This window comes from Deinococcus budaensis (assembly GCF_014201885.1).
In the GTDB taxonomy this organism is placed as follows: Bacteria; Deinococcota; Deinococci; order Deinococcales; family Deinococcaceae; genus Deinococcus; species Deinococcus budaensis.
Genome location: NZ_JACHFN010000018.1, coordinates 1 through 56,938, shown reverse-complemented (window position 1 = coordinate 56,938; position 56,938 = coordinate 1). Strand labels below are relative to the sequence as shown.

The following is a 56,938-nucleotide window of genomic DNA, read 5'->3' as shown; positions in this document are numbered from 1 at the left end:
AGCCGTGACACCCTCCGCGCGCTTCCGAGGGCCGTTTTGTACCAGTTCAGGTAGGTATTGACCTTGCCGGGCAGGTACTCGATGTCGCTGGGCCGGGGCACCCGCCCCAGCGTCTTGCTGACGAACACGTGGTCGTCCACGATCAGGACCGCCAAGCGGCTGTCCACCTGGGCCTCATGCACGAGCGCTCCGACCAGGGCCAGCGTGTTCACACCGCTCTCGGGCTTGTACGAGAAGAAGGGCACCGTCAGCACGTACACCGGCGTCTCGCGGGCGGTGTCGAGCACCGCCTCGCGCAGGGCACCCGTGAGCCCTGGGTCGGTGAGCGCTGGGGTATACAGCAGCACCCGGCGCTGCGCGACGCCGATGGCGTCCAGCACTTGGTCGTAGCCGACGGGAGCCGCCGAGGCCGCACTGGAGAGCGCGGCTGTCAGCGTCAGCGCCGGTATGAGCTGAAACCGAAAAGAGAGAGTACCCATGTGATGAACCCCAACAGAACCCAGAAACCAACCTGCACGGCGGAGGTGAGGCTACGGAGCGTCACGATGGTTCCGGCCACCTGATCGACCACCAGACCGAGGGCCTGCTGAATGCGGAGGCCGATGGTCTGCAAGTTCTTGCCGATGCCGCTGTAGAACCCCTGCAAGAAACCGTCCTGCCCGTAGTTCGTGCAGGGACTCGACGCCTGCATACTCTGACTCCTCGCCTCCGCCTCACACTGCTTGATGACCTGCTCCGCCTCGCGGTTCATGGTTTGCGCGGACTGCTGGGCCAACTTCTCGGAGGCGGCGGCGAACAGACCAATTTCCTGCTCATACTTCTGGGCGATCTTGCTGGGGGCGACAAAGGCCTTCTCGACCGCAATACTGAGAATGCCCGGTAGCGGCAGAATCGCCATCATCATGGCGACCCAGCCCAGCAGCCCCATGTAGGCGATCCGTCCCTGGCCGAGTGCCCAGGCCCCAACGAACACCGGTACGAGGATGCCGAGCATGGCCCCCATCAGCCCCAGGGTCCCCAGCAGCCCCTGATACTGATTGAGGAAGTCGAGCATGGCGCCCAGGTTGCCGCCCAGGGCGCCGAACACGCCGCCCGCAACACCCACGACGCCCCGGGTGGCCGCGTCGTCCACCGTCTTGAGACCACCGGCGACCTTGCCGCCGATGGTGCCGCCCCGGCCCGCAGCGGCCCGGCCCGCCGCCTTCGCCACGCCGGAACCGACCGCCTTGGCCCCGGCGACCATCGTGCCCGCCTGCACGGTGTTCGCCAGGATGGTGGCGAACCCTTTTTTGGTCTCCTCCATCCGGTGTTCCAGGTCGTTGGCGAACAGCTTGTGCCCGGCCACATAGGCAACCCGCACGCCGTACAGGGTGGTCTCCACGGCAGGACGGGCGGGCGAGGCGCACACGACGATCACGCCTGCCGCGATGGCATGGCGGACCATGATCTGCCCGAGCTTCTGGTGACTCCCGCCCTCGACACTGTGCTTGGCGAACGCGCGCACCGCTCCTATCACGGTCAGGGTCAAGCCGAACCCCACGGCCGTGTTGATGATGTAGGGATGGGCGATCTTCTGGGTGTCCGCGTACAGCACCTTGAGGGGGCTGCCGCCGATCACGTTCAGGTACTCGCCCAGCGTGGAGTTCTGGGAGGTACCCAGCAGGTACTGCTTGATCTGCTCCGCCTCCGGTGAGCCTGCCGCCGCTGCCACGCTCAGGCACAGCAGCACCAGCAACCACAGCAGCCTCACGGCGTCCCTCCCGTGCCAGTTCCGTCAAACCGGAGCAGGGCCTGGGTGGACTCAAGCTGGAGGTCGATCCGGCGCATCAAGCTTTCCGCCTCGTTCAGGTGCTCTGCCGCAACCTCCTCCAACTCGGTCTTGAGGTCGTTGTTGCTGCTCACCAGGTCGTTCATCCCCGTCTGGTAGCCCTGAAGCAGTTGCGTGTTTGTCAGCGCTCCCTGCTTGGCGATCTCGGTGAGCAGTTGCAGCTCCGCGACGCTGGTGGTCATGTAAGCCTTGAAAAACTCGTTGAAGCTGCCCAGCGAGAGTTCATTCACCTCCCGGGTGGACAGCGCCGTCTTGGCCTTGGCCGTCTGCGCGTCGGCGAAGCCCGGACGGACGCCAGGCACCCCCACGACACCGGCCGCGTTGGTGATGGCGGGTTGCAGGGCGCTCTCGACAGCCCGCTGGGATTCCTCGTTGATCTTTTTGGCCTTGGCCGCCTGCATCAGCCCGGCGAACATGTCGGCCGTGCGCTGGTAGCGCCCGGCGTCCTGGGCGACGCGCAGGATCGGGTGCGCGTTCGCGCTGTAGTCGGCCAGGCCGCCCGCCGTGGTGACCGGCAGGCCCTCGTTGTCGTCCTTCTGCCCCCGGGTCTGGGCGCGCAGGGTGCGCGTCATGGCCCCCAGCAGCGCCGAGCGGGTCTCGGCGTAGGTGCCGCGCAACGCCTCGTCGATGTCGGCCGTGATCTTGTTCAGGTTCCCCGAACCGAGTTCACCCGCGAAGTACCCCACGAGCTGCGAGCCGTACTGCCCCATGACCTCGCGGGCGAACGCCTCCCAGTCGCCGTTGACGATGTTGTCCACCAGGAAGCCGTAGGAGCTGCTGATGCTGCACAGCCAATCGAAATCGTTGCCGCCGACCTGCTGGGTGGTGCTGCACGCCGACTGCATGAAGGTACCGATGTCGTCCCACGCGTCCGCCTGCGCGCTCCCCAGCAGCAGGGCCGTCAGTGCAAGGGTCCTCCTCATGCCACAACCCCCCCCCGTGTTGATTCCCGGTGTTGCTCGGCGCCGACCAGTTCCTCCAGCGCGGCGACGGTGTTGCCCCCGTACCGGGTGAAGGCAGCTGTGCGCCGCTTGGCCTCGTCGTCGCGGCTGGTGGCGAGCCAGTAAAAGGCCCGGCTTTCCTCGATCCGCAGAATCTCGCCCTGATGGGTGCCGCTCGACGGCTGGTAGACCAGCACCCACTCGCTGTACATCGCGCTGAGTTGCTGCAAGGACGGCACGGCCTTCACCACGGCCTCGGGCATGCCGAGGTCTTCCTGCATGGCCCGGAGAGCGGTCTCGCTGTTGGTGCGCCCCAGCCAGTGGAACTGAAAGGCGTCTTTGAGGGCGGGCATCTTGTTGAGGTGCAGCGGGCTTTGGGTCGCGCCGCCCACGCTGAGGCCGAACGAGCGGGCCAGGAGCGCGGTCTCTGCGAAGTACTTCTGGTCCACCTCGGACTCCAGTTGCACGCCCAGCTCATCGATGAACAGGAGCTTCTTGCCCGCCTGGGTGCGGGCGTCGTGCCACACCCGGTCGTAGGCGATCAGCATGGCGACCCGCCGCTGCTGCGACTGGGGGCTGATTTTGCCGAGGTCGTAGTACACGTACTGCGCGTCGATCTCGATGTTGGTGTACTGGTCGATCACCTTGCCCCAGTCGGTGTCGTCGCCGGTAAAGCCCGTCATGATCAGGCTCATGGCGCGCGCCATCTCCATCTGGTCCGGTGTGAGCGGCGTGCCGTCGAACCGGGTGGTCATGCCGCCCAGCATCGCCCGCACCTGGCGCAGCCGCGGCGCACGCCTGCTGACCGTGGCGGCGTGGTAGACGTGCCGGACCGCGTTCGTGAGCAGCACGTTTTGCGCGGCCGTCCGCTCGCTGTCCTGTCCGGGCGGTACAAAGGCCCGGTAGAGCGCGATCAGGAAATCCATCTTGCCGGTGTCCGGTGCCGTCTCTCCCGGCGGCAGGTCCATCGGGTTAATGCGGTGCGGCGACTCTGCCCCGAGGATGACGTGCAGGCCGCCCATGCCCAGGATGAAGTCGCGCAGGTCGGGCTTCTGGTCGATCACGCTGACGCGCGGATTGTGGTGGTAGATCAGCGCGAACAGCACGCTCATGACCAGGTAAGTCTTGCCCCAGCCGGTCGGCGCCAGCATCAGGAAATGCTGCGCCTGGGTGCCCAGGTGGTAGGGATCGAACACCGTGAGGCTGTCGCTGCGGTTGCGGTACACCAGGGTCGGACTGCCAACCCCCTCAAACGGCCCGATGGCGGGCAGGTAACCGATGGCGTTGCTGCCCACCAGGCGGGTCGGGAACGGGGTGCGACCGCCGTTGAACGGGGCCAGGGCCTTGTACACCTTGCCGCTCTGAAAGCCGTGCTGCACGACGCGCACGGTGTTGAAATGCGACAGGGCACTTCCCACCTGGGTCAGCATCTCGGCCTGCTGCTCTTCTCCCCGCCCGTAAAGCAGCACGGTGCAGCCGGTCATCCAGAAGCGGTCGCGGTTGTCGTACACGTGTTCAAGCGTCCTGCTGAGCCGCCTGTGCCGGGCGGCGGCGCTGCCACTGCTGTCCTTTTCACCCTCGACACCGCGCTTGGCGCTTTCCAGCTTCTCGCGGTTGAGTTGGTAGGACAGGTGGTGGTACTCCAGCACGAAGGTCACGTCACCCTCGGTCAGCCCGGTGGCGATCTCGTCGAACAGCCCGAACTCGCTGAAGGTCGGCAGCCCGTACAGGCTCAGCGCGTAGACGAGGGTGCTGCCAACGACCGTGTGCGCGTGACCCTCCAGGTTGATGGGGGTGCGAAAAACCTGCCGACTGAAGGTGAGGTGATCGGGTTCTCCATTGACCTCGGGCGAGTTCGCATAGCGGGCCGGTCCTTCCAGGATCAGGGGCGCGTGGGGAGCGCCACGGGTGTCCGGGTTGTGGTACACGTCGCACTCGCGCTTGATCTCGTCGGCCGTCATCGGGCGCGCGCCATACCCGACGGCGGCCAGGTTTTTGATGAATTCCTCGCGCTTCTGGCACGCGTGGGCGACGATCCTGCCCAGGGCCTCGGGAGCTGGGGGCGCGTCCGACGTGAAGGGCACGGGGGAACGCACGTCGAGGGTGGCGAAATAGATCCACTCCCGCAGCACGTCGCGGCGGCGCAGGTCGTCGAGGTGCTTCATCCGCTCGCCGTACAGGTAGCTCGCCAGCGGGTTGTCGCTCACACCCTGACGCCACAGGCCCTTCAGGCGTTCGCGGCTGACCTGCACCTTCCGCACGTAGACCCGGGCGGTCATGCCCTCGGGCACGCTCATCGCCAGGGCCCGCTGCAAGTCCTTGAGTCGTCCGTCGAGCACGTCCTTGGTCATGGTCAGCCGGGGCGGTGGCCGGAGCATCACCCCAACGGCCGTCAGACCGTTTTCAAGCAGCATGACGCCGGGATCGGTACGGCGCATCGCGCCGCTGGGCTGGGCGAGAATGTCGGTCACGACATCGTAGTAAGGCTGGTACTGCAACACGTTGGCGGTGCGCCCGCCCGTCTCGGGGTCCTTCCAGACGGACGGACGCCGCAGGTCGCGGCGCCTCTTGGTCATACGCTTGGCCTCCAGGTCATAGCTCGCTCGGCCTACGGGTCACGGGGACCGGGTGGGGGTCGGGGCGCACCTCGTAGTAATCCGGCCCGGTGTACCACCCGTACCAGGTGTCGAATTTGCGGGGCTCGTGGTCTTCGATATTGCGGAGGTAAAAGATCACGAACAGGGTCACCATGAAGCCCACCAGCGGCGCCAGCAGGGTCAGGAAAAACGGTAGCCGGTAGTTGCTGGCAATCGACATGGGCAGGATGATGGCTGCCAGGAGCGCCAGGCCCTCCCAAAGCTGGAACGAGCCGAACACGCCGTAACGCGTGTCGGTATCCATGCCCTCGACCCGCGATCCCTTCAACATGGGGGGGCCTCCCCGTTCAGGCGCACGTCTGTCCGATGGTGGCGCTCAGAATGGCGCGCAGCAACACGAGGCCGAGCACGCCACCACCGCTTGAGAAAAGCGCCACCTTGTCGCCTCCAACACGGTCTTGAATGGCCTTGCCGACGAAGTAGCCTCCCAGGCCGACCACCAACAGCAGGCCCAGGAAGGGCAGCCCGGTGCCCCACTTGACAATCAAACAGCCGGTCGCCTTGAACACGTTGTCCGGGCTGCTGGCCGTCGGGTCAAGCACCTGCGCGAGCGCCGAGGACAGCAAGAAGGGAAACAGCAACAGCAGCAACTTGACTCGACTCATCACTTCCTCCTGGTGGGGGTTACCCACCTGGGATTCTATTTGGCAAAACTATTCCGTTCAAGTACCATTAATCTGTTATGGGAGAGAAAAAGTATGAGGTTGCCCGTTCGAGAATCCAAGATGAGCTGGCCGCCTCCGGGAGCCAGGCGACCATTCCCAGCCCGGGTGAACACCGGGGGACATTTCTCGACTTCATGACCACCTTTCGCGCGACGCACCCGGCGTTCGCGCGTGAGCTGGAAGAGGCCTGGTTCGCGGAGGACGAGCCCAGCGTGCCGGTCGCGCAACGGGTAGGCAAGGGAAGTTGGACACGGGAGAAGTGGACCTCCCTGAGCCGTACCCTGTTCATGCGCCAGGCCCTCGACGGCCGCACCTGGATCTGGGACAAGAGCAAGAGCGGCGTCTGGACCCTCACCGCCGTCATCGGCGGCGGCCTGGTGCTCTGGACATTGAGCCTCACTCCACCTCCCCGCGCGCAGCAGGTAAGTCAGGCGGCGTCGGCAGAGTCGGGGGCCAACGTCTCCGGGGCGTATCTACCGGCCAAGAAACCGGCGGCTGACCAGGGGGATGCGGGAGCGACCGAGGCCCCGCCCACTCAACCCGTCACGGAAGCCACGTCAAAGCCGGACCAGGGGGAGACCGAGGAGACCCGTCAGCGTGCCGGGGAGAACCCCAAAAGGGCGCAAGCCGAGACCACGGAGGATGCAGACCACGACTCCCCGTTCACCAACCGGGACGGCCAGCGTCCGGCGAACGGCGGTCCCCCTCCGCCCCCCCCCGGGTTGACCAGCGTTGAGGTCGAGGCCTCTGCTCCAGCTCCGCCCCGCGAGGAAAGCCCTTTTCAGGCCCCGGCTTCCTCCCCGGCACCCGCCGCACCCACCCGTCAGGACAGCGTTCGTCCGCCCGTGGTCCTTTCGTCAGAGCAAGACAGGCCGTTGACCGTGACCCGTCCCCTGCCTGCGGCCGTTGAAACCACTCCCCCACCCTTCGGCGGGGACGAAACTCTGCCCGACCCCACGCCTGCCCGCAACCCACAGACAGAAGTCCAGCGCCGTCCCCTGCCTGCGGCCATTGCACCCACTCCTCCGCCCTTCGGCGGGGATGAGGCTCTGCTGGGCTCTGCGCCCGCCCGCAGCCCGGAGACGGGAATCCAGCGCCGTCCCTCACCCGAGTCCTCCCCCCCGCCCCCGCCGTTCGGCGGTTCCGACGCCGAGGAGGGAAATACGTTGATCTACCAGAACGAGACTCCGGCGGCGGCGCCAGGCACGGCGGGTGCCCAGGCCCCGGACAACGCCCTGGTGTTCGAGGCCGGACCCGAGCGCGAGGCGCAGGTCGCGGGCAACACGTCGGCCGCGTCGAGCGCCCTCCTCTTCGAGGCGGGCGATCCCCCGGCCCGCAGCGGCACGTCTGCACCCGGGCAGGCGGGCGGCCTGACTTTTGCGGACGTACCGACCGACACGGACGCGCCGAACTTCGACCCCACCCAGCAGGTGCAGGCGCAGCTCGTGACGGGCATTAACGCCCCGGCGCGCGGCGAGGTTCCGGTCCTTGCCACTTCACCCGAGGGAACCTGGATCGGCACGGCCACGGTGGACGTGCAGCTCGGGCGGGTCAACCTAGAGTTCACCCGCCTGTACCGGGGTGGGAAGTATTATGACGTGCAGGCCCTCGCCTACCAGGCCCAGGGGGGGAATCTCCTGCAAGGACTGAGTGCCCCTATCAAGGCGGTTGCGCCCCAGCTCGGGCAGCAGCTCGTGCGTCAAACGATCAACGGGCTTTCGACCTATGCCGAGAATCTGGTGGGCAGCGGCACCACGACCGTGAGCGGCAACTTCGCCACGACCACCCGTAACACCCCCTCCCTGTTGAGCACCCTTGCCGGGGAGGCCGCCCGGGTGTTCCGGGTTCAGGGTGAAACGCAGGTCTTCTCGTCGGTCGCCCAGCTTCCGTCAGGAACGACGTTCGTGATCCTGAGCGGCCTGTCGGGCAGGTAAGGAGGGGAAGTTATGCCTGAAAGCCTTGAACCCACCGTCCCACGGCGCCAACTTCACCTGCTTCTCTACGGAGCGGTCTTCCTGATCGTCTTCGTCGTGCCGGGTGGCGCGGCACTCCTGGCCCGTTCGGTGAGTACCCTGGACCCTCTTCTCGCGGCTGCTCTCGCCGAGGTCGTGGCTATCTTCGTCTTTCTGCTGGCGCTGCGGCGACTCAGGTAGTCAGCACTCTAAATGTCATGCGGAGCGGTCACTCGGGCCGCTCCTTTTCCGTGGAGGAATCTGGATACTTCAAGATCTGCTCGCGGGCACGCAGCCGCAGTTCTACCCGGCGCTTTTTCAACATCTGTGGACGCTCCTGGAGGGTCGGGTCGAGCGTGTAGGCCACAAATTGGGCGTGCTCAAATTCGGTCAACGTCAGGTACAGATTGGTGATGTGTTGCAGCGTGCGCGGCGGCAACTCCACCCGCGAGATGACGACCAGGCTGGGCTCATGGCCTACGGAGACGGCCAGGTGCCGGGCGGCCGGAGAATTGACCGGCGCGTGCGGCTGGAGCCGCACGCCTTCGGTGCCCAACTCGCGCAGTGCGAGGCGCAGCAGCAGGGCGGAGAGGATGGTGTTAGGTGCCAGCAGGTTGGCTTTCTGGCTCTCGCTGTAATGGTGACGCGCGAGGTTACGTCCTCGCGCGGAGTAGATCGTCACGTCATGCAATCGGTGCCGTGTGATGAGGTTGTTGCGTTGCGCTTCGAGGACGGTTCCCCGGCCGTAGCGGGCCATCGCCTCAGCACTGAGCATGGCGCCCCACATCATCAGGTCTCTCATCAGGTCGTCATACTTGGGCACGGCGTGGAACAGCATACCCAACCGGCGCCACAATCGCTCACAAAAAGAGGAACGGCCCCGGTCGGGGCCGCTCTGCCAGAGGGTCGGAGGTCAGTAAAGCTTGGCGTAGGTGAAATAGCCCGTCAGGCTCCCTTTGACCTGGGTGGCGAGCAGCGGACTCTTGTACACGGCCCAACTCCGCGCCCCGGTGGCGACGATCACCGTGTCCGGGCCGGACAGGATCAGACTCGCCCCGTTCATGGCCGTGTCGCCCGGCATCACGTAGACCTGGCCGCCCGCACGCTTGAGAGCGGCCAGGCTGGGCGCGGCGCGGCGTGTCGTGAGCACGCGGACCTTGACCGTCCCGGAGCGCAGCAGCGCGAGCACGCCTTGCTGGAAGGTCACGTTGGGGAACTCGTCACCGATCAGCAGCACTTCGCCGCGCAGCAGGCGTACCACGGCCTGCGGGTTACTGAGGGTCGAGGGTTTAGGCGCCGCCGGGACAGCCTGCGCGGCCGTCACTCCGGTGGTGAGCAGACAGGTCAACAACATTCTCCGCATTGGTTTCCTTTCAGGGGATCAGCGCCTGGTCGTCATACCGTGACTTCCTAACCCAATGCGGGATCGGAGTCTTCAGCACGGGCCTGGGGCTGAAGAAAGGCTGAGTCGTGTTGGGCTCGTTGTCTCGATCTGACATGGAAAGCTCCTTCAGCGAATCAGGGGGGCGTAATCGAACAGCGGCGTGCCCTGCACCCGGGGCACCTGGTAGCCCTCGGCGACGCTGCGCCAGTCGAACTGCGTTTGCAGCCCCGCAAAGGGCAGACCGGCAGCGAACTGCGGAAGCAACATGGGTTGCGGGACTGGCACGGGATTGAGCCCGTACACATTGATGCCGGTGGCGAAATACACCACCTGCCGCAGCGGCTTGGCGCTCGCGGGCTCGGGCAGGAACGTGGTCTTCGTGGTGTTGAAGGCCTCGAAAAAGGTGGCGTACCCCAGGTCCTCGCTCCAGCGCGGGTTGGTCGGCGGCAGCAGCCGCTTGAACTCCTCGTAGGCCCAGACCCCGGGGGGCGAGCCCTGCACGTCCTGGCTCCCCGGCAGGAGGTGGGCGCCCAGCGTCGGCGAGCGGAACGCCCGCTGGAAGTAGTAGGCATAGGCGTTCAAGCCCAGCAGCCCGTCTAGCCGCGTGCGGGCCGTCTCCGCCACGGCGCGTAGTGGCCGAACGTCGGTGCTGTACGACATGACCGGCGCGACGACCGCCCCCTCCCCCGGCACGAGGGAGCGCCAGGGCAGCGCGAAGAAGTAGGTGTTCTCAGGGTTGAACAGCGCCTCCAGCACGTTCCGCTGGTACTGGGCGAAGTAGATCGTGTGGGCGGCCTTCACGGCCCGCTGCACCCGCGCGTTTGCGGCGGCCTCATTGAAGTAGATCGGCGCGGGGGCGGCGGGGTTCAGGGCGTAGCGCCGCCACTGCTGGCCCTCGATGCAGAACTTGACGACGAAGTAAAAACAGGTGCCGGGCAGGTACATGTCGGGTACGCCCGGCAGGATCGTCGGCTGCACCCCCTCGCAGTAGTCCTGGGCGGGCACCTGCGGCCACGGCCAGTAGTCGTCGAGCTGGAGTTTGTTCTGGGGCGAGCTGGTGGGGATGCGCCCCCGCAAGGCCTCCGGCACGTCACTCGCCGCCACCGTCACCCGGACCTCCGGGGGGGTGGTCTTCAGGCCACGGCTGGTGTCGATCAGGCATTGCGCGAGGTACAGGCCAGGGTTGTTGAGTTCGACCTGCGCCCGCCAGTAGTACCTGTCCTCCAGGCGCTGCCAGGCCCGGCGCAGGTCGGTCGCTGCGCGCACGCTGGCGCTCTCCAGGCTGTAGGGGACCTGCCAGACGTGGGCCGGACAGGTCCTGGCGTCCGTGCGCTGCCCGGCGGCCTGGGCGGCGCGGCAACGGCTGGCGTTCTGCGTGTAGGTGCGGAACGCGCCCACGTTCATGACTTCGAGGTAAGGCACCTTGCCCTTGGGGACGGTTTCGAGGCGGGTGTCCGCGAAGCTGAAGATGTTGGAGAGGCCGCTGTAGTCCGGCTTCCGGGTGTTGCGCGGCTGGGCGTTCGCCGCTGCCTCGCTCGGGACGGCGGCAGGCAGGCCGAGGTTGGGAAGAAACTTCGGCAGGGTGGGAAGCGGCCCCGGAAGCGTCGGCCTGATGGGCAGGGTGGGCAACTCAGGGAGCGAGGGGATGCCATAGGTACTCAAGTTGTGAACGGACGGGAGGCCGTGAGCACACCCGCCCCCCAGCACGAGGCACACGCCAAGCAGAAGACGGCGCACAGCCTCACCTCGACGCGGCGAGCAGGCGCCGGAAGCTGTAGTGGTCCCGGGTCGCCAGATTGCTCATCGGCCAGTCCAGAATCACGTTGTTCGTGTTCGCCGGGGTCTCGACGCGCACACTGCCCTGGATCGTCCGGCCGGGCAGCAGCGCCCCGAACTGGGGCGTCTTGAGGTGAGTGACCTTCAGGACACTGCCCGAGAGGTTCAGCACCCGCAGGTCCTGGTGACGCACGACCAGGGCGCGTTCCGCCTTCGACTTGAGGGTGTAGTCGATCACCAGGGCCGTGCCCTCGCGGCGTGTCGTCAGGCGGTACTCCAGCGGAGCGCCCTGGGCCGCCGCCAGCCCGCCCGCCTGGGTGGTCGGTGCGGTCTGCGGTGCCGGGGCCGTTGCCGGGCGACTGGGGGCGTTCCCACTCACCGGCAGGGTGGGAACTCGCGGGGCGGCCGTGCCTCCCACGGCCGCCCTGGCGGCAGGCTGTGCCGTGGCGGCACGGGCAGGGGCCACGCTCGCTGCGGGAGTCGTCGCCCGGCCCCCAGCGGCCGTGCCCGCCGTCGCGGCAGGCGGTGTGCCGCCCTGGGCCACCTCGCCCTCACCCAGCACGCGGTACACCCGCGTACCGGCGGGCTGATTCCTGATCACCAGACGGAAGGGCAGGATGCTCGTGTCCGGCAGCACGGCGTACATGTCGGCCTCGCCGCTCTTGACCCTGGCGTCGATAAAGAATACCTGGCGGTTCTGCATCGGGGTGATCTTGTAATCCTTCTGCTTCTCGGTCTGGACGCTCAGACCGCTGATCGGCGTGGGAAACCGCAACACCACTTGATAGGCCGGACTGACGGTGATCACCTTGGGCGCCCTGGCGAGCTGGTCGAGCGTCACCTCGACGGTGTATTGCTGGGTCTGTGCGGCGGCGGGGACGCTCAGCGCCAGACTGGAGAGGGTCAGCGCCAGGGCGATGTGGCGTCCGAATGGCATGGTCTTCATAAGGGGTCTCCTGGGCGGGTCTAGCAACAGATGAGGGCGAGGACAGTTGGGGGGACCTTGCCCCCCTCATTTACGCAAACCTATTCCTCACTGCAAGAAAATAACACGCCTGGACGCTACTTATCTACTTTCTTGGTTACATCCATCACGTTGGCGAGCCAGCTTTTCTGTTCGCCCTCTGGAAGCTCCGAGGCGGCGTTCGCTTGCAGCACCGGCGAGACGGGCCGCTCTCCGCTGAGCACCCTCGCTGGCGGCCTGAGCGCGACCCCGGGGCCCTCGAAGGTATCCTCCACGGTTCGGGTCATCGGCTTGGTCGTCTTCGGCGGCATGCTCATCGCCTCGCGGGCATGAGGCAGCACGAACGGCTCCATGCGGTAGCCAGCCAGCATCGGGTACTCGTTCGACCGGATCACAACCCGGCCGAGCGGAATGGCCTGGGCGCCATCGACCGTCAGCAGCTCGCGCGCCATGAAGCCGTGCGCGTCCGACAAGAGGTTCTGGTGTCCCCGGGTGTCCGTGACGCTCTGAACCATGTACTTGCCGCCGAGCTTGCTCAGGTACTCGGCGGTCGTCTCGTCCTTGGGGGTGAAAAAGACCTTGGTGTGGGTGCTCGACAAGATGGTCTTGGCCCCTTCCGGGCCGTAGATCGCTTCGAGCTGCGCCGCGTCCTGCACATAGATGGCAAACACGACCCCACGGCCTGCGCCCGTGCTGACCAGCCGTGGCAGATCGGGCACATGAACAATGCCCGCCTCGTCGAACACGAACAGTACCGGCGTGAAGGGGTCATTCGGGTGTGCGTCGCGGTGACGCATGATCGCGTCCGTCATCGACAGCAGCACGGCGCTCATGGCGTGAACCGTATACCCCAGGTCCGTTTCCTTGAACGTCAGGTACACGCTGGTGGGCTTTTTCAACAGGTCGGTCGCCTTGAAGTCCGACCCACTGGTCATGCCGACGATTCCCCGCGACAGCAGGTAGAGCAGCTTGGCGGTCATGTTCAGCCAACTGTTCTGCAAGAAGCGGTCGTCTCCGACCTTTTTCCAGTCGTACTGCCCCACCGGCATGCTGGTGAACAGCGTCGAATAGAGCCGCACGTCCTCGTCGTGGCCGCCCACCTGGTCGATGTGCTTCATCGCCCCCTCCAGGCCCAGGCCCAGGCAGGTCTTGACGAAGGAGAGCGGCGCCTCCCCCTGGAGCTTGGCCGTCCGCAGGGCGGCGAAGAGGGCGAACGTCGCCCGCAGCGCGAACACCTGGTTAGACCCGTCACCGGCCGGATTCAGGATGGCCTGGCAGGAGGCGAAAAGCTGCTCCGAGGCCTCGCGCTCGGCAAAGGGATCGTACCGATTGGTCTCCTCCCCGGAACTCGGATTGAGTCGGTACACGTCCTGTTTCAACACGTCTGCCCGGTAACCCGAGGTGCGGTTGAACATCTCTCCTTTGATGTCCACCACCACGACGCTGCCACGCCAGTTGTACAGGTTGGCAAAGATGTTCAGCCCCTTTCCCGCCCGCGTGGGTCCAAAGAAGCCGACGTGCCCGATCTCCTTGCGCCCCGCGACACCCTGGCGCAGGGCGATGGGCTTGCCATGCGTGAAGCCCAGCAGGAACTCGTCGCCTCTCAGCCGCGTGAGCTTCACAAACAGGTCGCCGACCTCCCCCGGTGTGGCCCAGTGCGCGTTGTAGGTCGGTTTGAACTGGGCGTCCTTGCCGTCGAAATACAGGGCCGTGGCCGCCGCGATAACAAGTGCCACGCCGTACCCCACTTCACTGCCACCGGACAGCGCCGTGAACACGACGATGAAGCCAACCAGCCAAAAGATCACCAGCTTCAACAACCACAGGTCATAGCGAACGATCATGACTCCACCTTCACGGGATCAAGGGTGCCTCTGGGGCGCTTCCACGCCCTGTTGAGAACGGTTTCCATGCGCTCGGCCTGCACCCGCGCCCGCCGCCGATACGCCCGCTCGGGGCGCCATGACCATCCGAACAGGGCGAACGTCAACCCGACGACCACACACGTCAGGTACGCGGCCTTGAGCACCAGGGCTTCCCGCCAGGCCTGGAAGTACGCCCCCAGACAACTGGCGCGGAGATAGCACTCGTTCCAGTAGTCCAACCCCGACATCTGCCCCTGCGCCATGACGCTGCGGTACAAGCCGCTCGCGTCGTCTACCCAGGACGTGAACGCGAGTCCGCCCCCCAGCACCGTGAGCCCTGCTCCCACCCACACCAGTTGCATGGGCCGCAAATCAATCCCTGCCACACCTCACCTCCAATTACGCAAAACTATTCCTTTAACCTAAAAAAAGAAAAGAGCTGCTGCCCCTTGCCCCTGTCAGTGGTCCATCTGCAAGCCGCGCGAGTGCTCGGTCTCCTTCTGCTGTCTCTTGCGGTCACCCCCCTCCGGCGTCTCGACGCCACCCGAATGCACGCCCTTCTTCACCCCCAGGCGATCCTCGACGGTCGCCCGACCTCGCATGGCCCAGTCCCCCGGCCCCATGTGATGATCGAGCCGCAGTTCATGCCGTGCCTGCCAGGCGATGTCGTCTCCCTTGGCCCGCAGCGCCCGGAAATCCTGCACGTCCAACTTCGCGTTCGTGAAGACGACGGCATGCACGTGAGGATGCGGGGTGTGCCCCTTCGCTCCGGCGTGAGCGAACAGCAGGTAACAGTCGTGACCGCACTCGCGCAGCACCGCCGATGCCCAGGCCCTGGCCGCCGCCTCACCATAGTTTTGATCCGGGCTCAGCACCACGCGGTAGGCGTACTTGTGCTCCTGCACCAGCGGGCCGAGGTCCCTCATCACCTCCGTGGTGTTCATCAGCCGCTGCCCGTCGAACCCCTGCCGCACCCCCGAGCCGTCCTCGCAGGGCCGCATCATCTGGTACTGAACGGCCGCGACGACCCTTCCTCGGTTGCTCAGAAAAGCCTTGCCGTCTGCGCCTCTCAGCGAGATGAAGTTTGCCTTGGCAATGGTCCGCGTTCCTGTGCGTCCCCCCAACCTCGCCGCCTTGCTCCGCGAGCCCTGCGAGAGCGAGGCCGACAGGCCACCGCCCCGCTTCATCCCCACTTGGTCGGTCTCAGAGCTGCGCTTCGGCACCCGCGCCCTCCTGTGGCAAGTGATGGCGCAGCGACTGGTAGGAACGTCGCCACATCTCCTCGCGGTAGGCAACCACGTCATCCGGGGTAAACCCCAGCAGGCGACCCAGCACGTTCACGCTGGTATCCGCAGCGATCATCGCCTCGCGCGCCGAACGTGCCTGAAGACTGCGGAAGTCCGACAGGCTTTTGTCCAGGGCCTCCTGAATCACCCGCTCCAGTTTGGGGACCAGAAAGGTCGTCGCCAGCTCCGAATCGACCTCCGCCAGCGCCTGCTCCAGCAGCTCGTCGATCATGCGAGCGACACTGAGGTCCTGGGAACGTGCCAGGTCCTTGATGCGCCCCATGATCCCCGAATCCAAGGTCACATGTATTCGCTCTCGCCCCACTTTTTCCTCCATTCCGGGAGTGGCCGCGCGCCCGGAGAGTGGGTCACGCAAAACTATTCCCTGGACACAGAAAATAGCATGGCGTGGAAGTGGCCTTATCCTGCCCTAACCCCCACATCTCTCCGCGAGCCCCGGCGAGCGGAGAGATGTGGGGGTTCAAACAGCGTCAAGAAAAACGAACCCGCCCAACAAAAACGGCCCCCTGGGGCCGCTGAGCCGCCGGACCCTCGCGCACGGCCTTCAGGAAAATGGCAGGCGGCTCCTCGCCGCAGGCGAGCTGGGACGATGGCAGGCTGGTTCTCGCAACGATCACGCCCACGACACCACGGGCACACAGCTCCAACAGAGAAGCGGTGCAGCTCGGGCACGCCCGCCGCCACACCGCCCCACGATCAACGCCACTAGCGCTCAAGCAGACGGGGCCTCTAGGTCCTGTTTCCCAGCCTCGGCTTTCTCAGCCTCGGCCGACGCCTCCTTCCTCTGGCGCGGTGGTCGAGCACCTACAACGGTCTTCTTGCGCTTGACCTGCTGGGCGTACTTCTTGGCTTCCGCCTCGAAGTCGAATCTACCGGAAGCGAGTTGCTCCCTGGTACGGTACTCCGGCCCGGACTTGGGACGCGCCAGCCCCGCCAGCCAGTCTCGCGCTTCGGGTGTGTCCTTAAAGGCGTAATCGTACATCTCACGCTCCCCACTCCCGTTGTCAGGTCTGGTGTAGGTGACCTTCAGCCGGTCAGCCGTCGGGAAGGCGACGATTAAACCGAGCTGCACGCCCTCACGGATTTTCCCCGGCAGACCTGCACGCCGCTTGGGATGGATCGTCTCGACGTATTCACTCAGGTACAACCACTTGGGCTTGGCGGCGTCGGTCATGGAAACGAGAATATCTGCGGTTTGGTCGGCAATGCAAGCCATTGACGGAAGAGTTTTGCATCCTGAAGGCGGGACACTGGAGCAGCCGGGCGGCCTGTGCTGCGTCTTGTCATCAACACGGGGGGGTGAAGACGGGCAGTGCTGCATGCAGTCAGGCCATCACGACAACTCTTGAGAGCGGCGGCCGATCCTGCCACGCTTCTCCATGAGGCCCCTGATCCTCGGCAAGCTGGCGGAGTTCATGGTGGCCTGCCTTCCGGTGACGGCCGCCCTCAGCCGGTCAGGGGCAGATCGCTCAGCTTGCGGCCAAGTTGAGCCTCGCAACGGTGCGACAGGATGCCGGTGAGGTAAGCGCCCTGGCTCTTGCGGAGTTTGCCTGCGGACCAGAGCTGGTAGGTGCTGCGGTATGCCCGTTTCACCTCCTCCGCTCCCAGGTGCAGCAGCGCTTTGTAGTAGGCCTTCCAGGCCCGGTGCGGGTCGGCCTCGCCCACCCGGATCGCTAGGGTCTGCGCGAGCGCCTTCAACTCGGGATCAAGCTCGGGAAAATCTTCACGTTGCCTTGTTTGCCCTTCGTCGTATTCGGGTTGCAGGGCTTGGTCAAACTCAATGTCCGCCCGGTGCAGCGCCGTTTTCCGCGCCTGGCCGAGGTGGTTATCCACAGTTTCCGCAGTTTCCACAGGGTCTACGATTTCGTAGAGATGTTTGGGTCTTGATCTTGTCCGCCGAACTTCGGAGGTGTACGCCAGAACGATAATTTCCGGGGCATCCACCGCCTCCGCGTAGGCCTGCTCGAACACTTGGTCGATCACCTCGGGCAAGGGCGGGTCGTACAACGCCACGGTGAGCCGGGTGCCGACGTTCCGGCGCGCACCGTCCGGCTCCTGCACCTGCACCTTCTGGGTGCGGATGAACAGATGCGCGAGCGGGTGGTGCAACACCTCGTAGAAGGTCGAGCGGGAAAACGGGAGCTGGGTGATGAAGCCCCCACCGTCTCCGTGCTCGATCACCACCTCGGTCACCTCGCGCACCTCCAGCGGTTGACCGTTGGCGTCCACCCGCAGGTAGGCCCGGCGGCGCAGGGCATTGACCAGCAGCACCAAGTTGCGCCCCTGGTTGCCCCGGAGCTGGCCGCCGCGGAGACTGGTGGTGCTGATGCGGGGCAGCACGGCCTCCCACGCCGGGCTCAGCGGCCGGGCGAGGGCAGGCAGCTTGCCGGTGCGGTGGTAGAGAAATGTCTGGGGGCAGTTGTAGGAGCGCGGTCGGGTGCCCTTGATCAGGGGCGAGGTCCGCACCGGCCGCCAGCGACCGAACAGGCGGGCAAAGGCAACCTGGGGCGTCAGGTCGGCGAGCTGCACCTGGGTGTTCGTGGACTTAGTCGGCAAAATCACCGACGGTGTGATCTTTCCCCCAGGTGGAGCAGTCTCGCCCTGAGTCTTGGCAATGAACTGTGCCAGCAGCGCCCGCTTGCGCTCGGCGTAGTACGCCTCGTCTCTCGTTTCTAACCTAGCGGGCATGGGCTGCTCTAGGCCCATGCCCCTGGCTGGCACTGAGAAGCCCAAGAAGGGCCTGGCGGCACTACCTGGGCACTCTGCCCTTGGTGCCCTAATCCCGGGCCGCTCCTGGTGGCTTTGGAGGTAAGGCCGTGCAACCCACCCCTGTGTGAATAAAAAGCACGGGCACCGGTGGGTGCCCCCCCTGCTCTGGGTCATCGGGTTCTCCCACTTGTAATAGGGGGACGTTCCCGGTAAATTGTCGTCAGAAGAGGACTTCAATCTACCGAGTAGTTCAGAAGAGTCGCGCTGGCAGGCGCGGCTTTTCAGTTGGATTGTGTGCAGATGGGGTCGGTTGGTCCTGGGTACATCCTCCTATGAGCGCACAGTAGCAGAATTTCCACCAAGTTGGCTACGCAAAATTCTCCCGCGAAGTCGGGCTAAGCTGCGTCAGTAGGGCAAATTTTCTCACTCGTGGTCTGGCGTTCGACTGTTTGGCAAGCTCTCACAAACTCCGGAGGGTAGACGTATCGACCACCGGAGACAAGCCAAAATTCAGCTACCCCCCCCAGCGCGAGACATTGGGCGTTCTGGGCGTCGCAAAGCTTACGTAGGGCAGCGAAATCATTCGAGCCTTTCAAGGGGTAGCCGAGCGGATAGCGGGGGTCGAAACAGTTCAAACTGTAAGCAGTTTCCTGCTGTCTTTTGCAAGACCTAGGACGATTCTCCTTGCATTGACGACGTGGTTTACAACCGACGTTGGAAGCCATGCGTTTCCACCCATACTGTAAGGAGTTGTTTCATTCCTCACCGCCTAAACTCATCTTGGCTCCCACTGCCCAGTTGAACTGACTCAAATCTGCCGCATGTTGCAATTTACCGAGTCCTGAACCGCGATGCGCCTATCTGAGCAGTCTTTTTTGACTTTGACCCCCGAACGGGGAAAGTATGCAGTCCTATTCTTAAAACCTCTGAAAACCATCAAGTTTAGATTGTTTGACATTGAAAGATTGGCAAAGAGGATCCGCCCATCGTGTGATGGGCGGACTTTTGGTGGAGACGGAGGGAGTCGAACCCTCGTCCGATGCTGCTTCAGTGGGCTTCTACGAGCGTAGTCCTTAATTTAAATCTCAACTCTCAGTCGCTTAAGGACAAGCTACCTTCGAGTCCATCCCCTAAGTTTCGCTCAGAAAGCCGAGGCTTCTTCCAAAGCTAGCCATCTTTTGTGTCAGCTCGCGTAGCGCCAATGGCCGGGCTTTACGGTTGCTGGGCTGGGATTAAGCAGCCAGTGCGAAAGAATCGCTGTTGTTGCCAGTTAAAGGCTTGGTCGGATGATTTACGAGGCCAACGACCATCCTCGGCTCGCCGCTTCACCTTCCACGAACACCGTCGAAACCGGGGCGTCCCCAAAGGGCTGAGCAAATATAGCATAGCTTCACGTCACCATCAAGCCGACATGGGGTATCCTAGCCACCCCATGCTTCCCCCCTCCGGTTCGTTGGGCCAGCGGCGCGTGCGGCGGAACCCTAGGTTCGGCGTGCCGACGGCCCTACCCATTGAGGTGGATCGCCGCCATATTCAGGATCTCATTACCCGTGGGATGAAGGCGAAGGTCGTCTTACTGGTCGCGCCATCCGGGTATGGCAAGACCACAGCCCTAGCTCAGTGGGCAAGACAACAAGTACTGCCGGTGATCTGGCTTCGGCTGAACGAAGAGGACAGAGACCCCAAGACTCTCTTCGCCGATCTCGCACAGGCCAGTGCGCTCGCTGGAGTCAGAATGGAAACCTGGGACCGGGTGAGCCTCCTCGACCTGAGCCGGGAGCAACTCATCACCGCCCTAGCGACTGACTTGAACGCCCACGATACCGACCTGACCTTCATTTTGGACGGCGGGGAACATCTGGGAAGCGACGCGGCGCGCGCCCTCACCAATCTGTTGATAGAGCTTGGCGAGGGGCACCGGATTCTCATTGCACAACACGAAGCCTCCCCGTTCAGCGCCGCGCCGTTTGTCGCTCGTGGAGAGGGCTTGCTGATTTCGGCCGATGACCTGGCCTTTACCCCGGAGGACACCAAGGCGGTAGCCCGGCAGTTCGGCGCGCAGGACCGGGCCTCCACAGCCGTGCAGGAACAGTACCAAGGCTGGCCTGCGGGGGTCATGTTAGCCCTGCACACCCAACAGTCTTCTAAGCTCATCCCAGCCACCGCACTTGTGCAGGAAGTGATGAACACGCTACCGCAAGAAGTCAGGCGGGCGCTCCCGCACCTGGCCGTCCTCAGTACCTGGAGTGCTGAGGAAGCACAGAATCTGAGCATCCCACTTCCTGTGGGTTGGTTGGACGCCGTACTGCGAGCCGGGCTCCCTCTCACACCACTTGGTGAGGGGAAATTTGCACCACACGACGTAGTACGCGAGCTGTTAACCGCGTACTTGAAACAGGACCTGGGTTTATGGCGGACGCTGCATCTCAAGGTCGGCCAGCAAGCAGAGGCGCAGGGACAGCCCTACAGCGCGGTACGACATTACGTACAAGCTGGACGTGGGGACCTGGCGATGCGGCTGGCGGAAGAACTGGTCCCCCGCTGGTATCGTGCGGCAGATTGGTTACTTGCACGGGAGGCTTTAGAGCCAGTTCCCAATTCAGAGTTAACTGCACCTTTACGGTCAATCTTGGCGCTGGCGCTGCTAGAGACCGGCGAGGCAGAGCGAGGACGTGAGCTGGCGCAGGAGCAGTTGCGTTTGTTTCCAACTCCCACAGCACACCTTACCTTAAGTTTGGATGCTTACCGAACTGGGAACCTACCGGTAATGATTCAACATATCGAAGCTGGCCTCGCTCTTGCGACTGAACAGAGGGACGTTATCCAACTGTTGCGCTTTAAAGCCGCTTACTTACAAGGAGTCAGCAAGATTGATGAAGGCCTAGCGGTAGCTGATGAGGCGGTCCGGCGGGCCGAAGCAATGGGTAACGTTAGCCTGAAAATAGCTACTCTTTCTGTTAGAGCTTACATTTTCGAGCATAAGCAGGAGAGGAATCTGGCGTTACGAGACCACGAACGTGCGTATCAAGCGGGTCAGCAGCTTGGCCTCACCAATCGCCTGATGCCAATTGTAGATAGGTTGGCACTCCTATATGTAGGCAGAGATCGAGCAGAAGAGGCAGTACAATTGCTAGAAAGTTTTTTGATCGCCTGCGAAAGAACTTACCCTATAGGCGTGCCATCAGCACAGCGTCGTCTTGCACAGGTTCGTCATGCACAGGGGCGAACAAACGATGGCGTTCGGATAGCAAAACAGGCTTTTGATGAATTGCTACGACAAGAAAATCCTATCTCAGCATCAGATGCTTTTGTCTATTTCTTCTATTCAGAATTGCTTTTAGGAAAGAAACCGGAGGCGGTCTTGGCTTTTAACCGTCTTCAAGTCCTACTAGGGGAAGAAAAGTCAAAACTGTCAACTATTTCATGGATAAGAAATAGAGAAGCCAATGCGTATCTATCTTATACTGATGGACACTTAAAGGATGCTCTCAGATATCTAGATGAGTCTGCTAATGAAAACTTGAGGGCATACAATGCCAGCACTGTTCTTACAGAACTCCTCAGATCAGAAATTATGCGTCTTCAAGGTCAATTATCCCGTTCTAACGCAGACGCGGTAGCAGAAGCGCTGCAAAAGCGACCAGAAGATGTGGCAGAGGTTCGTATGGTCCATCCATATTTCCAGCCTCTGTTGCAAGAGTTTATCAAGCAGGGTTGGTCTGCATCAGTGTTCAGCGACCTTCTCGACCGATGCCTCAGGCCCGTTGTATCTGCTGCTCCACAAATCCACTTAGAGTTGACAACCCTTGGACGTGTGAAGGCAACTGTAAAGGGCCAAGAGATTCGCTTAGGTCATGTGTCTGCTATTGAGGCTCTGGTCTACCGGGTTTTGCATCCTACAGCACGTCAGGACCAGCTCGCAGATGAAGTCTGGCGTGGCGCAGACCTCAAACGTGCTCGTCAGTCCGGTCACACTGCTCGGAGTACCCTCAACACCTCCTTTCGTGAAGCAGTGAAGAGTTTAGGTATCCTACTGGCAACCGACTTGATCCTGCCGAGCCAGGGCCGCCGCAATCCAGAATGGGTCCTCAACAGTGCTGTGCAAATCACCTGTGATGCTCTCACCATTGTAGAGAGCCGTGATCCCCACGAGGTTTTGCGCTTATATGGGGGACCATTTCTCCCAGATAGTGTCAGCGAATGGGCGGGTCACTACCGCGAGATGCTTCATAAGCATGTCGTGCAGGTGCTGCATGAGGGGGCGGCCCTTATCGAGTCCCAGAACCCTCAGACCGCCCTTGCCTGGCTGGTGAAGGCGGCGGATTTGGCCCAAACCCCGGAAGCATTCGAGCGAGTGGTACTGCTCAGTTGTCAAATGGGCGAATCGGCTCTTATGCAGGCCGCAGAACAAGCTATTCATTCCCTAGAGGCGGGGGAGGTAGCCTTCCTCAGCCGCTTGTACTCACTGAACTGAGGGCGGCAGCACACGTGCTCCGCAGGACGGCCAGTTGTTCCCGGGTAGCCCCCCACGTTGGTTGGGCGTGCTTCGTGGTCGCGTAGCGTGCCTCTACCACCGTGTAGCCGAGAGGAGCACTGGCCTCCGCCTGCTCCCGCAACATACGGAGGGTCAGGGCCTTGGTCTGCTGAGCCTCGATCTGTCCTGTTTGCGTCTGCACCTCACCTACGCTCCAGTAGGCCACGGCATACCAAGGAGCCGGGCTATCAATACTCTGGTGAACATACACCGCGATCCTCGGCTCACCCTCTCGAACGGGTGCGGGTTGCCCGGCCCCCTGGGTCTTTAAAGCTGCACGCGCGAGGTCGTGCGCTCGCTCGTGCAGAGGACTGCTGTTTCGGGGGACACGTGTGACAGTGACCTGTGGGTGGCTGATGCACAGCGAAGCGCGCAACAGGTTTTCTTGGGCATCCACCTGAAGAGTTGCGCTTACCCCCTGAGGGAGATAGCGCAACGTCGCCAGCGCAGCCGTCACCTCTTGGTGCTCAGTTCGCGGCAGAGGACCGGATACCTCTATGCGAGTCCCGTCGGGAAAAGACAGGACACCGCCGAACGCCGCTCGTGTTCCCTTAGCACTGGCGTCCGAGGCAACCAAGGTGGGGGAGTCACTCATCTGCCGAAGTCTACCCGGCCTCCCTCTGTACCTCGTTGTTGACGGATCTTCAGAACTTTTAAGAAGTTAGTCACAACCTGTAAGGGTGAACGACTGGGCGCTAGATCGATTTTACGAGGTGGAACACTCCTTCGCTCGACCCGAACCTGTGCCACCTCGTCTTGAGCTCTATGCCCAGGCCTCCGCCTGGTGCCTGGAGGGGGACCTCTCGCGTGCTCAGGCGGCCCTCGCCCAGGCTTACGAGGAGGTTCCTCCACTGACCCTGACATGGGACGACCGGTACGCCCTGACCAGCATCGCGGACGACCTGGTGTACGTTGGTCAGCTTCTCCCGTGCCTTCAGCCCACCCTCGACCTGCTCGGGCAGTTCCACGGCACCTGCGGCCACGAAGTCCCCCGGGAGTTGTTATGGTCGCCTGGTGTCGCCACAACGGACGGACGACCTGGATGAGGCCACCCAGGCCGCGCACAGCCAGGCGAACCTGGAGACGATTGCCTGGCTGAGGGCCGCCCTGGCTGCGGAAGACGAGGTAACCCGCCAGGACGAACCCTCGCCCGAGCGATCACCCGACGAGCCGTCATAGACGACGCGAAGACGCGACGGACAGACACGCGCGTGAGTCACTCCCTGGCCCCTTCACAGGCTTGGCCTTTTCACCACACTTTCCCCGCAAGATCACCACACTTTCCCCGCAACTTCGCCAGAGTTTTCCCGCTGTTGTGCCACACTTTTCCCGCCCGACCAACGCACTTTCCCCGCGATATTGCCCCTGGCAAGGCGCCAGTATCGCGGGAAAAGTGTGTGGCTTTTGCGGGAGAAGTGTGGAATTCACGCGGGGAAAGTGTGTGGCTTTCGCGGGAAAAGTGCGTGAATACTGCGGGAAAAGTGTGGAATACCGGCAGGGAAAATACGACTGGCACGCTGAATACTCCGTCCCTTGATTGATCAATCAGTTCAAAAAGAGGTTTTGATCTTGATTACAATCAAGGGCGTGGACGATCCCCGCATCAGTGAGCTGGACCTCGCTCGGGCGGGGATCGTCAGCGCCTCACAGTCCGCGCCCCGGGAGCGCGAGTGGCTGGCCCAGTTCGAGGCAAACGGCGTGCGCTACGCCGTCTCCGGGCATTCCCACCGGGGACGGCCCTACGGGGTGGACGGCGACATCCTGCTGGCCCTCCAGACGCTGTTTTTCAAGGCCGGATGCCCGGACAGCAACCGCATCCGTCTTCCCCCTGCCCTGCTGCTGGGCATGGTGAACCTCTCGCGCTCAGGGAAGGATTATGTCCGGCTGCGCGAGGGGCTGCTGCGGCTGGCTTCGGTCCGCTGGGAAATGTCGGCGAGCTGGGGCGGCATCGAGTCGCGCCGCGAGAGCCGCACCACCTCGACCGGCATCATCTCTGACCTGTGGCTCGACGACGATGTGGGCACCGAGGACTTTGTGGGGGTGCAGGTCAGCGCCGATTCGCTGGTGGACGTGGCGTTCACCATCACCTTCGCGTCGCTGATCCGTGACGGGCTGTACCAGATTCTCGACGGGGACCTGATGGCGCGGCTGGGCAGCAGCCCCAGCCGCGCGCTGTACCGGGCGCTGGCCGCCCACCGCATCCGGGGAGATCACCTGGCCCAGGCAATGCGGGTGAACCTGCGCGAATGGATCGTGGCCTGCGGCTTGAGCGAGCGCACGGACGCCGCGCTGCGGACCCTGGAAGCCTCGCACGAGCGCCTGATCAACGAGGGCTACCTGGAACTGGTCGAGGACGAGGGGCGGGGGGCGCACCGAACCCTGACCTACCGCTTCCGGGCCGCCGCACACCCCGAGCAGGTGCGCGAACTGACCCTGCGCGGGGTGGTTCCGGCGGTCGCGGCTTCGGTGTCGGCGGACCACCCCGAGCGCGTGATGCCTGCTCTGCGGGCGGTCGAGCAGCGCGTTCAGGGGGGCTGGAAGCCCCGGTCGCTCTCGGCGGCCATCGTGGACGCCATCAAGAATCCCGAGAAGTGGGAGTACGCCCCGCAGACGCCCCTCAAGCCGCCCAAAGGGAAGCGGGCAGCCCCCCGGCCTGCTGAGGCTCCGGAGGCGCCTGCCGATCCCCGGGGAGCGGCCCAGGTGATGCTCAAGCTGAAACTCAAGCGCGACCCCTCCCCACTCGCCCTGGACGCCCTGAAGGCTCTCTCGCCGGAAGGGGTCACGGCTCTCACAGCAGCGCTCAAGCGGCCTGGTCCCGACGCGCTGGAACTGGCCGTGGGCATCCTGGGCACGCCGCTGTAACGGCCCGGGAGTCCTTTCAGCGGACTCGGCTGGAGTGGCCCTCTCCGACAGCCTGCTGCCCGAGCTGGGGCACACCGCCCTCCAATCGCGCGCAGCGCGAGCCGCGTGGGCCGCAGGCCCGCCCCTCACAGCTACCCCGAGAAATGGATCTTCGCCCCGCTACGAGGGGGGTAGCCAGACCGTGGGGAGGGCAGGCAGTGCGGAGCGGCACCCGGATACTTGCCCGCCTGACCGCTGTTAGGTTCGGCTCGGGGAGAACCCCCTCAACCACCTGCCTACCGCTGCATACAAACATGCAAAAAAGCAAAAATGTTAAAGAGTGAAGCAGGAGTCTCGACCTGCCGCATCAACTGGCCCGCTCATCGTCCTGGCGCTCCCACGGCTCGTTCCTGGGATACCCGTAGGCGCTCTGCACCGCCTGCCGCGCCTCGTCCCCCGTGAAGGCTGTGCGCTTGACCCCCTGCACCCGGTCCACGTACTCCTCGACGTGCGCCAGTGCCTCGTCCTCGGTGTAGTCGTTGGCGTGCATCCACAGCCCGAACATGAACGCCCCCCGGTTGCGGCTGATCGGCGCGTACGCTGAAGCCCGGTCCAACATCAGCCACACCGGCACGCGCCGCTCGCCCTGCCCGACCTGGCTCTGGTGGGCCTGCGCCCTCTGCGCCTGGGTAGGCTGTGCGGTCTCTGCTGGCTGCACCAGCCCCAGCGCCCACCGCAGCGGGTACGTCGTGCCCCCCACCGTCACAGAGTCGGGAATGTCCTCGACCCGAAGCGGCTTGCGGTGGCCGGTGCGCCGGTACTGCCCTTTGCGATTCCTCGACGGCGGGTACATGGCATATCCGCCGTCCCCCCGAATATCGAAGCCTGGGGGCAGGACCGCCTTGTTCTTGCTGGCGTTGCTCGGCACGTACCACCCGGGATGGGGCACATAGAAGTGCGCGCCGCCGCTCGGCGTGAGGACGTGGGGCTCCCAGCCCAACTCCACGAGGAGGGCCAGGCCCTCCGCGTCCACGTCCACCACCACCCGCCCGGACTTCCGGCCAGTCACGAACCCGATGCCCCGGGCGCGGTGCTCCAAATACCACGCCTCCAGCTCGTCCTCCGTCGGCAGACGGTCCTGGAACACTTTCCAGGTGCTGCGCCTCTCCCCTCCCCTGTTGATGTACCAGTGGCCTGTTCCCTTCAGGGCTTCGTGGTGAGGTTCCTTGGCCTTCGGGCTGATGCCGCCGCCTGTTGGGATGACTGGGATGCCCAAGGCGACCAGCTTCCGCGCCTCCCGGTGCATGAGTTTGGGTTCGTTCTCGTACATGGGCATCCTCCTCACTCCTACATTCCTACATGTAAAAAATTAAAAATGTTTGCATGTTAAAAACAGAGGGCGCGTTGGCCTTCCCTTTTTACTCCCGAATGTCGGGATGGTGCTTGCTGAGGTATTCCTCGACGGCCTGCTCCAGCGTCTCGAACAGTTTCCGGTCCTCACGGGCGGCAGCCTGCCTGAGCCTGCGCTTCGTGCCGTTCCGGAGATGACTGCTGAACGGCTCCGGCTTGGCGCTCTTGTCTTCTGCGACAGCCAGTGAAGCTGCTGGAGGGCTGACGGGAACGGCAGCCTCGGGTTTGCTGCGGATGGAGTCGAGGCCGCTGAAGCGCCCGGCCTTTTTGCCCTCAGCGGACATGGTTCAGTACCTCGCGGGCCACGCTGCCGTAATCGAGAGAAACCAGCTTGGCGTAGCGGTTGGTGGTGTAGGCCTCCAGCGGCACCCGCCGTTCGGCCGCGTCTCCCACCGCCGTGCTCTGCCGGACCAGCGTGGTCATGACGGGCACCTCCTGCTCGGCAAGGGCGTCCCGCAGCTCCTCACCACGGCCGCCAACGTTGGCGACGATCAGCACCCGGTAGTTGCTCACTCCGGCATCAACAAGGGGGGTGAGGGTGCGGATGAGGCCAGTCGCGCTGAGACCGTCCGGCTTGGTGGGGATGACCAGCAGATCGCTGGAATGGGCGAGGCTCACGAGGTCCTGGCCCTGCTCGTTGCCCTTGGTGTCGATGATGACGTACTCGTAGCCCTCGGCCTTCTCCGGGGTGAACTCGCGGAAGGGCAGGGCATCGAAGGTCCAGCCCTCGAAGTCGCTGGCCCGCCAGTACACCGCGCACTGCAACTCCTCGTCAGCATCGAGGAGCAGCGTCTTCCCCTTGCGCCCGAGCTGCTGCGCCAGGTGGACGGCGCTGGTCGTCTTGCCCACGCCGCCCTTCATGTTGCCGATGCTGATGACTTTTGCCATACGACATTTTAACACGCGAACATACAAGTATGTAAAAATGTAAACATGCAGAGAAAAGGCGCCCTGTGAGGGCGCCCCGGTTGCTCGGTAGGGGAGAGGTCTACTTGCGGCGGGCGGTCTTCCGGGTGCCGGTGGCCGCCTTAGCGCGCTTGCCCTTGGCAGCCTGACTGCGGCTCTGTCCGAGGGCTTGGCCCTTCTCGTAGCTGGCCTGCATCTTCCGGCGGGTCTCTTCGGCCAGCGCTCTGAAATCGACCAGACCGGCCTCAATGTTCTCGGCGGTGGGCTTGGGCGTCCCGCTGCGGCGCGAAGGGGCGGCCAGATCCGTATTGGTCTGCTCGAACCACTGCTCAGCGTCGGGCGTCACTTCAAACAGCATGTCCCGGGCGTCCCGCTGGTAGCTGCCTTCCGCGCCCCGGCGCCTGAACTCCTTCGGCATCGTGAAGCGTTCAGGCAGATACATGGCGTCAATCTTGCCTTCCCGCACCGCGTCACGAAACTGGCGAACGAAGGCATCGCTGCGCTGAGGATTACTGAGTTCCTGCATCTGCTCGCTGAGCTTCTTGTAAGCCATATCTCACGCAGTATGAAAGAAGAAGAACCCCTTGTAAAGTCAACCGCCTTGTTCTCTCAGTCTCTCGCAGGTAAACCCTGAAGGTGTGTGCTCGACTTGGTTGCAGGTAGGACGCGCACAGAACACCGGACGAGGTGGTCAATCTCCGAGTTTGCAAGGAAGCAAGCAGTCATGAATGGAAGCGTTGGCTACTGCTTACGCCGTTGAGGGCCTGGAACGCCGTGTTCATCGGTTTAGCGGCTCAGAAGGCGTCTGGGCGCAGCGCATTCCGTCGAGGAAGGCGCGCCGGGGTTGTTCAGCGTCCCTTGATCCAGACCGCCGTGTCGTTGATGGGCTGCGTCTCGATGGGCTGGAAGTTGTCCTGAACGATGCTGGGGGCCTTTCCGAGGCTATGCCCCAGGCCGGGGTACAGCTTCACGGTGGTTGGGACACCGCTTTTCCTCAGGGCGTCGGTCAGGGCGTTCAGATACTTCGCGGGCGTGTTGGCGTCGTTCTGGCCTTGCAAGATCAGCACTGGCACCTTGATCGAGGGAGCCTGGGCAGTCGTGACCGGCAGCGCACGGGCGCGGGAGTAGATGTTCAGGGGCGCCTGTGGGGTCTCGATCAGGAACTTCACAACAGCGCGCGCGCCGGGCAGGTACTCACTGTCCAGTTCCACGACGCCGTTCTTGTTCTGATCGTAAGCGGCCAGATTCAGTTCGTACTTCCCGGCAGCCAGGCTCTCCTGGTTCAGGGCGAAGGTCAGGGCACTGCGGGCGACCAGACCGCCAGGGCCGGTGTAGGCCACGGTCAGGTTCTGGTTGGTCAGCCCATCCGGTACCACCTGCTTTAGGTACGGCAGTTGCACGTCCGTGAGCTGCTTGTCGAACAGGTCCGCCCACGGCAGCGTCACAGGCGCTTGCAAGATCAGCCCCGCGACTTCCGGGTGGTTGTTCACCAGGGCGGCGGCGACGGTGCTGCCCTCGCTCCAGCCGTACACATAGATGCGCTCCGGATCGACACGCGGGTTGGCCTTGATGGCGTTCAGGGCCGTCTCGGCGTCCTTCAGGAAGGTGTTCAGGTCGGCCTTGGTATAAAAGCTCTGGTAGTCCACCTTGCCGGGGCCGCTCACGTAATGCTTGTTGTAGCGCAGCACCGCGATCCCCTGGCTGCTCAGGCCCTGGGAGAGGTCCGCGAAGATGCGGCTGAGCACCTTGCCGTCGGGGCCGGTGACGGTGAAATCCATGTCAGCGGGGGTGGAGCCGTGAATCAGCAGCACGGCGGGCAGCTTCCCGGTCTGCGCGGCGGGGTAGGTCCACTGCGCCGCACTCGTGAAATCCCCGAAGTTCAGGGTGGTGTTCACACGCTGGGGGAGCTGGGTGACCGGCGCGGGGCCACCTGAGCCGCCAGCCGCAGCGAAAGGACTGAGGGCAACGGCAAGGGCCAACGTGATTTTACGCATGGTTCAACGTAACACATAACGCTGTTAGAGGCTTGAAACACTGTGTTCATCGGCTTTCCAGCTCAGGAAGTATCTGGGCACCGTGAGCGACGCTGTGCGGCCGAGGTCCCGCATTCAGAGCATTTTTGCAGGACTTGCCGTCTGGCAACGGCGTTCCTTATCCGTGCAGCGCTCGGCGCGGGGAGTGCCGTTCAAAGGGGAAGCAAGGCGGGCGGCGGGGTTTGCCCCCGGGCAGCCAATTCTTGAAGCTGGAACAGCTCGCTTGGTCCCCACAGCGGCACCCTGTTGGCCTGGGCGAGGGCCTGAGCTGGGCGGGTATAACCTGGCCCGCTGGTGACGACCACCGCCTGCGAACAACGGTAGAACGCCCCCAGCCGCCACGATCTCCTGCACCGCCGCGTTGCCGACGTTGTTCCTGTAATGCTTGACCTGCACAGCGACCCGCACCCCACCTGGCCCCACGGCGATCACGTCCGCGCCCTGATCGCTGCTGCCGCGTGTCGCCTCGGCCCGCCACCCGGGCAAGGCGGAGATGACCTGGGCGACATGCAACTCCAGTTGACGGGGCGTGAGCGCCTGAAGATCTCGCAGGGCCAGGGCACGGGCCTGACGGCGACGGCCCCGCAGGATGAACCCGGCCAGGGCAGCCACCAAGACCAGCAGCAGCAGGCCCAGCAGCCCCCAGTTGGCACTCCACCCGGCGTAGAGCGTGCCAAAAAGCAGCGCGAGGCCGAGCGTCCCGGCGGGGTCGTCCTTTTTTCGTGTTCTTCGTTTTGCCATGCCCGGGAGGGGAGTGCGGCGTGTCTGACACACGCCGCACACTTTCCCGCCTTTTCCACAAGGGGCCTCCGGCTGCCCGGGAGCGTCAATGCGGGGCGCTCTGGGCGAGGGCGGCGTACAGATCAACGGTAGCTTTGACGGCCTCCAACATCGTGGCGGCCTGCTCGTTGCCCTCACCTGCGGCGGCACGGAGCAACTCGTAAGATTTGCGGGCATGGTCGGCCCGCTCCTGGCAGGCAGCGGCGCGGTCGGGGTTGGGGTAGAGATAACCCTGCTGGGTGGTCACGCGGCGGTAACGGCGCAAGAAGTCCGTGCCTGCCGGGTTGGGGGGGAGCTGGCGGGCGAGGATGCGGGCCTGGCGGATATTGCGGGCGAGGTGACGGCGCCGCTCGCGCATCCGCTCGGCCTCGGCTTCAAGTTCAGGGGTGCGGGCTTGGGTCGTCATCGCGGGTCACTCCTGGGGAAGAGTGGCCCCGCCTCCCTCGGCGGGGCCGTGCAGGGTCAGGCGGCGCGGGCGCTGCGGGCGCTCACGGCGGCGGCCACGCTGCGGGCACCCGGATACAGGCGGCACAGGTGCGCCCACACCACACGGGCTTCCCGTTCGTAGAGGTCCGCGAGGCTGGGCACGGGTGCCCACTCTCCCAGGGCCGCAGCGGCGAGCGCGTAATGCTGGGCGCTGGGCAGACCAAGGATGCCCATGATGCGGTGCAGCAGAGCAGCGCGCGGCTTGCCAATGACGATCTCGGTAAAGGCGGTGTTGGGCGCTTCCGTCTCGGGCGTGCGGGTTTCCTCCAGCAGCACCACGCGGCCGTCCCGCTTGGCCCAGTTCAGTAACCTCACGGCCTCCTCGACCGTCTCGGCCTCGCCGTCCACTTGGGCGCTCAGGGTGCCTTCGTGGTCGGCGCTGAGCGTGACGGTGCAGCTCCCGAGGTACACGGTCGCGCTCGGGCCGTCACCCCATCCGCCATAAAGGTCCACCTTCCAAGTGCGGCTCTTGTTACGGGGCTTGTCTTTGTTCACGGTCTCGCTCCTTTCCCCTCTGTCCGGGGTAAAAGAAGTGTACCACGTTTGTGGTACATAATCAAGCCTTTTCCGCTCTGGAGGGGCGGGGCCGCCCTGGTCGGGCGGCCCCGCCGGGTTAGCTGGCCTTGAGGGTGCGGGAGCGCGTCAGGCGCTCAGAACCGTACTTCTCGCGCATTTCCTCCATGCTGGTGTTGCCCCGCCCGCTGCTGGCCTTGCCCTTGAACGCCCACATTGCGCGCTTGTGCATCCACCAGTAGCCCGCAGCCTTCAAGGTGTCCTTGTGGGGTTTGGTGTCGCCGGATACCCACACCCACGCCCCGATGATTTCCACCTCTACGCCGTCGAGGTGAGCGATCTTCTCCACGGCCTCGCGCACCTTGGCTTCAACCTCGGCCTCTTCCTCACGGGTCTTGTAAAACTTGCCCTGGCCGTACTCGTCGGCACCTTTGCCGCTCAGCAAGCGGGCCATCAGCCGCTCATACTGGGTGTTGATCTCCTGCATCTGCTCGGTGCTGCCGCCCTTGTCTGGGTGGTACTGCTTGCACAGCACGCGGTAGGCGGCCTTGAGTTCGTCGGCGGTGGTCACGTTCTGGAAGTAGTTCACTTGCGCTCCTTCCCCCTCTGTCCGGGGTAAGGAAAGTGTACCACCAATGTGGTACACAGTCAAGCATTTATGCCCTCTAAGACGGCTTTTCCCGCCTTCCCCTTTTCCTCAGGTGCGCGCCCACACCGGGGGGGAGCAGCCCCCCGGTGTGCCGCCCCTGGCGGCTCCCTGGCCCACCACCCCGCGCCCCTGGTCCGCTCACGCCCCGGTCTTTCCTCCTGCTTTTGCTTTTGCCTGTCAACGGTGCGGCCCCTGGCCGCCCCCCTTGTGGGGTTGCCGTTGACAGGGAAAGCCCCGCCGAATCCTTGAGGCCGCAGGCCGGAAAAAATGTCGGTGCCCCTCCCTGACATTTTTCCGGCTGCTGCCCGTCCGGCGAGGACTCCTCTTTGTCTCTCGCCGTGCCCGGCTAGGCCGACGATGGGCACGGCCACCGCCGAGACCGTCAGGCTCGCCGGTCAGGGTACAGGGCGGCCTCTGGCCGCTCCCCTTTCTTCGGTGCGCCCCCTGCACCGAATCCCGGCCTTTGGCCGGGGGCGTGTCATTTCGGCCCTCGTGGGCCGCTGGCCTGGCCCCCTTGCCCCTCGGCGCCGCTGCTGGAGGTCACCTGCGGGGGGAGTGCCGCGCACGCGCGGCTGGGGGGCGGTCAGCCCCCTGTGAAGGCGCGCACGCGCGCCGAAACCGCATCCTGGCGCACGCGCCAGGTGCGCCCGCACCTTTCCAGACTCAACATATAAACATGTAAAACAGTAAAAATGTTAAAGCTTGTAAGAAACCTATACCTGAGGCCGTAAGTACTTATTTCAGGATTTGGCTGAATGCCCGGAAACCCATCAAGGTGCTGGCTCACAGCCTTGCGACCGTGGGCCTGGTTTGATCTGGCACCGAACGGCTCCGCCATGCCCTGCGCTAACGTCTGGACGAGCCTCCTGATCTCCCGACCTTGCTAACAACATCTTGCTCAGCGCCCGGAGTGGCTGGAAGGGAAGTTGTTGGCTACTGAGTCGGGGACCACATATGCAGCACCTCGGACACATCGTCTTCGCTAGATTGGACACCTACACTCCAGGGGACCCACTTTGCCAACCATTTACGACAACATTGAAAAGCACCTGCTGCCCGAACTCCAGGCCACGCTGAACCAGGCGCAGGGAGCGGACTTCAGCATCGGCTACTTCAACCTGCGAGGCTGGCGTGCCCTCGCGTGTCAGGTCGAGCATTGGCCCGAGGGGGCCGTCTGCCGAATCCTGATCGGGATGCAGCGCCCCGACCGCGAGAACCTGGAAACGCTGTTCGGCCTGCGAGGGGACGAGCCAGTGGACCGCGCCAAGCTGCTTCAGGCACGGCGCGAGCTGATCGAGGAGTTCAGGAGACAACTGACTGTTGGGCTGCCCACGTCCGCCGACGAGGTGGCCCTGCGTGACCTGATCCGCCACATCCGGCAGGGCAAGGTGCAGGTCAAGCTCTTCTTGCGCCATCCTCTCCACGCCAAGCTGTACCTGGTCCGCCGGGCAGATCACAAGGCCCCGCTGGTCGGGTACGTGGGCAGCTCGAACCTGACGTTCTCCGGCCTGAGCGGGCAGGGGGAACTCAACCTGGACGTGGTGGATCAGGACGCGGCCCTGAAGCTGGAAGCGTGGTTTGCCGACCGTTGGAATGACCGTTTCTGCTTGGAGCTGACGGATGATCTCCTGACCATTCTGGAAGAAAGCTGGGCGTCCGAAACCCTGCGTTCCCCCTACCACATCTATCTGAAGATCGCCTACCACCTCTCACGGGAAGCGCGGGCAGGCATCGCGGAGTTTCAGTTGCCGCGTAACTTCCCCACGCCGCTGTTTGAATTTCAGGCTGCCGCCGTGAAGATCGCCGCGCACCACCTGGTCAACCGGGGGGGCGTGATGATCGGGGACGTGGTGGGCCTAGGCAAGACCATGATGGCCTCGGCGCTGATCCGCACGATGGAGGACCAGTACTTCGACACGCTGATCCTCTGCCCGGTGAACCTGGTGCCGATGTGGGAGCAGTACCGCCGAGATTACGGCCTGCGGGCGGAGGTGATGGCCCAGAGTCAGGCCCGCAGCAAGCTGCCCGACCTGCGCCGCTACCGCCTGGTGGTGATTGACGAGAGCCACAACCTGCGCAACCGCGAGGGCAAGACCTACGCGGCCATCCGGGACTACATCACCCGCAATGACAGCCACGTGGTGCTGCTGACCGCCACGCCGTACAACAAGACCTACCTGGACCTGTCCAGCCAGCTCCGGCTGTTCCTCCCCGAAGAACGCGACATCGGCATCCGCCCGGAAGCGTACCTGCGCACCATCTCTGACGGCGAGATCGGCTTCGTCCGCAAGCACCAGTGCGCTGTGCGCTCCATCCGCGCGTTCGAGCACAGCGACGACGCGGACGACTGGCGCGACCTGATGCGGCTCTTCCTGGTGCGCCGCACCCGGACCTTCATCCAGAACAACTACACCGAGTTCGACGAGGCCCGGCAGCGATCCTACCTGGCTTACCCAAACGGCCAGAGGTACTACTTCCCGGTGCGTCAGCCGCGCACCTTGGCCTTTCCGGTAGACGACCAGTACGCCTCGCTCTACAGCACGCAGGTCGTGGACGTGATTGATGGCCTGCGCCTGCCCCGCTACGGCCTGGGCAACTACGTCACGCCCCTGCTGGAGCACAGTCCCAGCGCCGCAGAACTGAACACGCTCAAAGACCTCTCGCGGGCAGGGGAGCGGCTGAAGGGGTTCGTCCGTACCAACTTCTTCAAGCGCCTGGAAAGCAGCGGCTTTGCCTTCCTGCAATCGGTCGAGCGGCATATCCGCCGCAATGGGGTATTGCTGCACGCCTTGGCGAACGGCCTGCCTGTGCCGGTGGGATCGCAGGACGCGGCCCTGCTGGATTCCATCGACGAGGACGAGAGCAGCGTGGTCAGCGATGTGGGCAACGCGGACGACACCGCGCGGCTGAGTGACGAGGGGCAGCAGGTGAGCTACGGGGACGTGTACCAGATGTTCTCCGGTCAGTACCACAACCGCTTCAAGTGGCTCCCTGCCGAGCTGTTTACGCCTGCGCTGAGCGACGACCTCCAAGCCGACAATGACGCCCTGCAAGAGATTCTGGCCGCTGCGGGCCGCTGGCAGGCGCAAGCGGATGCCAAGCTGGCGACGCTGCACACGCTCCTCAGCGGGCAGCACGGCCAGGACAAGGTGCTGATCTTTACGCAGTTTGCCGACACGGCCCGCTACCTGGAACGGGAACTGACGGGCCAAGGCGTGACCCGCCTGGCCTCGGTGACGGGCGAGAGCCGCAATCCCACCGAACTGGCCCGCCGCTTTGCCCCGCAGGGCCAGCGCGTGCAGGATGAACTGCGCGTGCTGATTGCCACCGATGTGCTGTCAGAGGGTCAGAACCTGCAAGACGCTTTTGTGGTGGTGAACTACGACCTGCCCTGGGCGATCATCCGCCTGATTCAGCGGGCCGGGCGCGTGGACCGCATCGGGCAGCAGTCCGATACCGTCCACGCCTATTCGTTCATTCCCTCCGACGGTGTGGAAAAGCTGATTGGCCTGCGTGCCCGCGTCAGCAGCCGCTTGCGGGATGCCGGGCAGGTGGTCGGCGGCGACGAGGCCTTCTTCGACGACGAGGAGGCGGCCAGCGACCTGCGCGACCTCTATAACGAAAAGGCCGGAATTCTGGACGAGGTGGGTGATGGCGAGGTCGATCTGGCGAGCGAGGCTTACCAGATCTGGAAGAACGCCACCGACGCCGATCCCGGACTGCTTGACCTGATTCCCAAGCTGCCGAGCGTGGTCTACGCCACCCGGTCGCACACCGCCACGCCTGCACAGCCGAGTGGGGCACTGGTGTACCTGCGCACGCCGCAGGGCAATGACGCGCTCGCCTGGCTGGATGAACAGGGGGGAAGCGTCACGGAGAGCCAAATTGCCATTCTGCGGGCGGCGGCCTGTCACCCGGCCACGCCCGCCCTACCGCCCCTGCCCAACCATCACGAGCTGGTGGAGCGCGCCGCCCGCCGGGTGGTGGAAGAGGAAGCGTCGGGCAGTGCCGGGGCGCTGGGCACACCCGGCAGCACCCGCCGCAAGCTGTACGAGCGCCTCAAGCACATCCAGGACACCCGCGAGGGTTCGCTGTTCACGGACCCGGAGCTGAAGACCGTGTTGGAGGACCTGCTGGCTGCGCCCCTCCAGGAGGCGGCACGTAACACCCTCGGGGGACATTTCCGCTCCCGCATAGGTGACGACGCGCTGATCCGGCTGGTGGTGCAGCTTCACCAGGAAGGTCGCCTGACCGTCCCAACCGATGACCTGAGCCGTTCTGAGCCAGAAATTCTTTGCTCGCTGGGCCTGACCCCGATGTAAAGCATTTTGGTCCTACCCCAACCCACCTTTGATTCCCAGGCCCGGAGGCCCCATGACCGATCAAGCTCCAACCCCGCAAGCCCTGCGCAAAGCGCTGCAAGCTCCTGACCTGCGTCCCCTGTTCACCGAGGAACTCGGCTGGGACAACCCACAAGGCGGCCCCGTCAGCGAGGAGGCGGACGGACAGACCTTCACGTTTACGCCCGTCGCCCGCAAGGTCAACTTCGTGGTGTACCGGGCCAGCCCTGCCCAGGACGGCAGACTGCCGGGCAAGGACACCATTCGCAAATTGGAGCGCAAGCTGGATGCCAAGGCGGCGGAACGTCTGGTGGTCTACAGCAACGCCAGCGGGGATCAGGCGCTCTGGGTGCGGCACAAGAAAGAGCAGGGCAAGGCGGCCAGCCTCTACACCGTCGAGTACAAACGCGGCCTGCGCAACGAGGCCCTGGTCTACTACCTGAAAAGCCTCTACGTCAGTCTGGACGAGGATCTGAACGGCCTGACCACCATCGACGTGGCCCGCAAAGCCAGCAACATTGAGGTTGAGAAGGTCACCAAGAAGTTCTACAAGGAATTCGACCGGATCAGGAAAGCCTTTGGGGAGCAGATCAGTGGCGTCGAGGGCAATGACAGGGAACACTACGCGGGTCTGACGCTTAACCGCCTGATGTTCGTGTACTTCATTCAGAAAAAGGAGTACCTGGACGGCGACCCCGACTACTTGCGGAATCGTCTTAAAAAAGTTCAGGCACAACGTGGCAGTGGGAAGTTCCAGAGCTTCTACCGCGCTTTTTTGCTGCGCCTCTTTCACGAGGGGCTGGGCGCTGTGCCGCACGACGCGGGTCTGACCGCCTTGATTGGCAAGGTGCCCTACCTGAACGGCGGCCTGTTCGAGGAACATCGCATCGAGCAGGAGAACGACGCCATTGAAATTCCCGACGCGGCATTTGAGAAGGTCTTCGCCTTTTTCGAGGGCTGGCGCTGGACAATTGACGAGAGAGCCAAGGCTGAGGCGGACAAGGCGGGCAAGCCTGAGATCAACCCGGACGTGCTGGGCTACATCTTCGAGCAGTACATCAACAACAAGCAGATGGGCGCGTACTACACCAAGGAAGACATCACCGAGTACATCAGCAAGAACACTATCTTGCCTTTTGTGCTCGAACGTGCCCGTGAAGACTGCCGGGTGGCCTTCGAGGGTGAGCACACGGTCTGGGAGCTGCTTAAGAACGATCCAGACCGTTACATCCACGCTGCTGTCCGCAAGGGCAGCGAGTACGAGCTGCCGGAGCACATCCAAGCGGGCCTCGATCCCGACCAGCCCGACCTGCTGGAGAAGCGCCAGACGTGGAACAAGAAAGCTGACGAAGAGTACGCCCTGCCCACAGAAATCTGGCGGGAAGTGGTCGCCCGGCGCACCCGCTACTCAGAAGTGCGCAGCAAGCTGGAGCGTGGTGAGGTGAACAGCGTGCCGGAGCTGATCACGCTCAACCTGGACATCATCACCTTCGCGCAGGACGTGATTCGGTACGCGGAGGGGCCAGAGCTGATCCGGGCTATCTGGAAGGCCATCACGCGCGTGACGGTGCTCGATCCCACATGCGGCAGCGGCGCGTTCCTGTTCGCGGCGGCTGGCATCCTGGCCCCGCTGTACCACCTGTGCCTGGAACGCATGACCGAGATGGTGGCCGCCCTGCCGGAAGGCGACCACAAACTGCCCGACTTCCGCGAGGTCCTGGTCGAGCAGGCGCAGCACGACCGGCAGTACTTCGTGCTGAAGCAGATCATCATTCGCAACCTGTATGGCGTGGACATCATGCCCGAGGCGGTGGAAATCGCCAAGCTGCGCCTCTTCCTGAAGTTGATGGCCTTCAGTCAGAAGAACGAGCGCAAGCCCAATATGGGCCTGGAACCCCTGCCCGACATCGACTTCAACATCCGCGCGGGCAACACGCTGGTGGGGTACGCCACCCGCGAGGAAGCCGAGAAGGCGGTGAAGGGCCGTCTGCTGGGCACCAGCGGCATCACCTGGGAGCAGATCGAGGAAAAGGCCGGGGACATCGACCGCCTAGAAGCCCTCTTCCGCGAGCAGCAATTGAAGCAGGGCGGACAGGTCACGCCCGCCGACAAGCAGGCACTGCGCGACCGCCTGGGCGAATTGGAAGCTCTGCTGAACGGCTACCTCGCCGCCGACTATGGCATCGACGAGAAAAAGAAGCCCGGCAGCTTCGAGGCCTGGCGCGAGAGCCATCAGCCCTTCCACTGGTTTATTGAATTTCATAATGTGATGAATCGGGGCGGGTTTGATTGTATTGTGGGAAATCCTCCCTACTTGGAGTCGAGAGAGGTTGACTATAGCCTGCGGGGATTTAAGACACTGGAAGCCAAAGCTATACATGCCTACTGCATCGAGAGGGCATTCAATATTAGCTACAAAAACGCCACCATCAGCATGATACTTCCCATGTCGCTAGTGTCTACTCAAAGAATGCAGATTGTAAGAAGTATCATTGAGGATTTAAATTCCGCTTGGTATTCTAATTTCGCTTGGAGGCCAGCAAAGCTATTTGATAATGTGAATAGAGCACTGACGATCTTTATAAGCCTTAGAGGTTATGCCGAGATTGTAGGAGTGACTGGCTATACTAAGTGGACAAGTGACGATAGAGAGTTCCTAATTGATAAACTGTCTTATGTCCAGACAGATTACACAGATAACTATTGGCTTCCTAAGCTATCTAATGAAATAGAAAAAGTGATACTTAGCAAAGTCACCAGGAATAGAAAAACGCTAGGAGATTATCAAAGCCCTTCGGGTAATGAACAATTATATTATAGAACAACGGGCGGACTATACTGGAAAGTCTTTACAGACTTTGCTCCAGATTTCTTTGTAAATGGCAAAAAAACCAAATCATCGCGTGAAACTAAGTTCACCGTTGATAAACACATCTTTATTGAAAACTATGTGGCACTGTTAAGTAGCAACCTCTACTGGTGGTGGTACACACTATCTTCAAATCTGAGAGATTTGAATCCTAGTGATATCTCCAATTTTCCGGTTGATCCGCAGGTACTAAAAGACGATAAGCTTCGCATTGAAGGTAGGGATTATATTTCCGACTTGAAGAAGAATAGCAAAATGATGACGCGCCAACAAAAGTCAACAGGCGAAACACAAACACAATCTTTTAGGATTAAAGAAAGTAAGCATATTATAGACAATATAGATACTAGCGTAGCAGATTTCTATGGATTCTCCCCAGAGGAGCTTGACTACATCATCAATTACGACATCAAGTACCGCATGGGCGCGGACGCCGAAGGCGACGATTGACCCTCCCCCCTCCATCCCAACCCCTGACTGGCATCCTCTGCCCCTGAGCCTGCCCAGCAGCGCTGATTCTGCGGGCGCATGACCTGGCGCGGGCCTGGACCGGGGCAGGCCCGTTAGACGGTTGAAGCGGGTGATACAGATTGACAGACGAGCAAGGGAGAGTGCGACATGACCGGACAGGCAGCAACTGGAACAGGATCAAGCACCGCCCCGCCCCTCTTCGAGCTGGTCAGCTCAGGCGTGCGGGCCACCGGGTTTCCGCAGGGCAAGGGGTTTGTGGTGCGGGCAGGCAGCCAGGCGCGGGCAGAAGCAACGCCTTCGTTCACTGGGCACAACTACTTCGCGCTGCGCAGCTCACTGATCAATGAGGGCCGCCTCGCCAAGACCGATGACCCCGCACGCCTGACCTATACGCAGGACGTGGTATTCGACTCGGTGAGCGCGGCGGCAGCCGTCACGCTGGGCCGGGCGCAGAGTGGTCAGGGGGCCTGGAAGGAACAGGGCAGCGGGCAGAGCTACGGCGACTGGCGGGCGGGGCTGACCCCTGGGCCAGTGTTCCAAAGCCTTCAGAAAGGGCCAGTGTTCGAGTGGCCGCCGTTCTTCAAAGTGCTCGCCCACAAGCTGCTGGAATTTCACGAACCGGACCGGCAACCGGCCCTGATCCGTCTGCTGCGTCAGGCCGGAATCTCTGTAGGCCACGACGAGAGCGAGGAGCTGACGGTCATTGATCCCTTTACCTTCTTCTCGCTGGTGCTCAAGCACAAGACAGACGCGCGGGTGCAGGAGCTGTTCACCTTCATCGGGGACAAGCTGGGCATTGCCGAGTCTGCCCCGGCCAGCCTGACCGGTGTGCCCTGGAGCAACCCCATGAACGCCTGGTTCTTTCCGTACCGCAGCAAGCGGAAGACAGACGATCTGCCGACCTTGTGGGCGCTGGCACGCCAGGCAGTAGACGGAACGCTGGAAGGACCAACCTTCGCGCGTGCTCTGGAGATTCAGCAGGTGGGCGTCCCCAAGCTCACGCAAGGCCTGTTCTGGCTAAATCCCGACGCTTTTTTGCCCCTCAACGGCATCGTCGTGCCGTACCTGGACGAACTGGGCGTGAGCGGTGCGGCGGAGGTGCGGACGCTCTCGGATTACGAGCAGGTGCTGGAACAGGCCCGCGACCTCGCCCCCGACTTCCCGGCCCTGTCCTATGCCGCGTGGGTCGCCGCGCAGGAGGAGGGCGAGGTCATCCTCCCACCCGACGGGGCCACGCCCGAGGTGAAGTTCCGCGCGCCGCCGGGGGTGCCGCTGAACCAGATTCTGTACGGCCCGCCCGGCACTGGGAAGACGTACTCGGTGATTGACGAGGCGCTGAAGATTCTGGAACCGTCGTTCGCCTCCTCGCACAGCGAGAAGCATCAACGTGACGCTCGCAAGGCCCGTTACGACGAGCTGGCCGCCGAGGGCCGCGTGACCTTCATGACCTTCCACCAGTCGTTCGGTTATGAGGACTTTATCGAAGGCCTCAAGCCGGTGATGAAGGACGGTCAACTGGCCTACGAGCTGGGAGATGGCCTGTTCTTGCGGGCCGTGCGGCAGGCGGGCGGCGCGGTCGGAGATGAGGAGGCCGAGGGCACCCTGCGGGCGCACGTGTTGATCATCGACGAGATCAACCGGGGCAACGTCTCCAAGGTCTTCGGGGAACTAATCACGCTGCTGGAAGAGGGCAAGCGCGCGGGGGCTGCCGAGGCGCTGACCGTGCAGCTTCCGCTTAGCAAGCGCCACCTCAGCGTGCCGCAGAGCCTCTACGTGATTGGCACCATGAACACTGCCGACCGCAGCCTCACGCAGATGGACGCGGCCCTGCGGCGGCGCTTCACCTTCAGCGCCGTCTGGCCTGACCCCGGCCTGTTGCCAGACGCCCTGGAACTCGACGGGGGCACGCTGAACCTCCAGGCGTTCCTGGGCGCCCTCAATGAACGCATTGAGGAGCGCCTCAGCCGAGACCAGATGATCGGGCACGCCTACCTGTTGGGCGTGCAGCCCACGCTGGAACAGGTGGCAGGCGCGCTGCGGCATAAGATCCTGCCCCTGCTGGAGGAGTATTTCTTCGAGGACTGGAACAGTATCCGAGAGGTGCTGGGCGACGACCAGAAAACGGAGCAGGCCGACCAGTTCATCCACGTCAGCGGCAATGGCACCGGCCAGGGCCAGCGCCGCCGCTACAGCTACAACGAGGAAGCCTTTGGGCGACTGAGCGCCTTCCAGGGCGTCTACTCCTCGCCGTGACCTACATCATCGCCCGCGAGTACGACCTGCTCGTGCGCGGCACGGCCCCTGGGGCAGCGGGGATTCACGGTCTCCCGCCCGAGTCCTTTGACGCACTGCGGGCGTTTCTTCAGACGCCCGTGGAGGGGCACAAGGGCCAGGAGGAGGTGATCGCCCGCCCCACCCTGCGGGGCAACCAGCCCGCGCTGCGCCTGCAACAGTGGGTGGGCGTGATCCGCACGCCGGACGGCACGACGGTCGAACTTCTGCCCAAGACCCATGAGCGGGACGGTGAAGCAGACGGGGAGACCGTGGCTCGCAGCCGCGCCCTGCTGTTCAGGATGCTGGCCGCCGCCGGGGACAACTACCGCGCGGCCCTGCCCGCCGACCTTGACCCGGCCCAGATGCGGCTTTTCGAGGTGGTGCTGCGCTACGCCCTGGAAGTGTTGCGGGCCGCCATCCGCCGGGGCATTCCACATGCCTACCGGGAGGTTCAGGAGGAACGGGCCGGGCTGCGGGGCCGCCTGGACCTGTCGCGGCAGCTCCGGCAACCACCTCACCGGGTACATCTGCTGCACGTGACCTACGACGAGTTCCTGCCGGATCGCCCGGAGACACGCCTGGTGCGCCTGGCGGTCGAGCGCATCGCCCGCATGACCGCCCGGAGTGACAGTCGGCGGCTCGCCCGTGAGTTGCTGCACGCCCTGGCGGATGTGCCTGCCAGCCGGGATGTTCGCCGGGACTTCACGCGCTGGAAGCTAGAGCGTGGCTACACCCACTTCGCCCCCAGCCTCGATATCTGCCGCCTGATTCTGAATGAGTTGAACCCCCTGACGGCGGGCACAGCCTCGCGTGTCACTGCTGTGCTGTTCGACATGAACCGGGTCTACGAGACCTACGTGGCGCAGCTCCTCCGCCTCCAGCATCCTGACTGGCAGGTGCAGACGCAGGTCAAAGGGCAGCACCTCGGCAGCTTCCTGCCCCAACCCTCAGGTCAAGCGCGTCCCGTGTTCGCCCTGCGCCCTGACCTGATCGTCCATCCTCCCGGCCAGCCCGTGATCATTGCCGACACCAAATGGAAGCGGCTCAAGGCAGACCGCGCCTTTCCTCACGGTGTGGGCAATGCCGACGCTTATCAGATGCTGGCGTACAGCGAAATTTTCCAGCCGGAGCCGGGACAGCGGCGGCTGTGCCTGATTTACCCCTATCTTCCTGGACTGCCCAACCAACTCCCAGACATTCAACTGCCAGGTGGGCGGACGCTGCGGGTGGTCTTGGTAGATCTTCATCAGGACACCCCGACTGTAAATTTGGAGCTGACTTTCGACAACATAAGAGCGGACAGTGAAGTCAGGGCTGGTGTTCCTGATTCAGCCAAGTCCTAGGAAAACCCCAGCGAAGGGCACCCACTCCTTCAATAGTCCAGATCGTGCTCCAGCCTGGGCTGCGGGCCGCCGTCTACGCTGGGGAACGGGGTCGCCTGCACGGTGACGTAACGCCCATGTCCCTCGGGCAGGTCCTGGGGATGACCCACAATCGCGCCACCCTCGCTCGCCATCACAAAGAACTCCTGGCCCTTGGCGACCAGCGGCCCACGGTACTCGCGCCCCGTCGTCATGGTCGCCACGTACATCTCTTCCCATTCTGGGCCGTGCTGCCGCGCGCCCTCCAGATACTGCACGCCCCGTTCGAGGACGGCCACCCGGTCCGGGTCGCTGATCTCGTCAAACAGCCGCCGCATGGTGCTGGGGTCGCCTTGGATGCCGTCGTAGCTGGCGACAATCATGCGCTGCTGGCTGATGGGGTCGAAGTTCAGCGGATGACCTGCCTGTTCGGCCAACTGGAGCATGAACTCCCGCTGGGTTCTCCCATTGCCCTCCCGGAAGGGGTGCGCGTTGTTGATCTGAATCAAGAGGTCGGCGGCCCGCTCGCTGAACGCCTCGCGGGACAGTCCCTGGAGGTAGCCTTCAGCCCTCAGTCGGTCAAAGGCGGCCTCCAGTCGGGCATTCACGCGGTTCCCCGCCTCGAAGGTGGTGGTGCCCTTCATCAGCAGCGGCGGCTGCCGCACCGTGACTCCTCCCAAGGTCAGCGGCTCGGCACGGGTCGTTCCCGCCCACCCGTACACGTCCCCAAAGAGGTGCCGGTGGATCGCCTTGAGGTGCGCCAGATCGAAGTTCCCCCGCGTGCCCGCCGGGGCGCGGCCTTCCCGGAGCTGCACCGTGCGGGCCGCCGCGTAGTCGGCCTCGGTCACAGCAAGCTCCCCGGCACGTTCGATGCCGAGGAGGTTTTCCATGGTGCCGTTCGCCTGTAAGAAGGGGTCACGCCCCGTCATGGGTCCCCTTAGCGCTTGTACCGCTGATCCAGCGCCTTCAGCACATCGTCACTGCTGAGCTGGCCCTCGGCGTACCCGTCCAGCAGGGCCGCCGTCTGGGCCGAGACCGGCTGACCTTCCATCCGGGCGGAACGCTGCACGCTTTTCACGGTGGCGCGGCGCTGGGCCTGAGCCTCCTGAGCGGCGTTGGCTTGCTCGGTGAGCGCCTGGATTTCCAGCCTGATCTTCTCCCGGATGTCCGTCATGACGCCTCCTCCATCCAGTCTATCACTCCTAGGAAAACCGCGTCTGTTACGGACATTTTCCCTCCTGATCGCCCAGGGAGGCATCAACAGGGGGGGAGGTCTCCTGGGGGGAGATCGGTTCGGTCGGGGCGGATGAGTTTGGCGGGAGCAAGGCCTCGTGCAGCAGCTTGATCTGTTCCCGAGTGGCCCGGTCATGGGCTTCCCGCTCTGGCTCAGGGAGACTCATTCGCAGCCGATCCCATCGCCGTCCCGGTCCAAATGCTTGCCGTAGCCCGGCTGGCCTGCCCGCACAGGAGCCGCGCCAGCCGCGCGGGCAGCAGCACAGGTGCGGTAGGAGACGCTCCCTCCGCTGCCCCCCACTGGAGCAGGCGTGGTGGCTGGCCGGGGTGTCCCTGTCGTCGGGGGATTGGCCGGGTTCCTGCGGTAATCCCAGGGAGCCTGGAAGGTACCCGCGTGCAGACCCTTGCGCGTGGCCTTCGCCCGGTCCTCAGCGTCCCGGTAGATGCTCCCGCCATACTCCAGATATGGGAGAGCGTGGCCCTGCTCGACGAGCCAACGGTTGATCTCGGTGCCGCCCACTGTACAGACAGCCACCATGCGCCCGTAGCGGTCGGTGTCACGCCGAAGGCACGTCACGTTCTTGTTGCGGACCAGATCAGCCAGGGCGAAGGCCGCCTCCCGGCCACAGCCGTAGGTCTGTCCTGCCCGCAGGCAGGTTTGCGAGGACTCCGGGGCGTCCACGCCGTACAGCCGAATCTTGGTGGTCCTGATCTGAAGCGTGTCGCCGTCAGTCACGGTGGGGATGCCCGTGACGCTGGCAGGCACCTGGGCGGAGGCCGTGGCTGTCAGCAGCAGAGCCGGGAGCAGGTGACGCATGGACTGACGGTACACGGATCAGAAGCGGGAGCAGTCCTCATCTGCGCCAGCACCTGCCAATACACCGCCGTCATGCCTCAGGCACAGTGGGGAGTGGTCAGCCAGCGCCGCCCCAGCCCGTTCAGTGTGGCAATCAGGTCGTTGAAGCCCTCGGGCTTGAGCACGTACCCGTCCGCCCCCGCCATCGTCGCCGCTGCCCGGTCGGCCTGTTCATCAGACGTGGTGAACACCACCACCGGCACCTCCCGCAACGCCGGGTCGCCCTTGACGGCCGCCAGGACCTGATGCCCGTTTACTCTCGGCATATTCAGGTCGAGCAGCACCAGATCCGGCAGGGGATCGCCGCCCCGCAACAGGTCCAGGGCCTCCTGACCGTCTTGGACCACGCTGACCTCGCAGCACACGTCGCTGAGGTCCAGGGCGGCGCGGGCCAGTTCCAGGTCGTAGGGATTGTCCTCGACGATTAACAGATATTTGGACATGTCCTGCCTTCCACTGAACAGCCTGCCAGCCACCTGCCAGCCCCAGCCATTCTGATGCCAACAGAATAACATGAAGGGTAGGTAAAGCAGGGCAAGGTTGAGGTGTGGGCTGGAGCCAGAATCGCCCTCTTATCCACCTCAGCGCCGTTTCCCCGAGCCAGCGTCCTCTCTGGTGCGAACTGGGACCGCTAGCCTGGGGCAAGAGACATGGGCAAACAGCCCCTCTTGCCGGTCGTTCACGGTCCCGATCAGCAGTTCAGGAAAGAGGGACGGCATCCCCTGGCGCATCCGGCGGACATGGAACTCAACCGAAGCGTGGTGCCGCTGGCTGCTCAGCACCACCAGGTTGTCCGGGCAGTTGTTCCGGCGATCTCCGTCGCGGTGATGCACCACCTCACCCGGCAGCAGAGGCCGCCCCAGGGCCTCCTCCGCAATGACCCGGTGTGCCCGGCGTTGACGGCCTGTTTTCGGGTCTCTGACCTTCCGGTACTCCTTGCCCACAGCGTCACAGCCCTTTCAAAGCACGTCCGGCAGACTCGCGGCGGTCGCGGCCAGGCGGCTGCGGTTGACCTGGGCGTAGATGCGGGTGGTGGCGATGCTGGCGTGTCCCAAGACTTCCTGCACCTCCTCGATGCGCCGTCCGGCGTCCATCAATGCGGTCGCGTGGGCGTGCCGGAGCTTGTGCGGGGTGCATTTCGCCCTGGGCAGCCCCGCCCGCACTCCGGCGCGGTGCATGGCCGCCTCGACCGTGCGAACGGGAAACGGCTCCCCGGCGTTCTGGCCGGTCAGGTGGCTGAAGACGTAAGCGCTGGTGGCGTGCCCCTGCGTGCGCCGCACCTTGAGCCACCCGTGCAAGGCCCGCTGCGCCGTGCTGCTCAGGTACACCAGACGCTCCTTGTCCCCCTTCCCCACGATGCGGACGCTCACTGGCAGCTTGTCGCTGTCGTACTGGATGTTTTCAAAGGTCAGACCCAGCGCCTCGCTGACGCGACAGGCCGTTCCATAGAGAAAGGCCAGCACCGCCCAGTCCCGGAAGCCTTTGTCCTCGTTCGGCTGCTCGCGGGTGGCGGTCAGCAGCCGCGATACCTCGGTAGGCGTGAGTGCCTGCGGCAGCCGGGTGGGCAGCTTGGGGCTTTTCAGCTCGGTGGGACCGGGCTGCATGGCAAGGCCCTCGACGTGGCCCAGGTAGCCCCACAGCTTCTTCCACGCGCTGACCAGGCGGCGTGCACGGGCGGGGGCAGGCTTGTGGTGCCCCATATAGGCTCGGAGGTCGCGGGCGGTCACCTGGGGCCAGTGCTCCAACGCGGGCCGCTCCTGCCCGAACCAGGCGGCCAGCTTCCAGCAGTCCAACCGGTACTGCCGCGCCGTGGCGGCGCTCAGGCCCTCTTCCTGAATCAGATAACTCTCGAAGGCCGGGAGGGGGGAGAGAAGCTGACTCATGCGGTGACCGAATCCTCAGCCATCCCGGCGAGTGCCTCGGCGTCCTGTTCCCGCAGCTTGACCCGGCTGAGCTTGCCCCGCAGCACTTCCAGGGTGTAGTCGCCTTCCCCGAAGAGAGATCCGTCCAGATCGGCGGGCAGCTTGAGGCGCACCTCATGGGTATCGCGGTCATAGGTGACGCTCACCGTGGCCCGTGCGTGGCGCTCCTTGAGGGCTTCAAGCTTCTTCGGCGCGGTGTTCATGAACGTTCCCCGCCGTCGGCCACTGTCTTGAAGGGGCACCAGTTCTCCCGCCTGGGGCAGGCTCACCTCGTGCTTGGTGTTGAGATACCCGGCCATGTTCGCCCGCGCCCGGACCTCGCCGTGCGTGAGAATCACCTTGCCCGGCCCGTAGCGGGCGATCATCCCCAGCAGCCCGCCCCGGTCGGCGTGGGCCGAGAGGTAGAAGCGCTCCACCCGCGAGTAGGCAGAGACAGGTTCCAGACCTCCCTTGCCGTCGGGCAACAGCACCTCCCCCCCCTGTTGAAGTTCGAGGAGCCTGCGCCCTGGACTCTCCGCGTCCTGGTAGCCCACCACAAAGAGGGCGTTTTCCGGGTGCGGCAGCCATGCCCGCGCGTACTGGGGACTGGCCCCGGCGTGCAGCATTCCCGAGGAGGCGATCACGATAGCGGGGCGGTCCGAGGCCAGGATGCCCTCGCGCTCGCGCCGGTCCTTGACCAGGTTCACTGTCCCAGCCAGAAAGGGCCGCTGCTTGCTGACCTTGCTGCGGTTCTGAAGGGCTTCCGGCAGGAGCGGCAACATCTCCTCGTAAGCCTGGGTGATGCCCCGTGTCAGGCCGTCCAGGTGGATGGGGACCTGGGGGAGCAGGCCTCCCGCCATCGCGGTCTGGAGAATCTGGGTGATCTCCTGCGCGCGGCCCAGGGCAAAGGAGGGAATCAGCACCCGGCCCCCACCCCGCAGCGTCTCCCCAATCGCAGCAACAAAGGTGCGGACCTGCTCCTTGCGGCTGGGCAGCAGGGTGTCACCGTAGGTGCTTTCCGACACCACGGCGTCCACTTCAGGCACGGCGTTGGGGTGCGGGAGCCAGGCCGCGTCCACCACCGGCGTCGCCACGTTGCTCACGTCGCCGGTATGCAGGACCTGGCGGTTGCCGCTGCGGACCAGGACACTCGCGGCCCCCAGCAGGTGCCCACTGGGGAGCAGCTTGAAGGCGAAGCCGTGATCCTTCACCCACTCGAAGTAGGGAACCGGGCGCAGGCGTTCCAGCGTGCGTTTCATCTCGCCGGGGGAGAAGAGGGGATAGCCCTGGGCCGTGCTGACTTTGAGGGTGTCGCCCAGCACCAGCGTGGCGATGCGGGCGGTGGCCTCGGTGCAGTAGATAGGCAGATGCGGAAAGCGCCGGATCACCACGGGCAGCGCCCCCACATGGTCCAGGTGCGCGTGGGTCAGAATCATGCAGGTCGGGGGATGGTCCGCCAGCCGCTCCAGGTGGGGCAGGGCCACCTCACCGACTTGGCCGGGCCGGACTCCTGCGTCGATCAGCAAGTTGCCTTCCTTCAGGAGGTAGAGGTAGGAACTGGCCCCGACCTCATCAGTGCCGCCCAGACCCAGGAAGTGCAACTCGGTCATGGCATCACCAGCGCCAGCGTGGGGTAGGCCTGGCGGTAGTGCGTGTCGTCGAGCGTGACCAGCGTGGCCCCCAGCGACAGGGCGTGTGCGCCAATCAGGAAATCCGCCAGGATGCGCCGGGGCTGCCCTCCCCCGGACCTTTCCCTGCGGCGGGCATAGGCGCTGTAGGCCCGTCCGCTCATCTGCCAGACGGCCTCGGTCGTCTCCCAGTCCACCCCGACCTGACCTCGCCTTAGGAACGCCTCCAAGTGGCTCTGTTTGTTGCCGGGAGCGGCCAGCAGTTCGGCGTAGACGCTGCCGTGAATGACGAGCGATCCCGCCCGCCGCAGGGTATTCAGCGTGCCGGAGATGGCAGGAGCATTTGATTCAGCGCCGAGCAGGGCGCTCAGCACGTTGGTATCGATGCAGGCGCTCACTCCTCGGCGTCCCCGTCACGCATCTCCCGCCAGAAGGTCTTGGCGTCCTTGGGCAGGGGGGGCAGAGTGCCGATAAAAGCGTCGAAGGGGTTGTCGTCCTGGGGCGGCACCAGGGTGATGGTGTTGCCCTCGATCTCGAACACCAGGCCGTCGCCCTGCTTCAAGCCCAGCCGCTCGCGCACCTCGCGGGGTACCGTGACCTGTCCCTTGCTGGTCATCCTGGCAATCACTCGCATCGCAGCCTCCTTACCGAGAAGTATAAACGTAAGGAATAAGAGAAATCTAGATTTTGCATAAAATAGTTGTTTTACGCAAGTCGAAGACCAAGCTCCTAGAGGAGCTTTGCGTGTGCTGGCCGAGGCGTAAGGGGAGCGCGATTTTGAGAAGTACAGGACACAGGGGAGGAAGTTGCGTAAAACTCAAAAAAGTTGCGTAAAACTCACCTACTCGCGGCGGCCAAGTCCTCGCTCGCTGACCCCCGCTCACCCCCGCTCTCCGGTCGCCAGTTGGCGATCTGAGTCACGTCCACGCCCAAGGCCCCGGCGATCCGGTACGCCAGTCGAATGCCCGGCTCCTTGCGGCCCTTGATGTAGTCCCCCATCGCGCCGCGCGTCAGACCTGCCGCGTCGGCCATCGCCTGAACCGTCAAGCCCCGATGGGCACGCCATTCCTCCAGCGTCTTCACCTCTTTGGCCTTTGCCATATACTCTCCCTGCGCTCGCTTTCCCTCTGTCCGGGGCGGGTAGACCCGCCCACTGGGGGCGGGTCGGTTGTTTAGGGCGGCGCGGCCGTGGCCGCTGATGCCTGATCGTACTGGATGGGCGGCTCGGCTGCGTGGTGGTAGAGCGGGCGCACCTGCTCCAGCCACGTCTCCGGCACATGGCCTGGGTAGACCGTGATGGAGGCCCCGACTCCCGCCCGGTAGGAGTAGCGCCGGGGGTTACGGCACCCTTTGGGCACGATCTCGAACTGCGCGCCGTCGAAGGGGCGGGCCTGGCTGTGCAGGTCAATGATGCGGCCCTGCACAAACTGCCTCCCATTGTGGCCGCCGTGGTGAACAATCAACAGGGAGAGGGGGGTGCCCAGCGTCACGCGGTCGCGCAGGCCGTCATAGACGGGGGTGGGATTCCAGCGCTCGGCGTTGAAATACTCGCGCACGTCGAAATGCAGGCCGCGCGCCAAAGTCTCGGCGGTGCTGTACTCGTTGAAATCGCTCTCGATGTGCTGCACCAGCTTGAAAATGTCGGCCATGATGCGGGCGCGGTACTCGTCGCGGGTCTGGGGGTACGTCATGCTTCACGGCTCCTGGTGGTGAAGGGGCGGCCTCGGCGGGGCCGCCCCAGTCGGGGTCAGTCGTCCAGCTCGCCAGTCTCGCGGCAGAACTCCCGCCAGTTCGCGCGGAACATCTGGCCGGTGCTGCCGTACTCGGTGCCGCAGCGCTGGCAGGCGCTTCCTTCCCAGTGATCGGTCAACTCCACCACGGCACCGCAGTGACACCGGATGGCTCCGGCGTCCCAGTAGGACGTTTGATGCTCCACCACGCCCTCATCCACCAGGCGGCCTGCGGCGACTTCGCGCTGCGCGTGCTCGTAGTTGGCACGCGCTTCCGGCGTGCTCAGCAGTGGCTCTCGCGTGGTGGGGTCGAGGTCGAACATGAAGCCGACGCCGCACGGGTCCGGGTGGGTGAACTGATGAAAGGGCTGGCTGTTGGTCTGTTGGCCGGGCTGGCGAAGTCCACTGCGGGCATAAGCGGTCTCCTGGGGGGTGGCCCCGCCACCTGGGGCGGGGCCGGAGGGGTTAGGCGGATCGCTGAACCTGGCACCCCAGGCGGGGGTCGAACTCGCCCCGGCGCTGGCGGTCCCGCAACGCCTCCATATAGGCGTGCACGTCGCCGCCGTAGTACCGCTCGGCGGTCGTGTACAAGCCCGCGCGCCCGATGCACTCCATATGTGTGCTGCCGTGGCGCTGCACTGTCGTCTTGCCGCCTTTGCTGCCTCGTTCTGCCGCTGTCATCGTCATGGTGGCGCTCCTTTCCCCTCTGTCCGGGGTAAGAGGAGTGTACCACAAATGTGGTACAAACACAAGCTTTTCTCTCTGGGAAAGCGAAAAAGCCCCTTGCGGGGCCTTCTCTCAGAGGATGCCCAGCCGCTTGGCCTGGGCGCGCAGATCGCGCCCGTGGCCCTCCAGCCAGTGCGCGTGGCACTCGTCGTTCATCTCCCAGAGGGCTGTAAACGCCTCCCAGGGCCGATCTGTCACGAACCCCTCGTGCCGGTGGGCCTTGCCCTCGATCAGGTAGGGGCGGGCGCGGGCACCCTCGGCCGGGTTGCGGCTGCTGATCTCGTACAGGTCAAAGTTCACCCGGCGAATGCTGCCGCTGTCGGCCACCCGCACCCACGGGCCGCCCTCGGTCAGCAGCTCAAAGGCCACCGACTGCACCAGGCGGCGGCGCATGGCCTCGCCTTCAGCGGTGAGCCAGGAGCGGCCGTCGTTGCTGATGACGTTGTACGTCAGCCGGTACAGCGCCTCCAGCAGCTCGGGGCCGCTGGAGGTGATCGGGGCAGGCTGCGCCTGGGTGTACTCGGCGGTCAGCGCCTCGCCCGGCGGCTGGGGTTCACGGTAGCTGGCGGCGTAGGCGCGGACGTTCGCCACATACAGGCCAGGAAAAACACCCTCCTCGACGTTCACCCACTCGCGGGCAACCAGCTCAAGGGCTTTCACATCGGCGGCGGTATAAGGAATGACTGACATTCTGGCTCCTTTTCCCTCTGTCCGGGGTAAGGAGACTGTACCACATATGTGGTACACAGTCAAGCATTTATGCCCTCTAAGAAAGCCTTTTCCCGCCTTCCCCCGGCGCTCTCACAGGTGCGCGCCCACACCGGGGGGCCGCCCCTGGCGGTGCCCTGGCCCACCACCCCGCGCCCGTGGTCCGCTCATGCCCCGGTCTTTCCTCCTGCTTCTGCTTTTGCCTGTCAACGGTGCGGCCTCTGGCCGCCCCCCTTGTGGGGTTGCCGTTGACAGGACAAGCCCCGCCGAATCCTTGAGGCCGCAGGCCGGAAAAAATGTCTGCGCCCTTCCCTGACGTTTTTTCCGGCTGCTGCCTGTCCGGCGAGGACACCGCTTTTGTCTTTTCGTCTTTTGAACAGTCGTGCGGCCTGTGGCCGCTCCTCAAAGCGGTACGGCCACCCGGCACCTGGGCGGCCGCCCAGGTGCGAGGGGGGGTAGCCAAACCGTTGGGAGGGCGGGCAGCGGGCAGAGCGGAGCGGCGCCCGCAGCTTTGCCCGCTCGACCGCCCCTAGGTTTGGCTCAGGGGGGACGCCCCCCTCCTCAAGCACCCAGCCACTCCTACATGTAAACATGCAAAAAAGTAAAAATGTTGTGGGGCGAGGCAGGCAAGAATAAAAAACGCCCCAGGAGGGGCGGGATGGGCTGAAGGAAGGGTGCAGCCGAGGGGCGAGAGGCTTAGTTCAGGGCGTTCAGGAACGCCGCCAGGCCGGTGAGCAGGGTGCCGATGGCCGTCAGGATGACGGCCGCCTCACCTGGCTTCCATTGCCTGCGCGGGCGCTTCGGGTTATCCTTACGGTGACGAGCCATAAGGAATCACCTCCTTTCCGCACCCGAGTTGCAGCTCGGGTGCTTTCGCGTACCCGTGTTGCGCCTCTTCCCTCCCGGTTGTCATGCACCCCGTCCCTCACGGGACTTTCCGATTCTACCGCATTCTTTCAGCCCACCGGAGCTGTCCAGAACGTCAGAGATCGCCGCTCGTCGGCACCCCGATCAGCTCTGCCAACGCCTGCTCCGCCGCGCTTCTTTCCCGCCGTCGGTGGGCGCTCTCGAAGCGCAACTCCTCGACCAGGGCCAGGACCTGTCCCACGACCGGACGGGTGGCCTCGACTTCCCGCGAGAGCCGGTCCACTTCCTGCTGTTGCGGCGGCGTGAGCGGCAGTGCCTGCCAGCGCCGGAACTGCTCGGCGTACACGTCGAGCCAGGAAGCCCGTTCCCCGTACTGCTGCACTGCCCGGTCAAGGATGGCCGTACCGAGCACCTGTGGCCGTTCCCTGGCCTGCGAGAGGGTGGCGTGAAACCTTTGGGTTTCCTCCAGCAGGCCGTCCACCATCTCCGTGAGCAGGGCGAGGCCCTCGATGGGCTGCCAGTGAATCTTGGAAAAGTCGGTCATAGTCACCTCTAGAGTGGAGGGTGGGTCTGTGGCTCTGACTGAGCAGAGGGCGTGCAGTCAGCCGCTGCGGGTTTCTGGCCTTTCTCCCGCCGTTGGCCCAGGGCCTCGCGCAGCAGGCGGACCTGTTCTGCGTTTGCCTGGGCGTGGACCTCGCTCTCGGGACGTGGAACGGTCACTCGCAACCGATCCCGTCGTTGTCGCGGTCCAGATGCTTGCCGTAGCCGGGCTGCCCCACCTTTACCAGGGCGGCCCCCGCAGCACGGGCAGCCGAGCAGGTTTTGTAGAGGATACTGCCCGTGCCGCTAACCGCCGGAAGAGGGGCCGCCACCCTGGGGGTGCCCGCCGTTGGGGGGCTGGCCGGATTCTTGCGGTAGTCCCAAGGGTTCTGGAAGGTGCCCGCGTGCAGGCCCTTCCGGGCAGCTCTGGCTCGGCGCTCGGCGTCCTGGTACACCCGCCCGCCGTACTCCAGATAGGGCAGGGCATGGCCCTGTTCGACCAGCCAGCGGTTGATCTCGGTCGCCCCCACCGTACAGACGGCCACCATGCGACCGTAGCGGTCGGTGTCCTGACGGGTACAGGTGACGTTCTTGCCCCGGACCAGATCGGCCAGGGCAAACGCTGCTTCCCGGCCGCAGCCGTAAGTCTGGCCTGCCCGCAGGCAGGTCTGCGAGGACTCCGGGGCATCCACCCCGTAAAGCCGGATCTTGGTGCCCCTGATCTGGAGGGTGTCGCCGTCGGTCACGGTGGGGATACCTGTGATGCTGGCAGGCACCTGGGCGTGGGCAGTGGCCGTCAGCAGCAGGGCCGGGAGCAGGAAGCGCATGGCCTGACCCTACACGGCAGCAGGAGACAGCAGGAGCGGATGTGCGGCCGGGGGCCGGGGGTTAGGAACCGGGCAGGCAGGTCAGTCCTCGGGCGACCACCCTGGCCTGATCTACCAGGGCATCGGCCTCGGTGAGGATGGCCTGATGGCGGGTCTGGGCACTCGCCAGGGTGGCCGCCGCAATCTCGACTTGTGCCCCGAGCGCCGCCTGCGCCTGCGCGACCTGCTGGGGCTGGAAGGAGAGGCGGGCCTGGGCACGGGGATTCGCTCCAGGAACCGTACGGTGCGCCTGCGCCGCCACCTGCAAGCGGCCCAGCGTCGGCTGGGCCTGATCCAGATCGTCTTGCACTTGCTGGGCGGCATTCTTCAGGTTGCTGGTGCCGTAGCCGGTCAACGTGCTCAGCGAATAGCCCGAAAGCGTACCGAGCTGGTAGCCCTGCACCACGCTCACGTCGTAGCAGGTCTTGGCCTGCCCGGCATCCCGCAGGAGTTCGGCCTGATCCTTCCGGAGTGAGGCCAGATCCTTTTCCAACAGCTCCACCGCTGCCTCCAGGTCTCGCGTTCCGTCCTGAAGCTCCCCGGTCAGCGTGGCCGCGTCCTCCAAGGCGCGGCGGGCTGCACGGTCCGCTGCCTCAACCGCCTGGGTCTGGGCCTGAACAGCGGCTCGCTCCGCCCGCTCCTGCTCCTGCTGCTGAGCGAACCCGCTGCGGGCGGCGTCCACCTCACGGCTCAGACGGGTCACGGCTGCGTTGTAGCTGTTTGCACTACTGCGGGTATAGACGACGGTATTCAGCCCCCCGGCGGCCAGCGGCCAGGTGAGCTTGAGCGTGTCGCCGCTCAACGTCCCCGTCCAGATGCGGATATCTGTGAAACCCAGAAAACTTTGGGAGAAGCGCAGGGTCACGGTCGAGCCGGTGCGGGTGCCGGTGAAGGTGGCGTTGGTGGTCTTGAGGGTCGGTGGGCGGCTGTCCGTGCGGAGCACCTGCTGGTACGTGCCGCTCAAGGCCCCCTGATTGTCGGTCCATTGCAGGACTTCCACGGCGTTGTTATAGGTCTTGGTGAAGGTGACTGGAGCTGCCGTGGCGCTTCCAAGAACAAGCAGCAGAGAGAGGACACGCATGGTAAGGCACTTTCGCAGGCGGCCCCTTGCGGGGCTGTCACCCAGTTTTACGACGCTCTCACGCCTGATCAGAACCCAGTGGACAAGCTGAGGCATGTCCCCTAAAACGCTGACCCTGCTGGGCGTGCTGACCCTGTCCCCGGCCCTCGCCCAGACGGCCCCTGCTCCCTCCCCCATGGCCACCGCCAGCGAGCTGCTGCAACGGGTCATCAATCCCGACTGGCCGGGAGCGGACAGCCGCACCGAGGTCCTGGTGGGCCAGGTGCCTGCCGGGTTCGGTGTGCCCCTGCCCGCCGCAAGCCGCGTGATCGGGGCGATCAGCACCACCTTCCAGCGGGGGGAGGCGCCCTCGAACACCGCCGTGCATTTCGACACGGCCCTGACCCCCGCCCAGGTCACCGCATACTTCACCAAGGCGCTGGGCGCAGGCTGGCAGGAAGCTCCCGGCTTCCTGAACGGTCCCTACGAGCAGCAGGGCGGCTTTCAGCCGGGCAGCTCCGTTGGCAACCTGGCGCTGTACCGCAAGACCCCCGCCGAATTGCTGCACATCACCACACGGGTGGTGGGGAACGTGACCCAGGTCAGCCTCCGCAAACAGTCGGGAGGCGATACCGAACGCATGTTGGAGTACATCCAGGTGCGGCCCCCAGCGCCCCCCGCCTTCCTGGTGCTGCCCAAACTGGCGGCTCCGGCGAACAGCGTCGTCCAGCCGCAGGGGGGAGGCAACAGCAGCGACGGGGTGACCCAGAACGCCCGCATCGAGACGAAGCTGAACCGCAGGGCTTTGGTCGAGCACTACGCGGCGCAACTGCGGCAGGCGGGCTGGAAGCTGGTCAATCAGGCGGAGGCGGGTCAAGCCACGACGACCATCTGGTCGTTCACCCAGAACGGCACCGACCGGGTAGGTCTCTTGATCGTCACGGGCGAGTCGCCCTACCGCGCCACCCTGATGACCCAGGCGACCCGGTGACGGAGAGCAGGCTGGGGTTGCGCCACGAACGCTGAGGCGAGCAGCTTATAGTGGGTGTGAGCAGTCATCCGTCTGATAGGAAACTACTACCATAGAAGACGAGGGAGTTCATGCCTAGAAAAACCTTTATACGTCGTTTAGGGCTGGCTGAGGTTATGGGCGATCACGGCCAGGACGGTCCTCAGACGCAGTGACCCCATCGTTTTTGTCTGCACCGAACGGATCTGCGACTCCACCAACTGAGCAAATACGGTTTCCACGCGACGACGGAACACGGGATGGCGGTCTGACCGCCACCCCGTGTCGTACCGGGTGTT

The 56,938-nt window shown here is 64.2% G+C and carries 53 protein-coding genes, 1 other RNA gene and 1 pseudogene (1 of these 55 cut by a window edge); 10 read left to right on the top strand and 45 right to left on the bottom strand.

The features are described 5' to 3' along the window. The 6 genes in view from HNQ09_RS16965 to HNQ09_RS16940 are tightly spaced (at most 16 nt apart) and all read right to left on the bottom strand, a layout consistent with a single transcriptional unit that may run on beyond the window. Positions 1-479: the 5' portion of a hypothetical protein gene (locus tag HNQ09_RS16965; RefSeq protein ID WP_184031615.1), read on the bottom strand. The gene continues 37 nt to the left of window position 1, outside the view; 479 of the gene's 516 nt are visible here — the first part of the coding sequence; the start codon lies at positions 477-479; its stop codon lies off the left edge, out of view. Next, a complete protein-coding gene (locus HNQ09_RS16960) occupies positions 437-1,750 on the bottom strand; it encodes a hypothetical protein (protein WP_184031614.1) in 1,314 nt (437 codons plus the stop codon). The genes HNQ09_RS16965 and HNQ09_RS16960 overlap by 43 nt, the downstream gene beginning before the upstream one ends. Next, the gene (locus HNQ09_RS16955; RefSeq protein WP_184031612.1) at positions 1,747-2,751 is read right to left on the bottom strand and encodes a hypothetical protein; all 1,005 of its coding nucleotides are present in this window, start codon (positions 2,749-2,751) and stop codon (positions 1,747-1,749) included. The genes HNQ09_RS16960 and HNQ09_RS16955 overlap by 4 nt, the downstream gene beginning before the upstream one ends. Further along, positions 2,748-5,345: a VirB4 family type IV secretion system protein gene (locus HNQ09_RS16950; RefSeq protein ID WP_184031611.1), complete on the bottom strand. Its 2,598-nt coding sequence runs from the start codon at positions 5,343-5,345 to the stop codon at positions 2,748-2,750. Before HNQ09_RS16950 ends, HNQ09_RS16955 begins: the two co-directional genes overlap by 4 nt. A gap of 16 nt (positions 5,346-5,361) precedes the next feature. Then, complete coding sequence (locus tag HNQ09_RS16945; protein ID WP_184031610.1) at positions 5,362-5,697, bottom strand: hypothetical protein; 336 nt, start codon at positions 5,695-5,697, stop codon at positions 5,362-5,364. Positions 5,698-5,713: 16 nt separating this feature from the next. Next, a complete protein-coding gene (locus HNQ09_RS16940; RefSeq protein ID WP_184031609.1) occupies positions 5,714-6,031 on the bottom strand; it encodes a hypothetical protein in 318 nt (105 codons plus the stop codon). 194 nt (positions 6,032-6,225) lie between these two features. Here HNQ09_RS16940 and HNQ09_RS16935 point away from each other — a divergent pair, with 194 nt between their 5' ends. Beyond that, positions 6,226-8,025, top strand: coding sequence for a hypothetical protein (locus tag HNQ09_RS16935; protein ID WP_184031608.1), 1,800 nt, complete (start codon positions 6,226-6,228; stop codon positions 8,023-8,025). Between the two features lie 12 nt (positions 8,026-8,037). After that, a complete protein-coding gene (locus tag HNQ09_RS16930; RefSeq protein WP_184031606.1) occupies positions 8,038-8,244 on the top strand; it encodes a hypothetical protein in 207 nt (68 codons plus the stop codon). Positions 8,245-8,272: 28 nt separating this feature from the next. On the opposite strand, the gene HNQ09_RS16925 is transcribed toward HNQ09_RS16930, so the two are convergent. From HNQ09_RS16925 to ssrA, 11 genes are all read right to left on the bottom strand, one after another. After that, on the bottom strand, positions 8,273-8,866 hold the full coding sequence (locus tag HNQ09_RS16925) for a hypothetical protein (RefSeq protein ID WP_184031605.1): 594 nt from the start codon (positions 8,864-8,866) through the stop codon (positions 8,273-8,275). A 90-nt stretch (positions 8,867-8,956) separates the two neighbouring features. Continuing rightward, positions 8,957-9,397: a hypothetical protein gene (locus HNQ09_RS16920; protein ID WP_184031604.1), complete on the bottom strand. Its 441-nt coding sequence runs from the start codon at positions 9,395-9,397 to the stop codon at positions 8,957-8,959. A 156-nt stretch (positions 9,398-9,553) separates the two neighbouring features. Then, positions 9,554-11,056, bottom strand: coding sequence for a hypothetical protein (locus HNQ09_RS16915; protein WP_184031603.1), 1,503 nt, complete (start codon positions 11,054-11,056; stop codon positions 9,554-9,556). A 112-nt stretch (positions 11,057-11,168) separates the two neighbouring features. After that, positions 11,169-12,149, bottom strand: a complete 981-nt coding sequence (locus tag HNQ09_RS16910) for a hypothetical protein (protein WP_184031602.1) — start codon at positions 12,147-12,149, stop codon at positions 11,169-11,171. 116 nt (positions 12,150-12,265) lie between these two features. After that, complete coding sequence (locus tag HNQ09_RS16905) at positions 12,266-14,011, bottom strand: type IV secretory system conjugative DNA transfer family protein (RefSeq protein WP_184031601.1); 1,746 nt, start codon at positions 14,009-14,011, stop codon at positions 12,266-12,268. Next, complete coding sequence (locus HNQ09_RS16900; protein ID WP_184031599.1) at positions 14,008-14,418, bottom strand: hypothetical protein; 411 nt, start codon at positions 14,416-14,418, stop codon at positions 14,008-14,010. Before HNQ09_RS16900 ends, HNQ09_RS16905 begins: the two co-directional genes overlap by 4 nt. Positions 14,419-14,490: 72 nt before the next feature. After that, on the bottom strand, positions 14,491-15,255 hold the full coding sequence (locus tag HNQ09_RS16895; protein WP_184031597.1) for a hypothetical protein: 765 nt from the start codon (positions 15,253-15,255) through the stop codon (positions 14,491-14,493). Beyond that, positions 15,236-15,622: a hypothetical protein gene (locus tag HNQ09_RS16890; RefSeq protein WP_184031596.1), complete on the bottom strand. Its 387-nt coding sequence runs from the start codon at positions 15,620-15,622 to the stop codon at positions 15,236-15,238. Before HNQ09_RS16890 ends, HNQ09_RS16895 begins: the two co-directional genes overlap by 20 nt. 429 nt (positions 15,623-16,051) lie before the next feature. Further along, a complete protein-coding gene (locus HNQ09_RS16885; RefSeq protein ID WP_184031595.1) occupies positions 16,052-16,513 on the bottom strand; it encodes a hypothetical protein in 462 nt (153 codons plus the stop codon). Positions 16,514-16,785: 272 nt separating this feature from the next. Then, positions 16,786-18,027 (bottom strand): hypothetical protein, encoded by a 1,242-nt coding sequence (locus tag HNQ09_RS16880; RefSeq protein WP_184031594.1) that lies wholly within the window; start codon positions 18,025-18,027, stop codon positions 16,786-16,788. A gap of 1,027 nt (positions 18,028-19,054) precedes the next feature. Further along, positions 19,055-19,411: a transfer-messenger RNA gene (ssrA, locus tag HNQ09_RS16875) on the bottom strand. Between the two features lie 69 nt (positions 19,412-19,480). Between ssrA and HNQ09_RS16870 the strand changes: the two genes are divergently transcribed. The 3 genes from HNQ09_RS16870 (at position 19,481) to HNQ09_RS16860 (ending at position 25,444) form a co-directional block, all read left to right on the top strand. Further along, positions 19,481-22,522 (top strand): AAA family ATPase, encoded by a 3,042-nt coding sequence (locus tag HNQ09_RS16870; protein WP_184031593.1) that lies wholly within the window; start codon positions 19,481-19,483, stop codon positions 22,520-22,522. A 1,074-nt stretch (positions 22,523-23,596) separates the two neighbouring features. Continuing rightward, a complete protein-coding gene (locus HNQ09_RS16865; protein ID WP_184031591.1) occupies positions 23,597-23,761 on the top strand; it encodes a hypothetical protein in 165 nt (54 codons plus the stop codon). 408 nt (positions 23,762-24,169) lie between these two features. After that, positions 24,170-25,444 (top strand): replication initiator protein A, encoded by a 1,275-nt coding sequence (locus HNQ09_RS16860; RefSeq protein ID WP_184031590.1) that lies wholly within the window; start codon positions 24,170-24,172, stop codon positions 25,442-25,444. Positions 25,445-25,790: 346 nt separating this feature from the next. On the opposite strand, the gene HNQ09_RS16855 is transcribed toward HNQ09_RS16860, so the two are convergent. From HNQ09_RS16855 to HNQ09_RS16815, 9 genes are all read right to left on the bottom strand, one after another. Next, complete coding sequence (locus tag HNQ09_RS16855; RefSeq protein WP_184031589.1) at positions 25,791-26,753, bottom strand: bifunctional DNA primase/polymerase; 963 nt, start codon at positions 26,751-26,753, stop codon at positions 25,791-25,793. A gap of 88 nt (positions 26,754-26,841) precedes the next feature. Beyond that, entirely contained in the window at positions 26,842-27,117 is a 276-nt protein-coding gene (locus HNQ09_RS16850) for a hypothetical protein (RefSeq protein ID WP_184031588.1), read from the bottom strand. Beyond that, positions 27,107-27,721 (bottom strand): ParA family protein, encoded by a 615-nt coding sequence (locus tag HNQ09_RS16845; RefSeq protein WP_184031587.1) that lies wholly within the window; start codon positions 27,719-27,721, stop codon positions 27,107-27,109. Before HNQ09_RS16845 ends, HNQ09_RS16850 begins: the two co-directional genes overlap by 11 nt. 100 nt (positions 27,722-27,821) lie before the next feature. Beyond that, the gene (locus tag HNQ09_RS16840; RefSeq protein WP_184031586.1) at positions 27,822-28,292 is read right to left on the bottom strand and encodes a hypothetical protein; all 471 of its coding nucleotides are present in this window, start codon (positions 28,290-28,292) and stop codon (positions 27,822-27,824) included. Positions 28,293-28,587: 295 nt separating this feature from the next. After that, positions 28,588-29,733, bottom strand: a complete 1,146-nt coding sequence (locus tag HNQ09_RS16835; RefSeq protein ID WP_184031585.1) for an alpha/beta hydrolase family protein — start codon at positions 29,731-29,733, stop codon at positions 28,588-28,590. A gap of 114 nt (positions 29,734-29,847) precedes the next feature. Then, entirely contained in the window at positions 29,848-30,513 is a 666-nt protein-coding gene (locus tag HNQ09_RS16830) for a restriction endonuclease (protein ID WP_246363450.1), read from the bottom strand. Between the two features lie 85 nt (positions 30,514-30,598). Beyond that, positions 30,599-30,958, bottom strand: coding sequence for a hypothetical protein (locus HNQ09_RS16825; protein WP_184031584.1), 360 nt, complete (start codon positions 30,956-30,958; stop codon positions 30,599-30,601). Positions 30,959-31,014: 56 nt separating this feature from the next. Beyond that, on the bottom strand, positions 31,015-31,533 hold the full coding sequence (locus HNQ09_RS16820; protein ID WP_184031583.1) for a hypothetical protein: 519 nt from the start codon (positions 31,531-31,533) through the stop codon (positions 31,015-31,017). A gap of 118 nt (positions 31,534-31,651) precedes the next feature. Then, positions 31,652-32,140 (bottom strand): DnaJ domain-containing protein, encoded by a 489-nt coding sequence (locus tag HNQ09_RS16815; protein WP_184031582.1) that lies wholly within the window; start codon positions 32,138-32,140, stop codon positions 31,652-31,654. A 1,076-nt stretch (positions 32,141-33,216) separates the two neighbouring features. Here HNQ09_RS16815 and HNQ09_RS16810 point away from each other — a divergent pair. The 4 genes from HNQ09_RS16810 (at position 33,217) to HNQ09_RS16795 (ending at position 43,497) form a co-directional block, all read left to right on the top strand. Continuing rightward, positions 33,217-36,522 carry a helicase-related protein gene (locus HNQ09_RS16810; RefSeq protein WP_184031581.1) on the top strand — a complete coding sequence of 1,102 codons (3,306 nt, stop codon included), beginning with the start codon at positions 33,217-33,219 and terminating at the stop codon, positions 36,520-36,522. A gap of 52 nt (positions 36,523-36,574) precedes the next feature. After that, positions 36,575-39,859, top strand: coding sequence for an Eco57I restriction-modification methylase domain-containing protein (locus tag HNQ09_RS16805; protein ID WP_184031579.1), 3,285 nt, complete (start codon positions 36,575-36,577; stop codon positions 39,857-39,859). A 168-nt stretch (positions 39,860-40,027) separates the two neighbouring features. Beyond that, the gene (locus HNQ09_RS16800; RefSeq protein ID WP_184031578.1) at positions 40,028-42,133 is read left to right on the top strand and encodes a DUF4357 domain-containing protein; all 2,106 of its coding nucleotides are present in this window, start codon (positions 40,028-40,030) and stop codon (positions 42,131-42,133) included. Continuing rightward, complete coding sequence (locus HNQ09_RS16795) at positions 42,130-43,497, top strand: 5-methylcytosine restriction system specificity protein McrC (RefSeq protein ID WP_184031576.1); 1,368 nt, start codon at positions 42,130-42,132, stop codon at positions 43,495-43,497. The genes HNQ09_RS16800 and HNQ09_RS16795 overlap by 4 nt, the downstream gene beginning before the upstream one ends. 29 nt (positions 43,498-43,526) lie before the next feature. Here the strand turns inward: HNQ09_RS16795 and HNQ09_RS16790 are convergent, their stop codons facing one another. The 18 genes from HNQ09_RS16790 to HNQ09_RS16710 form a co-directional block, all read right to left on the bottom strand. Beyond that, positions 43,527-44,444, bottom strand: a complete 918-nt coding sequence (locus HNQ09_RS16790; protein WP_184031575.1) for a Fic/DOC family protein — start codon at positions 44,442-44,444, stop codon at positions 43,527-43,529. An 8-nt stretch (positions 44,445-44,452) separates the two neighbouring features. Beyond that, complete coding sequence (locus HNQ09_RS16785) at positions 44,453-44,689, bottom strand: antitoxin VbhA family protein (RefSeq protein WP_184031574.1); 237 nt, start codon at positions 44,687-44,689, stop codon at positions 44,453-44,455. A gap of 222 nt (positions 44,690-44,911) precedes the next feature. Beyond that, complete coding sequence (locus HNQ09_RS19035; protein WP_184031573.1) at positions 44,912-45,565, bottom strand: excalibur calcium-binding domain-containing protein; 654 nt, start codon at positions 45,563-45,565, stop codon at positions 44,912-44,914. A gap of 77 nt (positions 45,566-45,642) precedes the next feature. Next, positions 45,643-46,047 carry a response regulator gene (locus tag HNQ09_RS16775; protein ID WP_184031571.1) on the bottom strand — a complete coding sequence of 135 codons (405 nt, stop codon included), beginning with the start codon at positions 46,045-46,047 and terminating at the stop codon, positions 45,643-45,645. Positions 46,048-46,185: 138 nt separating this feature from the next. Next, a complete protein-coding gene (locus tag HNQ09_RS16770; RefSeq protein WP_184031570.1) occupies positions 46,186-46,548 on the bottom strand; it encodes an HNH endonuclease in 363 nt (120 codons plus the stop codon). Positions 46,549-46,563: 15 nt separating this feature from the next. Next, positions 46,564-47,487: a tyrosine-type recombinase/integrase gene (locus HNQ09_RS16765; RefSeq protein WP_184031569.1), complete on the bottom strand. Its 924-nt coding sequence runs from the start codon at positions 47,485-47,487 to the stop codon at positions 46,564-46,566. Further along, positions 47,484-49,115, bottom strand: coding sequence for an MBL fold metallo-hydrolase (locus HNQ09_RS16760; protein ID WP_184031568.1), 1,632 nt, complete (start codon positions 49,113-49,115; stop codon positions 47,484-47,486). The genes HNQ09_RS16765 and HNQ09_RS16760 overlap by 4 nt, the downstream gene beginning before the upstream one ends. Further along, the gene (locus HNQ09_RS16755) at positions 49,112-49,531 is read right to left on the bottom strand and encodes a PIN domain-containing protein (protein ID WP_184031567.1); all 420 of its coding nucleotides are present in this window, start codon (positions 49,529-49,531) and stop codon (positions 49,112-49,114) included. The genes HNQ09_RS16760 and HNQ09_RS16755 overlap by 4 nt, the downstream gene beginning before the upstream one ends. Then, positions 49,528-49,767: a type II toxin-antitoxin system MazE family antitoxin gene (mazE, locus tag HNQ09_RS16750; RefSeq protein ID WP_184031566.1), complete on the bottom strand. Its 240-nt coding sequence runs from the start codon at positions 49,765-49,767 to the stop codon at positions 49,528-49,530. The genes HNQ09_RS16755 and mazE overlap by 4 nt, the downstream gene beginning before the upstream one ends. Before the next feature lie 203 nt (positions 49,768-49,970). Next, a complete protein-coding gene (locus tag HNQ09_RS16745; protein ID WP_184031564.1) occupies positions 49,971-50,234 on the bottom strand; it encodes a helix-turn-helix transcriptional regulator in 264 nt (87 codons plus the stop codon). Positions 50,235-50,305: 71 nt separating this feature from the next. Beyond that, positions 50,306-50,824 carry a hypothetical protein gene (locus HNQ09_RS16740; protein ID WP_184031562.1) on the bottom strand — a complete coding sequence of 173 codons (519 nt, stop codon included), beginning with the start codon at positions 50,822-50,824 and terminating at the stop codon, positions 50,306-50,308. Between the two features lie 56 nt (positions 50,825-50,880). Beyond that, entirely contained in the window at positions 50,881-51,186 is a 306-nt protein-coding gene (locus HNQ09_RS16735; protein ID WP_246363449.1) for a hypothetical protein, read from the bottom strand. A 142-nt stretch (positions 51,187-51,328) separates the two neighbouring features. Further along, positions 51,329-51,478 carry a hypothetical protein gene (locus HNQ09_RS16730; protein ID WP_246363448.1) on the bottom strand — a complete coding sequence of 50 codons (150 nt, stop codon included), beginning with the start codon at positions 51,476-51,478 and terminating at the stop codon, positions 51,329-51,331. A 183-nt stretch (positions 51,479-51,661) separates the two neighbouring features. Then, complete coding sequence (locus HNQ09_RS16725; protein WP_184031558.1) at positions 51,662-52,279, bottom strand: hypothetical protein; 618 nt, start codon at positions 52,277-52,279, stop codon at positions 51,662-51,664. Positions 52,280-52,993: 714 nt separating this feature from the next. Next, entirely contained in the window at positions 52,994-53,125 is a 132-nt protein-coding gene (locus HNQ09_RS19220; protein WP_281378340.1) for a hypothetical protein, read from the bottom strand. Positions 53,126-53,279: 154 nt separating this feature from the next. Continuing rightward, the gene (locus tag HNQ09_RS16720) at positions 53,280-53,708 is read right to left on the bottom strand and encodes a hypothetical protein (RefSeq protein WP_184031556.1); all 429 of its coding nucleotides are present in this window, start codon (positions 53,706-53,708) and stop codon (positions 53,280-53,282) included. A 172-nt stretch (positions 53,709-53,880) separates the two neighbouring features. Then, positions 53,881-54,531 carry a thermonuclease family protein gene (locus HNQ09_RS16715; protein WP_184031554.1) on the bottom strand — a complete coding sequence of 217 codons (651 nt, stop codon included), beginning with the start codon at positions 54,529-54,531 and terminating at the stop codon, positions 53,881-53,883. Positions 54,532-54,592: 61 nt separating this feature from the next. Next, entirely contained in the window at positions 54,593-55,651 is a 1,059-nt protein-coding gene (locus HNQ09_RS16710) for a hypothetical protein (protein ID WP_184031552.1), read from the bottom strand. A 94-nt stretch (positions 55,652-55,745) separates the two neighbouring features. On the opposite strand from HNQ09_RS16710, the gene HNQ09_RS16705 reads away from it, so the two are divergent. Then, on the top strand, positions 55,746-56,621 hold the full coding sequence (locus tag HNQ09_RS16705; RefSeq protein ID WP_184031550.1) for a hypothetical protein: 876 nt from the start codon (positions 55,746-55,748) through the stop codon (positions 56,619-56,621). Positions 56,622-56,758: 137 nt separating this feature from the next. On the opposite strand, the pseudogene HNQ09_RS16700 reads toward HNQ09_RS16705, so the two are convergent. Beyond that, positions 56,759-56,938, bottom strand: a pseudogene (locus HNQ09_RS16700) (IS982 family transposase); the annotation flags it as partial.

Coding starts and splice junctions, on each gene's coding strand:
- HNQ09_RS16955 (WP_184031612.1), bottom strand. CDS start 2,751: ATGAGGAGGACCCTTGCACTGACGGCCCTGCTGCTGGGGAGCGCGCAG.
- HNQ09_RS16950 (WP_184031611.1), bottom strand. CDS start 5,345: ATGACCAAGAGGCGCCGCGACCTGCGGCGTCCGTCCGTCTGGAAGGAC.
- HNQ09_RS16945 (WP_184031610.1), bottom strand. CDS start 5,697: ATGTTGAAGGGATCGCGGGTCGAGGGCATGGATACCGACACGCGTTAC.
- HNQ09_RS16940 (WP_184031609.1), bottom strand. CDS start 6,031: ATGAGTCGAGTCAAGTTGCTGCTGTTGCTGTTTCCCTTCTTGCTGTCC.
- HNQ09_RS16935 (WP_184031608.1), top strand. CDS start 6,226: ATGACCACCTTTCGCGCGACGCACCCGGCGTTCGCGCGTGAGCTGGAA.
- HNQ09_RS16930 (WP_184031606.1), top strand. CDS start 8,038: ATGCCTGAAAGCCTTGAACCCACCGTCCCACGGCGCCAACTTCACCTG.
- HNQ09_RS16920 (WP_184031604.1), bottom strand. CDS start 9,397: ATGTTGTTGACCTGTCTGCTCACCACCGGAGTGACGGCCGCGCAGGCT.
- HNQ09_RS16910 (WP_184031602.1), bottom strand. CDS start 12,149: ATGAAGACCATGCCATTCGGACGCCACATCGCCCTGGCGCTGACCCTC.
- HNQ09_RS16905 (WP_184031601.1), bottom strand. CDS start 14,011: ATGATCGTTCGCTATGACCTGTGGTTGTTGAAGCTGGTGATCTTTTGG.
- HNQ09_RS16885 (WP_184031595.1), bottom strand. CDS start 16,513: ATGACCGACGCCGCCAAGCCCAAGTGGTTGTACCTGAGTGAATACGTC.
- HNQ09_RS16880 (WP_184031594.1), bottom strand. CDS start 18,027: ATGCCCGCTAGGTTAGAAACGAGAGACGAGGCGTACTACGCCGAGCGC.
- HNQ09_RS16870 (WP_184031593.1), top strand. CDS start 19,481: ATGCTTCCCCCCTCCGGTTCGTTGGGCCAGCGGCGCGTGCGGCGGAAC.
- HNQ09_RS16855 (WP_184031589.1), bottom strand. CDS start 26,753: ATGTACGAGAACGAACCCAAACTCATGCACCGGGAGGCGCGGAAGCTG.
- HNQ09_RS16850 (WP_184031588.1), bottom strand. CDS start 27,117: ATGTCCGCTGAGGGCAAAAAGGCCGGGCGCTTCAGCGGCCTCGACTCC.
- HNQ09_RS16845 (WP_184031587.1), bottom strand. CDS start 27,721: ATGGCAAAAGTCATCAGCATCGGCAACATGAAGGGCGGCGTGGGCAAG.
- HNQ09_RS16840 (WP_184031586.1), bottom strand. CDS start 28,292: ATGGCTTACAAGAAGCTCAGCGAGCAGATGCAGGAACTCAGTAATCCT.
- HNQ09_RS16835 (WP_184031585.1), bottom strand. CDS start 29,733: ATGCGTAAAATCACGTTGGCCCTTGCCGTTGCCCTCAGTCCTTTCGCT.
- HNQ09_RS16830 (WP_246363450.1), bottom strand. CDS start 30,513: ATGGCAAAACGAAGAACACGAAAAAAGGACGACCCCGCCGGGACGCTC.
- HNQ09_RS16825 (WP_184031584.1), bottom strand. CDS start 30,958: ATGACGACCCAAGCCCGCACCCCTGAACTTGAAGCCGAGGCCGAGCGG.
- HNQ09_RS16805 (WP_184031579.1), top strand. CDS start 36,575: ATGACCGATCAAGCTCCAACCCCGCAAGCCCTGCGCAAAGCGCTGCAA.
- HNQ09_RS16800 (WP_184031578.1), top strand. CDS start 40,028: ATGACCGGACAGGCAGCAACTGGAACAGGATCAAGCACCGCCCCGCCC.
- HNQ09_RS16790 (WP_184031575.1), bottom strand. CDS start 44,444: ATGACGGGGCGTGACCCCTTCTTACAGGCGAACGGCACCATGGAAAAC.
- HNQ09_RS16785 (WP_184031574.1), bottom strand. CDS start 44,689: ATGACGGACATCCGGGAGAAGATCAGGCTGGAAATCCAGGCGCTCACC.
- HNQ09_RS19035 (WP_184031573.1), bottom strand. CDS start 45,565: ATGCGTCACCTGCTCCCGGCTCTGCTGCTGACAGCCACGGCCTCCGCC.
- HNQ09_RS16775 (WP_184031571.1), bottom strand. CDS start 46,047: ATGTCCAAATATCTGTTAATCGTCGAGGACAATCCCTACGACCTGGAA.
- HNQ09_RS16765 (WP_184031569.1), bottom strand. CDS start 47,487: ATGAGTCAGCTTCTCTCCCCCCTCCCGGCCTTCGAGAGTTATCTGATT.
- HNQ09_RS16760 (WP_184031568.1), bottom strand. CDS start 49,115: ATGACCGAGTTGCACTTCCTGGGTCTGGGCGGCACTGATGAGGTCGGG.
- mazE (WP_184031566.1), bottom strand. CDS start 49,767: ATGCGAGTGATTGCCAGGATGACCAGCAAGGGACAGGTCACGGTACCC.
- HNQ09_RS16745 (WP_184031564.1), bottom strand. CDS start 50,234: ATGGCAAAGGCCAAAGAGGTGAAGACGCTGGAGGAATGGCGTGCCCAT.
- HNQ09_RS16740 (WP_184031562.1), bottom strand. CDS start 50,824: ATGACGTACCCCCAGACCCGCGACGAGTACCGCGCCCGCATCATGGCC.
- HNQ09_RS16735 (WP_246363449.1), bottom strand. CDS start 51,186: ATGTTCGACCTCGACCCCACCACGCGAGAGCCACTGCTGAGCACGCCG.
- HNQ09_RS16730 (WP_246363448.1), bottom strand. CDS start 51,478: ATGGAGTGCATCGGGCGCGCGGGCTTGTACACGACCGCCGAGCGGTAC.
- HNQ09_RS16725 (WP_184031558.1), bottom strand. CDS start 52,279: ATGTCAGTCATTCCTTATACCGCCGCCGATGTGAAAGCCCTTGAGCTG.
- HNQ09_RS19220 (WP_281378340.1), bottom strand. CDS start 53,125: ATGGCTCGTCACCGTAAGGATAACCCGAAGCGCCCGCGCAGGCAATGG.
- HNQ09_RS16720 (WP_184031556.1), bottom strand. CDS start 53,708: ATGACCGACTTTTCCAAGATTCACTGGCAGCCCATCGAGGGCCTCGCC.
- HNQ09_RS16715 (WP_184031554.1), bottom strand. CDS start 54,531: ATGCGCTTCCTGCTCCCGGCCCTGCTGCTGACGGCCACTGCCCACGCC.
- HNQ09_RS16710 (WP_184031552.1), bottom strand. CDS start 55,651: ATGCGTGTCCTCTCTCTGCTGCTTGTTCTTGGAAGCGCCACGGCAGCT.
- HNQ09_RS16705 (WP_184031550.1), top strand. CDS start 55,746: ATGTCCCCTAAAACGCTGACCCTGCTGGGCGTGCTGACCCTGTCCCCG.